We start from the raw sequence: 57,671 nt of genomic DNA, 5'->3' as shown, positions 1-57,671 counted from the left end.
AATCGGCCGTTTTTATTTTGGCCTATCTTTATACTCTTACTTATTTTATTTTTAACTGCTATCGCCGGTTATATTTGGTATAAAAATTTACCCAAGCCACATTTAATTACCGCAGCAATTACGACACCTAAAATTACGCCTATTGCAGATACTTTGGAGCCAGATAATTTAGTCGTTGATTTTGGCTTGCAATTGGAAAAAGAATTTATTTCTAAACCTGTTGCCCCACTAGAGTTAGTAGGCCAAGAAGTATCTAAACATGTTCAATTAAGTCCACAAGTAAAAGGTATATGGACTTGGGAAAATGATCATCAATTAATATTTAAGCCTGAACAAGATTGGCCCGCAGGGCAAAATTTTACTATTCAATTTGATCAGGCTTTTTTTGCTAAAGGTATAAAGTTAGAGCGGCTAAATTATAAATTCACCACTCAACCTTTCGTAGCTAAAATTAATGAATTTAAATTTTATCAAGATCCTATTGATCCTAAAGTAAGGCAGGCAGTAGCGACTGTAGAATTTAATTATCCAGTCAATCCTGTTAGTTTAGAAGAGAAAATAGCACTTTTTCTGCAAGAAATAAAAAATGACAAACTTAACTTAGCGGCGCAAAAATTTAAATGGACAATAGACTATGATGAACATAAGCGGATTGCTTACATTCACTCTGAAAGTTTGCCTATTACCAATGTAGAGCGATATTTAGTATTAAAAATTAATAAAGGGGTTGAATCGAGTACAGGTAGTAATGCAACAAATAATGAATTTACTCAAAATCTATTAATTCCTGATATATCTAATTACTTTAAAGTATTAAATGGCGCTGTCTCTATTATACGTAATGAGCAAGATAGGCCCGAACAAGTATTAACCCTAGAAACTTCAATAGGGGTTACTGATGAGCAAATTAATAAATCTCTACATGTATATCTATTACCTGCTAATTATCCAGCTACCCGCTTGGAAGCTGAAAAGGAAAATTATGCCTGGCAAAATCCTGGTGAAGTAACGCCAACAGTCTTAGCATTAGCTAAACCTGTACTGCTTCAACCTATACCCACTGATAGAAATTACTCAACGCTGCATAGCTATAAATTAAGTGTAAAAGAGCCTTACTATTTGTATGTTAAGTTAGATAAAGGTACTTCTGCATTTGGTGATTTTAAATTAACTAATGACTATACTGCTATTATTAAAGTACCGGAATTACCGCAAGAAATTAGCTTTCTTCATAAAGGCGCCTTGCTTGCTTTAAGTGGTGAAAAAAAATTATCGGTTCTTGTTCGTGGGGTGCCGGGAGTTAAATTTGAAATAGCTCGGGTATTACCAGGTAATATTAATCAATTAATTACGCAAACTGAAGGTAATTTTAATAATCCAAATTTTATAAACTATACCTTTAATCAACAAAATATTAGTGAAATCTTTTCAGAAGTACAATTATTTGCCGACAATGATTTAACTAAGCAGCAATATACGGCTTTAGATCTTACAAAATATTTAGCAGCTCCCCTCAACCAAGAAGGTATGAAGGGCTTATTTTTACTAAAAGCAACTGGTTGGGATATTGCTAATAAAACGCCATTAGATATTAAAGCAAGCCGCTTAATTCTAATTACCGATTTAAGTATGTTAGTTAAAGACAATAGGGATGGTACTCATGATGTATTTGTTCAGTCTATTGTTGCAGGAGCCCCCGCTGACGGCGTAGAAGTATCTGTTTTGGGTAAAAATGGCCTCCCCATTGTGACTGGATTTACGGATAATTATGGCCATGTAAATTTCCCAACACTTAAAGATTTTATTGATGATAGAGAGCCTGTTGTTTATCTAGCACGATTGGGCAGCGATGTTTCTTTTATTCCTTATAGTAATGCCAATCGACAGCTTAATTATTCGCATTTTGATGTGGGTGGTATTTATAGTAATAACCAGGAATTACCAAGTTTAAGCGCCTATCTTTTTTCAGATCGAGGCATTTATCGGCCAGGCGACTTAGCTCACATAGGTTTAATTATTAAAAAGGCTTATGCGCAAACGCAACTTCCTGGACCCCCATTAGAAGCTGTCATTATAGATCCACGCGGGACAACCGTTTATGACCAAAAATTTACACTTGATAAAATTGGATTTTTTAACTTTGATTTTAAAACCAATGTTACCTCACCGACAGGACAATATTCAGTCTATTTATATACTATAAAAGACAAACATAAAGAGGCTATTTTAGGTAGTACCTCGTTTAAGGTTGCTGAATTTCAACCAGATAGAATGCGAATAACAACAAAATTATTACCCTTTAATCAATTAGGGTGGATACCACCTGAGCATGTTACTGCACATATTAACTTATGGAATCTTTATGGCGCTCCAGCTGAGAGTAGACGTGTTAGTGGGAAAATATTATTAACGCCACAACGCATAGAATTTGAAAGATATCCAAGCTATATTTTCTTTGATCCTTTATTTGATCCTAAAAAGCCAGCGAAAGTTTATACAGAAACACTTCAAGATAGCCAAACAAATGACAAAGGAGAGGCACAATTTAATTTAAATTTAAATCGCTTTGAACAATCCACCTATCAATTAACATTTTTCGCTGAAGGATTTGAAGCGGAAGGGGGACGAAGTGTTACCGCTCAAATTAAGGCATTAGTAAGTCCACTACCTTATTTTGTTGGTTATAAACCTGATGGGGATCTTACTTATATTAAACAGCACAGTACGCGATATTTAAATTTAATTGCTATTAATCCAGAACTAAATACACAAACAGTTAATAACTTAAAAGTGCAGTTATTATCACTCCGACCTATAACAACACTCGTTAAAAATCCTAATGGAACTTATCAATATCAATCTGTCATTCAAACAAAAGTGATTGCTACTAATCCTTTATCTATTAATGAACAAGGAACAAATTATCCGCTTGTTACTGATCAAATTGGTGATTTTGCCTTAAGTATTTTAAATGAAAATAATATTGAGGTTAGCCGAGTTAAGTTTTCTATCGTTGGCGCGAGCCAACTATCATTAGCTAAAAATGCTGAACTTAATGTCAAACTTAATAAAACAGAATTTAATGCAGGAGAGGATATTGAATTACAAATCACAGCGCCTTATACCGGCACGGGTTTAATTACTATTGAACGAGATAAAGTATATGCCTTGCAATGGTTTAAGACTGATTTAACCAGTTCGGTGCAAAAAATTCATATTCCTGAAAATTTTCAAGGTAATGGCTATGTCAATGTCGCTTTTATTCGGAATTGGGACTCGCCAGAGCTTTTTATTAGTCCGCTTAGCTATAATGTTATTCCATTTACCATTAACCATGATAGTCAAAATGTCCATATTCAGCTTAATACACCTAAGTTAGCTAAACCCGGTGATAGTTTATTAATTAATTACAGCACTGATAAGCCGGGAAAAATTATTGTCTTTGCTGTAGATGAAGGAGTTTTACAAGTAGCTAAATATGTAACACCTGATCCTTTGGCATTTTTCTTTCAAAAACGCGCCCTTGAAGTGCTTACTCAACAAACGGTGGATCAAATTTTACCAAAATATATTCGTGAACGAGAGCTATCAACTGTGGGAGGAGATGGCGGTGAAGCTCTTTTAGCACAGCATTTGAATCCCTTTAAGCGAAAAACTGATCTTCCTGTCGTGTTTTGGTCTGGGATTTTAGCTAGCGATAGTACTCAGCATCAATTAACTTATCAAATACCAAACTATTTTAATGGTAGTCTAAAAGTTATGGCTGTTGCTGTAGCAGTTGATGCAGTTGGTTCAGCTGATAAACAGGTTTTGGTTCGTGGTGATTTTGTTATTACGCCAAATGTACCAACCTTTGTAGCCCCTAATGATGAATTTGAAATAACAGTAAGTATTGCAAATAATGTTCAGGGTTCTGGTCTCAATGCGCCTATTACTATTAAATTACAAACTACAGCTGGCCTTGAGATTCTTGGTCCAGACGCAACCATTATTCATATTAATGAAGGTCATGAGCAAACAGTTCGTTTTAAATTAAAAGCTAAATCCGAATTAGGTAATGCCAAAATGACATTGGCAACTTATCTAGGCGATAAAGTTAGTAAGCTAGATAGTACATTAAGTATAAGACCAGCAAGTAATTTCATAACCAACATTGACAGTGGTGTAACTAAAGAAACGAAAAAATCTTTTACTCTTAATCAAAATTCTTATCAAGAGCATCATCAAGCAGAGATTGCTCTATCTGCTAACCCGCTTATTTTAGTAACTGGGTTAGAGCGTTATTTAAATAATTTTCCTTATGGTTGTACTGAGCAACTTACTAGTAAAGCTATTCCTCTATTAGCAATGGCCAACCAGCCCTGGTTTATACAAGATAAGAATACGATTAACGATAAAATACAAGATACGGTTCAATTACTACGGCAGCGACAGCTGTCTAATGGTAGTTTTAATTACTGGCCAGAAGTAAATAATGACTTAAACGATACTTTTGCAACAATTTATGCCATACATTTTTTAACTGAAGCAAAAAATCAAGGTTACGCTGTACCAACAGAAATGTTGTCAACAGGCATTAGCTATCTTAAGGAGTTTGTCTCTCGAAAAGCTAATAACGATGAAACAGCAAGATTGCAGGCCTACGCAATTTATATTTTGACTCGTAATGAAATTGTTACGACTAACTATTTAATTAATTTACAACTATACCTAGATAACGATAAAAACCTTAATTGGCAAAAAACAATTACTGGCGCTTATATTGCTGCGACTTATAAATTACTTAAAAATGATCGTGTTGCTTTGCAATTAATTAATCGTTATCAGATACAAAATACTAATATAGAAAATAATGACTTCTTTAATACTAACGTCGCTGATGCTCAATATCTATATATACTGGCGCAACATTTTCCTGATCAATTAGCAGAAAAGGGTGATAAATTAGTTCTACCACTTGTAAAAGCACTTAATAGTAGTGAAATCAATACCCTATTTTCTGGATATATGAGTTTAGCATTGGCTTCCTATGATCAAGGTAATCGAGCTAATAGAGCCGAACCGTTAATTGTAAGTGGAGTAGGGGTTAATAATCAGCAAGAAACACTAGATGCCACTAATAACTCCTATAAAAAAATTATTTTAACTAATACCTTAAAGCAGGTCTTGATTAATAATCTAAATAACCAGCGTTATTTTTATCAATTAACTGAAGAAGGGTTTAATAAACAACTGCCAACCACCGAAATCAAGCAAGGTTTAGAAGTTTATCGGGAATATCTTTCTTTAGATGGCAAACCAATCACACAAATTTTCTTAGGTAATGAAATACAAGTTCGCATTAAAATAAGAGCTTTAGACAATCAATTTTTTAATAATATTGTAATTTTAGATTTATTACCCGGTGGATTTGAGGTAAATACTGACTCTATCAATACTGAAGAAGTTGATTACGTTGACTTGCGTGAGGATAGGGTGGTTTTATTTACCAGTGTAGGAAGTGAAACAAAAGAAATTCGTTATCGAATTAAACCAACCAATATAGGGCAGTTTATAGTGCCACCTATTTATGCTGAATCAATGTATTATCCAGCTATTCAAGCACAAGGAAAGCCAAATAATATATCGGTAATCACGCCGTCGACATAGCTAATTACTATTTTTAGTGCCAATTCGCTCTAATTAAAAACATGATTTCATGTGAAACTTAGCAAATTTTGACATATAGAATACTAAATAAAATTTAGCACATTACCGAAATTAATTATTTGAAAAAAAAAGTTCAGCAAAAAAAACTAAAGAACAAGAAATATAAAAATGTTATTAATAATAAAAGTAGGTACATATAACAATTAAAAAAACCGATTAATTATTTCATTTTTAATCTTTTCTTAAGTTTTTTAAAATAAAATTTCTTTTTTATTTTTTTAAGTTACCTATTCATGGTTCATATAGTAATTTTTGGAGCAGGCCCCAGCGGATTATATTTAGCAAATAAATTAAGGAAGAAGGGAATACTGGACATTTTAGTTTTAGACCCCCGTGCAGGCAACTATGGTAGGCCTGGCGCTATAGACGATGCTATATTTGAGCAAGCGGAAAGAGGGCTTAAATCCGTGCTTCCTCCGGCAAAGTCAGATCATATTAGAAATGTAGAAAAAAGTTTATATCAATACTTACTTTCGCAGGGTATTAAAATTGAAACAAAACAATTTGTGCGTTTTTCAGAGAAAAAAAAAGGAATTATTGTTTCATATAAAAATAAATACAATGAGTTAATAGAGGAATTCATTGCTTGTGATTATGTATTTGACTGTACAGGTACCAAACGAGCAGTAGTTTCCGAGGTAAATAAAATAAATGAATCAAAAGGAATTGATAAATCTTTCGAATTGATACCTATTTCTAAAGATGTAGTTATTAAAAACCATTTAATAGCTTATATAAAGTTAGATCAAAATACCACGTCATTAGCAGATAACACAAAACTTTCACAAAATGATTTATTGTTTTATAGGACACCTTTAGAGTATACAAGGGCAATAGAAAGATTGCGCCAATTTGGTTGGACTGAATTTGCATTTCCTTACTGTCACAACACCCCATTTAAAGATGGAAAAACGTGCGTTTATGTTGAGTGCCCAGATAATCTTCCAACAAGTCAACAAGATGCTTGGTTAACAACTGTATTAGAAGTTGTTACTAATCAGTCTAGCGTTCATTTTGAGCATTTAACTTCCAAACCTGGTCATCCTAAACCTAATTTCTGCATTTTTGGGGTTAACCCGCAGCGCCTAAACTCCTTTACTTATCAAGATCTAAGCTTACCTAAGGTAGTCGTTTTTGGCGATGGCCAAATTGAACCTAATTATATTTTAGGTCATGGTATTAAAGGAGCATTTAAACGTATTGATATATTTGCTGAAGAAGCGATGATTTATAAGGAGAAAATAGTTTATCTAAATTTGGCTAATTATGATTATGCTGTTAATAATGCTATTAAAAAACATGAGCAAGAAATAATTAGACATTATCAACATAGAAAGAATTATTTTGAGCAAGCTGTTTTTGCAGCCAAAGCATATTATAAATTTGCTATCTCTCAAGCTAGTAATCAACAGGAGATGGATAATTTATCAAAAAGATTTAATGAAATTTTAGCACGAACTTCTTATTATCTTATAAGAAAAGTAATGGGTTCTAAAACAAGAACAGATACCTATGGTGAACTTATTACTAGACGTAATTTGATAATTTTAAATATAGGTAAATTAACTCAATTTGAACAGCAGGAAGCGAGAAGTCAATTACAGCTATTAGTAGATGCTTTTACAAAATTAGGAAAAGAACTCTATCAAAAAGGCAACTTCTCTTTTGCAGTTAAAGTTTATGAGGAAGCTTTAGCAATTTATTCGATGCACAGAAAAATGAAGCAAGAAAGGAAATTTAATTTGTATGAAGAGATTGTCCTTAATTATAGTAAATTAAATCAATTAAGAGACCTTTTTGTAAAAGTGCAAGAAGCACTGAGTCAACCCGAAAAACCATCTGAGTCAGTTAAAAAAAGTATATTATTTCATTTCGTTAAAGCAACTTATGAGAACCTTAGATTTTATTATTCGCCAGAACAACAACTTAAAATTTTAACTGATTTTGTTAAAATCTTTAAACCTCAGCAGGATTTTATAGATAATTATCTTGCACTTAACTTGAAAATTGAGCTAGAAATGATAAAGCAAACCCTACTTTTTTATAATTTTAGCAATCTGGTATTAACAAACCCAGCAGGCCAAGAAAATTACGTGCATATAGGGCCAAAATAGATGATATTAATCATAGAAATATACTAGGGCCTAAAACGAGGATTATTATTTTCCAATTTATCGTTTGAGCTTTTTTGTCTCGCTGTTTTAAAATCATGAAGTGCATATTTTAAGTTGAGTTGTTTTGCCACGTATCGTTTCAAGGTTCTGCACTGATGTTTGTAAAGTATAAACAAAATTTTTTTTGATTTTCGCGTCTTTTAAAAGTCTGAACGCCTCATGTCTTGCTTTAGGTGTTTTATGATGATTATATTTTTTAACAGCATCTATCGCTGTGCTTTTAGCCTTATCGGCTTCAAATTTTGTTTGATCTAATCTTTTTCCAAGGGATGTGTAGCGATCGGTTTTTTTTTTAATTCCTCCAGATGTTTTAGTTGGTTCTTTATTAGTGGAGGAATTAAGAGAATTTCCGGATATAGTTTGTGCCCTTTGTCTGGCTATTTGCATTGTTTGGATTGCAGTTCTGGACTCAGTCCTAAGGCTTGCAGAGGTCGTTTGGTTTAAGGTTTTTCTAGATGTTTGTAGCGCTTTATAGTTTACTAAGCATAGATTAGCTTGGCGTATTGCTTCAAATAAAGTTAGTTTATCATTCCCCTTAGTTTCCAACATAAAGAATCGTTCTCCTTGCCTTCATTATATCTTATGAAGATTAAGAAAAACTGATATTTATAACTTTAAATCAGAAAGCCAATATTGAAAAAATAAAATTAATAAAATAAATAACGTCAAAAATTGACTACTTAAATCAAAAAAAGATCATAATTTGATTGACCTAAAAAATAGATGATGCTAGTTTATAATTTGTTTTTATTATTTAGAGGATGAGCTATGAGTATCATGTATATATTAAGGCGACTTATCTATTCGCTTTCTCATTTACAATTTTTCCCTCTTCATAGCATTGTATCTTCTATTACTACCACCATCACTACCACCTCAACGACTAGTGCTTAAATAAGCACCTTTTCAAATCTATAAAAGAAATTTAAACGCTTAGTATTTAAGGCACTTGGTGTGTGTGCTGTTTTATCAAAATTTTAGGTAATCAAAATGATAAATAATTCTTATTCCATACATAAATTTGGGGGTAGTAGTCTTGCCAATGCAGAACGATTTATGGCTGTTAAATCCTTACTCAAAGGGGATGAAATAATTATAGTTTCTGCAGTTCAAAATGTTACTTTAACTTTACAGAATATATTAGATAAGGCTACAAGGTCTGTAAATTATAGACATGCTTTAGAAGAGCTTGAAGAAAAGCACTTGATGATAATAAAAAAATTATCCTTAGAAGGAAAATCTATTACCAGACTTATCCAAGCTGATATTTTTAAATTACAAGATATTTTATATGCAGTTTATTTAACAGGCGCCTACTCACGAGAAACACAAAATCTTATATTGAGTTATGGTGAGCAATGGTCTGCAATGATTCTAAAAGAATATCTAGCTCAAGAAAACAAAGTTGCTTTCTTAGATGCGTCAACGGTTCTTTTTATTTATGAAAAAGATGGCTCAATTGGCATTGATTGGAAAAAAAGTAAAAAAGCATTAGATAAATACTTACAACTTAACAGTGATTTTAAATCTTTAGTTATAACAGGCTTTATTGCATCGACTCTTGAGGGTCAAAAAACTATTTTAGGCAGAAATGGCAGTGATTTTTCTGCAGCAATTTTTGCAAATTTATTTCAGGCAAATTCATTAACAATTTGGACGGATGTTGATGGTATCTATACAGCTGATCCCAATATTGTAAAAGATGCTTTTTTAATTGAAACGTTATCTTATTCAGAAGCACTCGAATTGGCCTATTTTGGTGCAAAAGTATTGCATCCCATGACTATTGCTCCCATTGTTGAACAACAAATTCCTATTTATATAAAAAATAGTTTTAACCCAGAAAATAAAGGCACTTGTATTTTAGGAAAACCAAAGCCTTCATCCGAGCTTATTAAAGGAATAAGCTGTATTGATAAAGTTGCTTTAATTAATATTGAAGGTAGTGGACTTATCAGTGTATCTAGTATTGCTTCTCGTGTTTTTGAAATCCTTAAATATACAGAAATAAATGTTTTATTCATATCACAAGCAAGCTCTGAACATTCTATTTGCTTAGCAATACCTGCCAATTTCGCCAAAAAAGCGAATGACGTTTTATTAGAAAACTTACAATTTGATATTGAGCGTAAGTATATTAGGGGTATTTACTGTGATTTAGATTGCTCTATTTTATCTATCGTTGGTGATAATATGATTGGTGCCATTGGCATTATGAGTAAACTTAGCGTGGCTTTGGCCAAAGCTAATATCAATATTCGTGCTATTTCACAAGGCTCATCGGAGCGCAACATTTCTTTAATTATAAAAGATAAAGATGTTAACAAAGCAATTCAAGCCATTCATTCAGGATTTTATTTATCGAAAAAAATTCTATCCATAGGATTAATAGGCCCGGGACTTGTTGGACAAAGCTTACTTAAACAGTTGGGAGAGACAATTAATCAATTAAGCCGTACTAATCAAATCCATTTTTTTATTCGTGGGATTATAAACAGTCAAAAAATGTTACTGCTAGATGAGCCAATTGATTTAAGGCATTGGCAAGATTATTTTAACAAGTACGCTATTGAAGCAAATATGGAAAAATTTTTACAGCATATCGCTTCAGCTAACTGTCCAAATACGGCTGTAATTGATTGCACAGCTAACCCACAGATTGCCATGCTTTATCAAAGCTTTATGGAAAGAGGGATACATGTTATTACGCCTAATAAGCATGCTAATGCTGGTGATTTAACTTATTACCAAAAATTGCAACAACTTGCTATACAAAACAGGCATTATTTTTATGAAGCAACTGTATGTGCGGGTTTGCCTGTAATTAGTACTTTACAAGATTTGATAAAGACAGGCGATACTATTGAATCTATTGAAGGTATCTTTTCTGGCACATTAAGTTTTATTTTTAATGAAATGGATAAAGGAAAAAGCTTTTCTGCAGCCGTTATGCAGGCAAAAAGCTTAGGCTTTACCGAGCCTGATCCTCGGGAAGACTTATCAGGAATGGATGTGGCGCGTAAATTAGTATGCTTGGCCCGAGAAATTGGTCATAACGTAAATGTAAATGATGTCGTTGTTCAGAACTTAATTCCATCTAATTTGCAAACATGCAATCTTGAAGAGTTTTTGGCAAAATTACCACTTTTTGATCAAGAAATTAATACTTGGGTAGCAGAAGCACAATCTAAAAATCAACGTCTATATTATTCAGGCAAAATTAGTAAAGATGGCGAGCTTAAAGTAACTATCCAATCGTTGCCTATTGAACATCCATTTTCTAGCTTGCAAGGCACGGACAATATAATCCTTTTTCGCACTAAAAGATATCGCACCCACCCCCTCATTATACAAGGCCCAGGTGCTGGCGCGGAAGTTACTGCAGCAGGTATCTTTTCCGATTTGTTGCGCTTAGCATCTATCTTATAAAGAGGGGGGAGTAATGAATAAAATAAAAGATTCTATTAAATCGATTAAGGCATTTGCACCAGCAACTTGTGCAAATGTTGCTGTTGGATTTGATATTTTAGGATTTTCCGTTGAATCCCTTGGTGATTATGTCACATTAACTAAACGGAAAGACAAGAGAATTATTGTTGAATCGATCGGTTCTCAAGAATCACTTCCCTTTACGAGCCATGAAAATACAGCCTCGGTTGTAGTTCAGGAATTTTGCCAAGCATTAGATTTGGAAATTGGTTTTTCAATTCATATTGAAAAAGGAATACCCTTGTGTTCTGGATTGGGCGGGTCTGCTGCATCTGCAGTGGCGGCACTGGTTGCTTGTAACTCATTTTTAACCTCTCCTTTATCTATTCAGGAATTAGCACATTTTGCTGCATTGGGTGAGAAAGTTGCCTGTGGGTCAGCTCATACTGACAATATTATTCCATGTTTGTTTGGCGGCCTTACTTTAACTTACTCACAAAATCCTTTAAAGATTATTAAATTACCTATTCCAAATTTATATTGTATTTTGCTACATCCTCACCTACACGTGTCTACCCGGGCAGCAAGAGAGGCCCTTAATATAGAACTTGCTTTAACTTTGCATGTTCAACAATCTACTAATCTAGCTGGCTTTATAGTAGCTCTTTATGAAAATAATATGACTCTTTTAAAGCAAAATTTAAATGATGTAATTATCGAACCTCAGCGTGCTAAGTTTGTTTCCCAATTTTATGAAATTAAAGGTGCGGCCCTTGAAGCTGGGGCAATAGGCATGTCATTTTCTGGTTCTGGTCCTACCATGTTCGCTTTTGCTGAGACACAAGAAAAGGCAAAAGAGGTGGTTTGTGCGATGCAGTTACCCTTGGCAAAAATGAACATACAATCTGACTACTGGATAGAAAATTTGAATAAAAATGGCGCCCATGTAGTGGAGGAAATTTTATGCAATATATAAGCACTCGTAATATGTCGCTATCATTGTCCTTATCAGAAGCTATACAAACTGGGCTTGCAACTGATGGCGGATTATTTCTTCCGCAAGTTATGCCAATAATTGATAATCCTATAGGTTTAAGTGATTTGTCTTATGGAGAGATTGCCTTTAATTTACTTAAACCTTTTTTCAAAACAGACTTGCTTTATTCAAAACTAGCAAATATTTGTGAGAGAACGTTTAATTTCCCAGTGCCATTACAGCAACTTGATGAAAATATAGTTGTGCTTGAACTTTTTCATGGCCCTACGTGCTCATTTAAAGATTTTGGAGCTCATTTTTTGGCTGAATGTTTAAATGAAATAGATGATGGTGAGCAAACTATTTTAGTTGCAACCTCAGGTGATACTGGATCAGCTGTTGCTAGCGCATTTTATAAGAAAAAAAATTACAAAATAATTATTTTATACCCAGAAGGTAAAATTTCAGCAGTACAAGAGCAACAAATAACTTGTTGGAATGATAATATTTTTGCTATCGCGGTGAAAGGAAATTTTGATCAGTGTCAGCAACTAGTTAAATTAGCTTTTCAAGATCCGGTTTGTCAATCATTAACTAAGCTTAGTAGTGCCAATAGTATTAATATAGGTCGGTTGTTACCGCAAATGGTTTATTATGCCTATAGCAGTTTACAATTTTATAAGGCGAATAATGTTAAAGCGGGATTTATTATTCCTTCGGGCAATCTAGGAAATGCAACAGCCGCTTATTGGGTGAAAGCGATGGGTTTTCCAATCAGAGAAATTAGTTTAGCTACTAATGCGAACCGAACAATTTCTGACTATTTAAACACAGGTACTTATCTGCCGCGGCCGAGTATAAAAACCCTAGCCAATGCGATGGATGTAGGAAATCCTAGTAATTTTGAAAGACTAAGTCAATTATTTAGTTCTTATACACAATTTAAAGACAAAGTGGCGGCTATATCCGTGGATGATGCCACAATTCATAAGACAATATATGATATATACAAACAGTATAATTACATCTGTTGTCCTCATACAGCGACTGCTTTTTATGCTTATAGTCAACTAAATAAACAACCTTGGATTATTGTTGCAACAGCCAATCCTTGTAAATTTGATGGATTAATTGAGCTCATCATTAATTCTAAGATCCCTATTGCCCCACAATTACAAGAATTGTTAGATAAATCGCAGCAAATTTTAAGAATAGAAGCAAATTTAAAAGCACTAAGGAGGTTATTAAGAAGAATCACTTAAGTAGACCCTACTTTATATGAAATAGAATACAATTTTTGTATTAGTTAACTGGGAACCCAATATAATGGTCCCCATTTTTATTTAAATTTAAAATTAAATATTTTTTTAGTATTTGCAAATACAGCCACGTGTGCCTCGGTGACAACGCACCCCATTTACATCACGGCACCATTTGCCTATTTGATTCTTTTGGCAAACACAGTTTTGCGTACCAGAGTTGCATACCTTTCCATCTATTCCTACACATGGGCTTCCTGGCATTCCAACTGGCATGCCACTTGAAAATGCTAAATTTGCCATTGCAAAACATGAAATACCTAATATTGTTGGTAATAGTCTTTTCATTATGATGTCCTTATCTTTAATAAATATATAATTAAAGTATCAAATTAAATTGTAGTTAACTGTAAGTACAAATCAATGTATTGTACTTTTTAGCTAGTGCTCATAAGGGAAGTTAGAGCTGTACCATAAGTTTGATTAGCTTCTCGTGGACTACTATATTTATTGGATATACGTGCAACAAAGTTCTCATAGTTAAGCATATAAACTCTTTCCGGTAAGCCTGGAATCGAGGGATCATTAGGATCCCTAAAGAAAACGAAAGGGGTGCCATCAATAATCTTTGCTTGATCAACAACCACACAATGTGTCCATGAACCCAAGAAAGCCTTAGGAGACATACTATTTTTTCTAAAAAAACATACTTCTCGACTATTAGTGCTTTCTTTTTTATGAATAAATAATGAATTTTCTAGGTGAAAAGAGGCGCCATATTTTCCTTGAAAGATAATTTGCCCATTTTTTCTTAAGGCATCTTGAAGGCCTGCAAAACCATCTTGAATCTTCCAACCAACGTTTTTAAAACCTAATAAAGAGTCAATGATATCCAGCGCTGTAAAGTAATAGACTTTGCCTTTCTGTTCTAATGACAAACTATTGTAAAAATGCTGGGCATTTAAAGATATTTTATTCATTTTATTATGTATATTTTTTAATTCAATAAAATAGGGGTTTTTAAAAACTTCCGTTAATGGATCATAGGCTAATTGTTCTATTACTTCGTTTGATTCTTTTACTAATAATGCGTAATTAATTGGTGTTTTATATAAAGCTTTTTTAAATTTTTTTATGAGCAACTCAATTTTTCTGTTATTTTGGATTGATAAATTTGTAGAACTATCACATTCTTTACCAAAAAAGGTGCGTAATCTTTCACGGGAGGCAAGTGTACAGGAGGGCCCGGTTTTGAGCCTTTAGGGGCTTAACACTGCCATCTGATTTCAATTTACCTTGATGGGATGCAACTAGAACATTTTCTGGAGTATTAATAGCTAATTTAAATTTCATTACAAGTAATTTATTCCTAAAGGTTGTGCAAGTATACAAATTGAACCTTAAATAAATCTTAAGTATTTAAATATTATTCATCCAAGCGTTTTTGGCCAAACTAGTAATCAAAAATTCATTTTTATAAACTAAAGAGAATCAGCGTTAATTACCTTAATTATGTTAAGGGGTTTGTAAAAAACTGTATGGATTTTTTTAGCTCCTCAAACTGTGCATTTATAAGACTATCTTTATGTTTAATTAAATAAATTTTTTGATTATTGTTAATTTCTTTAGGGATAGGCTTTTCAATTAATCTTTTCTTACTAGGTAATGTTTTATTGATCTTTTCTGCAACAAATTTTGGAATATAAACAGCACATAACCCTTGTAAGGCTAATTCAATAGCTGTGGAAAGCAGGTTAACCAGGTATTTTCGATTACGGGGTATGATGCTTTCAATCCAGCCATCACGTTCTTTTATCCCTAAAGGGTTAACTGGAATAACAACTGCTGGAACGGCAAAGGGTAAGTCATTAATACTCATATTTGCGAAAAAACTTTGTAAGTGATAACAGCCCAACTGATATTGACCTATTGTGATAATATCAATTTGCTCCATGGGGAATGGCGTATAGGTTATGCCATAATCTAATTCATGATTTGCAACCATTTGCTCAATCTGCCCTGGATTGAGATCAAGAAGTGTAATACTTTGATTTTTTGGTTGAAAAGAAGCTAAGTGTTCACAAATTAAAGGAATAAATATTTCCACAGTGCCAATTCTTGTAGTTTGCTTTGTTGCTTGGGAAGTGCTATGAAAAAGAAGATTTTCCATTTCAAGAAATGATTTGGCACGTTGGTAGATACGCATGCCATCTTCTGTAAGCGTGACACCTCTACCTGCCGGCCTTAACAAGCTAATTCTAAGCTCATCTTGTAGTATTTTCATGGACTTTGAAAGTCCTGAATGAGTGATATGTAGTAATTCAGCTGCCTTAGAAAGACTTCCTGTTTCAGCAATAACACAAAATTGTTTTAATCTGATTGTTTCCATAATGGAACGTATTATAGAAATAGTTTCACTTTTATTCAAAATAAAATAGCAGTATGTTCTCTCTAAAAAGGAAAGAATTACCATGAGTGAACTACATAAGATGTTGCAGGCAATACCGCATGAACGAGTGCAAAGTCAGTATGTGAAGGTGAATGAACAATTTGAGCTATTAAAATTAGGTATTTTTAATGTAGAGAAATCAATTCTTACTGCAATTTCAGAAACAACAAGTGACACTAATGAAATTGTTGAGCTAGTCAGATTAAAAGCAAGATCAAAATATCAGCCACATTATCATAAGCAAAGCTGTGCTGTTATTTATATGATCTTAGGTGAAGGATTATTTTTGTTAGGAAAAAATGAAGTATCTTATCAACCAGGAATGCGCTTTGATTTGCCTGAGAAAACGCCACATGGCTTTTTGACTGATACGGAAACTTTATTTTTAAGTATACAAACACCACCTATTCGTAATTATCAAACAGGTGAGGTAGATTTATATTATGCTGAATAATGGAAATAGCATACCAACTAATATGGGTATGGATCATATAGGGCTAGTTGTACCGGATGCCCAACTTGCTGCAAATTTTCTCATTGACGTGTTTGATGCTGAATTTGATTGGGAAGTTAAGAGAGAGCCAAAACCAACTGCAGGTGAGCGTGGCTGGTCAGCACTTTTCGGTGTACATTCTGAATCTTATTTATCTCACGTTATTATGCTTAAGTGTGGTGAACAACCATTAGCGCAATATGTGGAACTATTTGAATGGAAAGCGCCAGATCAATTGCAATTACAAGGTGAAAGAGGTTGGCATAAGTTTAGTGACATTGGCAATAGTTATATTTCTTTTACCGTTAAAGACATGGATGCAGTATTTAAGCATATCTATACTAACGTTATACCTAAATATAAGGGCGTACGTTTCATTCAAGATCCTCCCATGCGTTTTCCATTGCGGGGCGAAATATGCACATCAACGTTTCTCGTTTCACCGTGGGGCATGTGGATTGAATTGACAGAGTGGAGTGTATCTAAACATAAAGGCTCTATCATTCGTACTCAGAGCAAGCCCGAAATCAATCCGTATATTGGTAAATCTATCCAAGCGTTACCAACGCCTGCCTTTATGATTGATCTTGATATTGTTGATCATAATTGTAAGTTATTACGTTCGCGCATTGCCGATAAAGGCTACGCCTGGCGAATTCCCTGCAAGGCTCATAAATGTCCAGAACTGGCAAAATATATTTTGCAGCGTGGAGCAACGGGTGTTGTGTTATTAACTTTAGCTGAAGCAGAACAATTTGCTGCAAAGGGAATTGATGATATTTATTTAGCTAACCAGCTAGGTAGTTTAGATGAATTAAACCGCTTATCACTGCTTGCGAAAAAATTAAAACGCTTACGTGTTGCTGTTGATGACCATGAATATTTACAACAACTTGCTGCAAGCATAAACCAATGGGAAATCATTACACCTGTAGAAGTGGTAGTTGAATTAAATATTAATCATAATCGCTGTGGGACAACAATCGAGGAGAGTGTCAATTTAGCAGTATTAGCTAAAAAGATTGAACAAGACACTCAGGCAATAAGATTTATGGGCCTTACTGGATATGAGGGACATACTCCGATCATGCCCTCTGCTGAAAAAGCAAAAGCAACAACTATTTCACATGAAATCTTAGCTACAGCAAAAAAATTAATAGAAAAAAGAGGTATTCCTGTTGAAATAGTTAGCGCTGGGGGGAGTTGTAATTATATAGACGCTGTAAATAATAAAATCGTAACGGAAATCCAAGCTGGAGGGGCGGCGATTGGTGATCAACTTTATTATCATAAGGCATATTTAAAAGATTACGATCATTTAATGGGAGCATACTTATTAGCCCAAATCATTAGTGTTCCATCTGATAAAAGTAGAGCAATTGCCAATGCTGGATTTAAATCAGTAGGTCTTCACCCTATGGCTGGATTTCCTGGCTTTCGCGATCGAGATGATTTGCAAGTTGCAGGCTTAAGTGCTGAACATACGAGAATTATTCCTGCAAATACGGCTAAAGGTGTTTCGTTATGTCGAGGCGACAAGTTAGTTTTGATTCCAGGATATACTGATGCCATGGGATTTTTACATAATAAAATTTATGCAATACGCCATGATCAAGTTGAGTATGTTTGGGAAATAATATAATTTTAAAGTGATAAAAGAAAGGTATTTAGCAAATCCTTTTGCCTTAAAAATTATCAATTACTGAAAAGTAGATGTAGGTGTTGATGTTTGACTAGCATCTTTGTTATGTGCTTCCTGTAATGCAAACACGCCAAGCTGACTTGCTGTTTTGGCACTACCAGGTAATACAAAATTACCCATTGTTTTATCCTTAGCAATCGATTTTTTATCATCAAGAAGCGTATTACCATTACCATCCGTTATCGTTAAATGCATGATTTCATCATTTTTAAATTGGCTTGCTTTTAATGCTACAAATTGGCCCGACATATCATACGAGCGAAGATATTCTTCTGATCTAGTATTTTGTTGAGAGTTAGTAGTCACCTCTAGACGACAGGTAAATAATTCACGTGCAGCCGCCCATTCTTGTAATTTTCCTTTTTTAGATAATGCTTCTGTAAAATCAATCGTATCTGTATAAAGAATAGGAGAAGAAAAAGTTTCAGCAACTTTCCTCAAAATTTCAGGCTGAGTTACTCCATAGCTTAAAATGAAAAATTTATTACGTACGGGAATTAAAGCAGATCTTTGTTTTATAGATGTCACAGTTTTATTCAGTGACTGTGTCTCATCATCGTCATTTCCTACGGTATTTACGCCATCAGTAAATAATAAAACATTATTATGCTGGTTTGATTGCAACAGTTGAGCTAATTTATCAGAGACTGTTCCATAAAGCCGCGTAGTTCCTCCAGCGTTTAAATTATTAACATCTTTAACAAGCTGTGACAAATCTGTTTTTCGATAACTTCCCCTACCTACTTGTTTGGTATTTATATTAAATTCTGTAAGATTAATCACCGCATCAGGTTGAAACTCAAATAAAGCATCGGCAAATTCGTTGACACTTTTTTTCAATTTAGCCAGTGGCTCTCCTTCCATACTAATACTTGTATCTAAAACAAAATGATAAGTAGGTGGCGTGAGAGTATCGGGGACAAAAAAGTAAGGCGTTACTTCGGTTGTATCCTTGCTTAATTTTTTCTCTGCATAAAAAACCTTTTTATTTTCAAAAGAATCTGAATGAGCGAAAAGAAGTGGGGAATTGCCTGTCACTAAAATAATCTCTTGTTTATGATCATTTAGAAACGCTTTAATATTAAATTTTATCTCCTCATTTTGTATACTCATATATTTATAATTTAGAGAATTAAATAAGGGAGCATAAGCAGCAGATGGAAGTTCAATGTTCAAATATTCCTGCTCTTTATCAAGCGTGTAATTAAGTCCTGTCATTTGTAAAACATTTAAAACAGCCAAACAAGATTTTTTGTGTGTTTCAATCATGAGGGCGTTTGTAGAGGTAGCTTGCGCAATTTCATCAGCGATAAGATCCGCAATACTCACTTGCCTAATCTGAGGTTTGACAACATCTTTTTGCAAAAGCCCCTGTAAATCAAACGCTAGCTTCTCACTTTGTTCTATATTTTTTGTAGTAAAAATAACACGCTCATCTTTACAGCTAACAGTGTTGTTATCGAGAGAAATACCCATTGCTCGCAATAACTCTACCATATTAGTTGTACGTAATAGATTATTAACAAGATGCTTCATAAATTACCCCTCTTATTAAAAAAAATGCATAATAGCTGGATAATACACGAAAGATAACAATAGGCAATTCGCTTAAAAATAAACTTGAAGAAAGGAGGTGGAATTTAATGTATATATTGCTGAAAAATCTTATTTGAAAAGGCTTGCAATATAAAACGAGCGTCGTCTTTATTAGCCTTAGCTAATTCAATATCATTTTGCATATATTCTATTAATTGAGTTCTTATATCAGTATTATCATCAATAATTGTTAAGCCCATATTCCATCGCCAGAATGTTCGATTGGTTATAGGTTCTTTAACAAGTAAAACAATATCTTTATGCCTTTTATCATTTAGAATACTATTATAAATACTCTCAATTGAATCAAGCTTACCTTCCAAAATTTGAAAAAACTCTTGGCCTGAATAAATTAAAAGTCCACTAACTTGCTGTGTGAAGTTTTTAAAACGAGCAATTTTAGCTAATTGAGTCAGTTGACTTGTATTAAAAGGCATTTTTGCTTGGCTTTTATAAATAAGATGGTACAACTCAGACATAAGTGATTGGGAAATACTTAAATAATTTAGTCTAATATTATCTTATTAAAAAATTTTTTAAGCAATAGATAGATTTAAATTAATAACACATATTATAGGCTGAGAAAGACATGTTTATAGAATGAGCCTTATTCAGCCATATTATTTGTTATTTTGTTATAATCACATTAAGCATAATTTAATTCATCGAGTTGCTCTTGCACTTTAATTAAATTAGACCACCATGCCTCCATCGCCTCAATGGCTTCAAAAGCGCCGTCTAGTACTTCTTTTTCTTGCAAATAAATATTAGGATCAACATTTTCTTTAGTATGATCAATAAAGATACCTAATTCATCTTTATGGGCTTGTTCAACGCCATCTAAGTGCAAATCATGAAATTGTTTTAAGCGTGAATTAGTAAAGCGTAAGCCATGACGTTGATATATCTCATCACTAATTTTTTTAAATAAAGTATGTTCAAAGATTGCAGCAGTTTCGGTCGCATACATAACACCTAGGGTTCTCGATGCATTGCACTGAATCATAGTTTCCAGTTTGGTAAAAAATTGTTTGGTTGCGGCAAAAGGGATACGCCTGCTAACATCTAACCCAATTTTTTTTAGGGCATGTTGATACATTCTAGCGTGATTTTTTTCTTCATTGTAATTATCTAACAATGCTTTCGAAACGCCCTGATCGATAAGCGATTTAGTTTGCATGTGTGAAGTCATTAAAAAGCGCGTGTTGTTTAATGAAAACTGATAGTGCTCCATGCTTAACCATTCAAGGTATGGTGTTGAATAAGGTTTAAGATCATTAAAATAATTTAATATTTTTGCGGTAAATTGATTATTGCGCTTGTCCAACGTTATTCTTTGCATAAAATCTCCCTTTTAAAAAAACTAACAAAACGTACTTTAATCAATAAAATGCACGAGGAATAATATTATTATTCAATGAGTCTGATAGTTTTTTTCTATGATTAAAATTGGTCCTCTATAAAAGGTATGGACAAGTAATAAAAATGAATAAGTAGGAAATGTGTTTTATAAACCGTATTATTAATCATATAACTGGTTTCATATACTTGGATTAATTTGACTTCCTTGTTTAATTCTTTGTTCAATGTACATGCTATACCCAGCAGAAAAATAAATAACTCTGCCATCCCATTTTTTATTAAATTCATTAAATTCAATGAAGATATTTGAGCCAGCCCAAGGATCATCGATTATAACTTGATTATCTATAACTCCTTTGAGTAGCAAGAAATGCCCACCAATTTCATTAGTTCTAGCAATTACAGGCCCATATCTATATAAGTAATAGGTAAGATGGCCAGGCAACACATCTTTAATGAAATCTTTTACATTAACGCTGTTTAAAAAATCGCTATAGCTTTTTAAATCTGAAGAATTTTTTCCTGAAAATAGTTTAATTTTTCTATTTTCATAGTTGCGTTTTAGCTCTTGACGCTGCTCTAAAAAATCAGTGTAATTTTGCTCATTACACTTCCATAGATGATATCCCTTTAACATTTCCATTGCAGTATCTGCACAATCAGTTATACGTCGTTGGTGAGAATAAATAACACCATCGTAATATATGTCACCCAAACAAAAATCTCTTTCGGTCTCTAAACATGGTTTTAATGCCTGTTTATCAATATGCTCAGCCAAATGATTTTTTGAACTTTTACCATAAAATGTGGCGGCTGCCTTATTTAGAGCCAGGGGAGTTTTGGTATAGATTTCTTCTTTTATACTTGGACTTTTTACAGGTATAATGAATTCCTCAGTACAGTAAATCCACTCAAACTCATTATCACCTAAAAGGTTATTAGCATCTGTATACTTGATAATATGTAGCGGCGATTTTTTATTTTCAGTAACGCAAGCAATAAATGTAGAGGATTCTATAGGAATTAATTCAAGGGCTATTTTTCTAAGTTTTTCCAATGAATTTACCATGGCAATGCAGGTGCATTGATTTATTGATTGTGAAGTAATTTCTTCAAATTTGATAATATCACTGTTTAATTTAATTTTTATGATTGCGTAAAACATGTTTTCAATACCTAAAATTAATGTTTCTTTATTTCCTTATAAATTATAGCAGCCATAAATTACCTAAAATGAAGTAATATATTAAAGTCGCATCTTTACCTTTTTATCGCTAATATGAATTCTAGATAAATTAATTAACATTGAATGATGACTACTCTATCTATACGAGCGCTAAAAGAAACAGATATTCCTAGTATTGTTAATTATTGGTTTGAAAATACCGATGCTAATTTTAACCGTATGGGGGCAGATAAAACCAAATTTAATTCAAAAACCAACTTTGTAGACTCTTTGGAAACTATATGTAACGCTTCTCTGGATCAAGTAACAAGCTATTATTTAATCTGGCTTATTGGTGAAAAAGAGGTCGGGTATAGTGCTTTAAAGGACATTGTAAAACAACAAATTGCTCATATTCACTTGCATATGTGGGATGAAAAAAATAGAGGAAAAGGGCATGGCGCAAAATTATTTTGCATGGCTGCACTTGAATTTTATAAGATCTTTAATTTAAAAATGATGTTATGTGAACCTCGTTCGTCTAATAATATGCCAAATCAAATGCTTACAAAGATTGGTTTTCAAAAATGGAAAACCTACTTTAGTACTTCTTCAGAGCTATCATTAACCTGTGAACTTAATAGTTATATTATTGATTTTAATGTAGCTAATCAATTTTTACTTAAGAAGTAAGGGCATGAGCCAGTAGCAACTGTTTACCCAACCTACGTCCTGCGGCTTGTCCGAAGGATCCATTGATATGGCTGATTTCTAAATTCCGCAAACAAGTCGTGGAACGCAGGGCATGAAGGGATTTATTAAATAGTTAGATTAGCTCCCAATTATTAAAGGTAGGAAGATGTTCTAATTCTGGTTTTGCAAAATAAAAACCCTGCATAAGAGAAATACCGTTTTCTTTCAACCAGCGAGCTTCTGCAGCTGTCTCTATACCTTCAGCAATAATTTTTATATTAAGTAAACTTCCAGTTAAGATAATGCCCTTAACCATCGCTTGTTTAACTAAGTTGACATTAATATCGCGTACTAGTTTAATATCAATTTTAATAAAGTCTGGCTGAAAATTGGCAAGCAAACTCAGTCCTGCATAGCCTGCACCAAAGTCATCAATAGCCGTACCAAAACCTCGCTCACGATAATATTTAAAAATAGAAAGTAGTTTCTTAGGATCGTTAACTTGCTCATTTTCAGCTACTTCAAAAATAATTTTTTGCAGGGGGAAATTTGTTGCTTCAGCAGCAGCGATGGTTGTTCGTATACAAAGGTCAGGGGAATAAATAGCGTTAGGCAAGAAATTAATCGAAATACATTCTTTTATATTCAACTGCTGCGCTTTGAAAATACTTCTTATCCGGCACTCCTGATCAAAGCGATAGCGATTTTTATCATTTACCTTTGCCAGATTGTCTGCTGCTCCTTCGCCATTTAATCCGCGTACTAAGGCCTCATAAGCAAAAATTTCTTTTTTGTTAATATCGATAATAAGTTGAAAAGCAAAGGTAAAATCAAAGCCAAGCTCAATATCGCAAACCTTGCAGCCAGGTCTTTTTTGCAAAGATTTTTTTGCCAAGCTAAAATTCCTTTTTAATTAGCTTAAAATGTATTTATTAAAGATAGGTATATATGGTAACTACGTCAAGGGTTACCTAGTCGTAAATTGTAGCAGCCTAGATGAGCCCTATTAGAAGTTTCTACTTCCAATAGTTAAATATTAAGCCATCATTGCCAAAAACTGGATCAGCTTTTGGTAAACCAACTTTTTTAATATTCATATCAACCCTAGGATGCTCGTCTGCTCTGCCATAGTTCACATCATAATCAACATCATTCGGATAAGAGCCTATGCATTTAAAATCGGGAGAAGCGCTAATATTTTTATGTGAAACACCAGCCGGAAAAATAATGACATCCCCTTTGGCAATATTATAAATATTGCCCGAATCACCGCCAATTTGGACTTTACAGTCACCTGCGATAATGACTAACGCTTCGTGAGTATTACTATGATAATGGTGATAACTATAAATACTATCCACCCATGAATTAATCCAATGATTTTGTTTTAAATAATGTTGAATTTCCTCTGGACTTTGATTAGCAAATTTAAAGACTTGCTTATAAATTAACAAAGGATATTGAGCATTATTCGGAAAATCATTTTGCGCAAGTATTAAATCATGGATTATTTCTTCTGGCTGTTTTGGTAATAAATTATTCATTTTGTAATTTCTTTACTTATTTTAAATTATAACTAAATAGTTATAATTGGGTCTTCGCCACGAGTGACAATGACCTCCATATTGTCTAAATTAAGAGTATATTTTAGAAAGCAATGCTCTCTGACATTTGATAAAACATTACTTTTGAAAGCCACAACATTGATGCCTTCATAATATCTAGCTGATCTCACTCTTAACAAGGGATGACCTTCATTAGCAACGCGCCTGCCTATTTCCTGACATCTGTTGTAGTTTACTGGATCTAAAAGCCAAGGAAACTCCTCTGTTTTAGATGACAAATCAATAGCTATACCAATACAAGATATTTTAGCTACCCGTCTATCTACTTGAATTTGCTTTTCTCCACTAAAGGCTTCGAGCGAATCAGTAATGTGTTTGGTAAAATGATAGACAGTTTCATATATCGTTGTTTCAAATGTTTCAGAGGCATACCAGCAAGGATTTTGTCCATCACTAAAACGAGATGCGGTTAAATTCTCAAAAGGATAATCAATGAAAGAATTTTCACTGTATTCAAATCCCCTTTGTATTAATTGACTATTTTCAAGTGGCAAGTGGGTAATAGCTTCTAAATTATTAGCTGCTTCCCAATTATCTGCATTGTCACTTAGATCATCAAATAGATTTTGCGTGGGTTTTATAGAGGGAATATTTCGAAAAACATCTTCAGAGTAATCAACTATTACTGCAAACAATGACATTAATTCCCTCTCATGTAGTCTGTTAATTTTCTCACTTGAGCAATGCCAATATAACCTTGCGATAGCATAACTTCTAAAGGGGTTAAATTATGCAGCTTTTTATTCCTAGCTTTTATCCATCGGTAGACAACAGCTCTGTTATAAGGATATAAAATTCTTAAACTCTTATGTATGCCAAGGAGATTACCAACACGCTCAATCGTATCCCGGCCTGAAATATGGGCTTTACCATTCTGGAAATTATTTAATTGTTGAGGGCTTATTCCACCCAGCAAATTACATTGCTCATCAACTTTTAAATCCCAGTGCTTAAATAACTGTATTATATTTGCCGTGTTTCTCTTTAAGTTATCAACATTATTATGATCAAGGGATTGGCTGTTTTTTAAAACTGTAGAATTATTCATTACAGTCTCTCATAATAATCTATATATGTATTAAATTAGCCTATAAATGGAGCAAAGTCAATATTTTGTCTATTAATAGATAAATTAAATATAAATATGGATAATATATGAATAATTATATATCTTAGCTCAATAAAAAATAGAATAGAAATGGTTCTATAAGTAAAAGAAGGGGAACGCAACCCTTGTGAATCTTGACAATCTTTAGGAAAGCCAATGTCATTGGAATTTTATTTTAATAAGCTATCATCATGTTTTTTAAACATCAGACTATGTTATTATGAAATCACATTCTTTATTAAAAATAATTTTAGCCAGCGCCTCGCCAAGACGATTACAAATATTAAAAGAACATGGCTTAAATGCTGTGGTCATGCCAGCAAATATTGCTGAAATTCAGCAAAAAGATGAAGAAGCTAAAAAATATGTAACTCGTCTTGCCAGAGAAAAAGCTCAAACTATTTTGTCTCAAATTGAAATAGATAAGGCAGATTTAATTCTAGCAGCAGATACGACCGTTGTTTATCAAAATCATATTTTAGAAAAACCAAAAGACCACGCTGATGCCTATCGAATGTTAAGTATGTTAAGTGGCCAATCTCACGAAGTCTTTACAGGCTATGCTTTAATTTTTTTGCCAGAAAAACACTGGCAGATTGGTTGTGTAACAACGAAAATTACTTTCCACACGCTTACTAAGCAACAAATAGAAGATTATATTCATTCTGACGATCCCTTTGATAAAGCTGGAGCTTATGGTATTCAAAATGTGCATAGTAGCTTTGTTAAAGAAATAACAGGTTCTTATTATAATGTTATGGGTTTACCTATTGAGGAAATTTTGTCATACGTTTCGCTTAGATGTATTGAATGATTTAAATTCAGGTAATGGAAAAGCAGTAGTGGAAGCTAAATAGTTTCCACCACTTGTATATTAACAGTTATTTTTTAACACATTTATTATTTTAAGAAAATATAGTGCTATCAGGTCGGTTATCTAAAGAATTTGCTACGTCTTGAGTTAACTTGTTATTAATCTGAGCGAGGTTTTTATTTTTATTGAAAAAGAGGATTGGCGAAGTGGCTTGGGTTGGTTTGAAGGCTTGATTATTGTTGAGCTTGCTAAAAATTTCTTCGCTAAAAGTAGCTGGAGTTACTTTAATTGCTAACTCATAAGGTAAGAATTTTTTAACTCCGTCAATGTAATTATCCTCACCTTCAGTGAAAATAGTTTCTAATTTATTACATTTAAAAAATGCTTCTCTACCAATCAAAGTAATATTTTTGGAAATAAATAAAGCTTCTAAATTTATACACTCTTCGAAGGCAGATCTGCCAATTTCATTGATTGATTCAGGAAGAATGATAGTTTTAAAATTAAAACACCTGTAAAATGCGCCTTCTGCAATTACTGTGACATGCTTAGGGATGACAAGGCCCTCTAAACTAGTACAGCTGTGAAAGGTACATTGACCAATTTTTGTGAGATTTTCAGGAAGAACAACTGTTTTTAAGTTGGTACAATTCCAAAATGCCCAATCACCAATGGTGGTGATTTGTGCGGGAATGAGCAATTTTTTTAAATCAGTACATTCTTCAAATGCAGCATAGCCAATGCTTGTAACGCTATCAGGAAATGTAAAACCACCATTTGAATCAATATCTTCATTATCAACCCGTAGCAGTACTTTTTCATCTTTAGATAATTTCATAATTCTATCTTCTCAATGTTGGTTATAGTGGCCACTAGCATGATAGCTCCGTTGCTATTTAGCTTAGGCAAAAATAAAAAAAATTAGGCTCTATTTTTAAATTAAATACAAAATGGCGAATTTTAAACTTTTTAAGGTTGCTGTCAAGATTATTTACAAAAAGTTTGGCTAGTTTTCAATTAAGATGGTTTTTGTTTAATAAAGCGTACAATATGAGAGAGCAAAAATTAGAGGAGGCGATGAAATGACCAACTAATTTAAGCACTTTGCTATCCTAGAATTAAATGCCCCAAACTAACTTTTCTAGCTCCTTTAATGAAGTTGCTTTCTGTTTCCAATCGGGAATTCTTACTTGAATGTCTAAGTTGCTATATTTATGAAGAAGCATTAATGCAGCTAATTGGTGACTTAAATCTTCGTTTAGTTCATGAGGTAAAAAACCGTAAGCGATTAAAAATGTTCTTAGTAATTCTTTATCACCTTGAATTAAAAAGGCGCCTGGCCCCAATAAGTCATATTTATAGTGGCCTAACATGGCATCGCCAAAGTCAATTAAACCTGAAATATGCCAAGCGCCATCAAGATGATTGACTAAAAAATTCATGGGTGTGTATTCACCGGTTAAAATAACTGCTCTTTCAATCTGAACTAACGATTCCATCACTTTTTCAATATAGGAAGGAATTTCTTGCAATAACTGTTTAGGTAAATTTTTAATTCTATGATTTTCGATGCATTGTGTTAGTTGATTTTTAATAAAGGTTTGCCAATGACAATCAATTGATTCTAAGCCCTCTGTTGATAGGGAATGAACCTCTCTTATTAATAAACCAAGTTCTGTGATGATAATTAATTTATTAGCATGGTCCAATGTATGCCAAAGTGTTTCTAAAAGGGTGCCTTTAAGTTGAGTCATAACTAAATAGGGCCATCCAGCTATTTCACCTTCATAATGAAGTAGAGGCGTTTCAACCGTTAATTTTCCTGCCAGCGCTTTAAGAACTAATCGTTCACTTTCAAACTGGTCTCGGTGAAAAGGGGGAAATAATTTAATCACTAAACGATTGTCATAAGAAAAGACAATATTAGTACCTTCAGAAAAAGGGGTTAATGATTTTAAAGGTAAATGATAGCGAACAAGAATTTCTTTTACCGTTTCTTCAAAAACATGGCTAGATTGTTTTAAATCTTCAAATTCGCTAAAGGAACTAATCAATGCTAATTTACGAGTTATATTATTCATAATTATGTTGTACTAGGCGTAAAAACGTTTAATCTATGAGAAAGTTGCAACAAATTTTTCTAATCACTTGCAAAAGTTATTAATTTCTAAAAAAATAGTAATTAACTCGTATTCAACATACTAAGTTTCTTTATAGATAAAAGAGTCAGCATATTATGTGCATCGACTCTTATTTTCAACCAATACAAAGCTCCAAATAGAGATTCTTTAATAATAAAATTGAAAGCTTTTCAACACAATGCCTGACACTGCATGAGATTAGTTCAAACTTAGGGATTATTAAAAGTTAAAGGAAATAATAATGTTAATAAGCATGAATGTACTTGTAAGGTTTTATAATAGTGATGTTAAGCCTAGTGGTACTTTTGATATTCCAAACAATATTGATACCATAGGCGATGGTATGTATATCGGTTGTACTAAATTACGAACCCTTATTGTCCCTAACAATGTAACTAAAATTGGTCTTTGGGGCTTTAGCGGGTGCCGTAACTTACGAACACTTACTTTGCCAACAAGTATTACTCATATCAGTGATAATGCCTTTACTAATTGTCTAAGTTTAGGGTTTATTATTATTGATAGTAGAGAGCTTAGTGAAATAACACGAGTTAAAGCTTTATTACCTAGATCAATACAAAACAAAGCGCTAGGTATTGAGTTAGCCCAAGAAGTTTTTCGCCTGCGCAAAGAACATTTAGCTGAGGTCATTAAGATCCCCATAAGCAATCCAGGCTTGCGTTTTTTTAATCGTAATTTTCGCCATATTGCTAAGGTTAATATAGAAAATGATGCCAACCCAAGCTTGGAAAAGAGAGACTATCCGAAATTTAAGGATAAAGTATGTAAAGACATAAACCGTTTTTTACTTAATAAAAATCGCAATTATCAAAAAGCAAAAGATTTCATCCGCCTGGAACCCTTACCTCAAAGTCAAAGCGAACTAGAAACCTATGCAATAAACTTAAAAAAAATAACTGATGATTATAACCGCCAAGGTAAAAAGCGAATCAAAGATTCATCATGCCTTGAAAATGAAAACAAAGAGCAGCCTATATTTCGTTAACGATACAAAGGTGATTAAGCTTAGCATAAATAATTGGTGGGCTTAGAAGGGCAAAAAAGTTGGGCTTTAAAGCCCAACTTAATAATTATTTAGCCTCACAACTAATTACAGTTACGGTTGGATCTTTAGCAACTGCGCCTGATATTTGGAATCCTATACCTTGTTGCTGTCCAGCAGGAATTCCATTATAAGGATCATACGTATTAGCGCTAAAAGTAAATACCCCCGCATTTACTGAATAAGTTTGATTACCACCAATCCAATAACTTACAATTGTTGGATTACTTATTTCACTATTATTGAAACTTATTTTAAAGGTAAAGCTTTTAATTGCTGCAGTAGTACTGGTATTGGTAATGCTACCTTGAAAAACAGCGCCGGTGTCCCAGCGATTTTGCAAGGTAAACTTAACATCACAATTTTGTTGGCTCACTGCACCAGCTTGATAAGCAGCATTTAATTGTAATTGATTAGCAGTCCCCGTAACAACGAAGCTTTTAACACTTTTCTCTGCTATTAAGCTGTAAGTTTTACCATTAAACGTAATGGAAGTAGGTAGTCCAACTTGATAAGGTTCATTGCTAAATACACCAGTCTTACTATTTATATTCTGATTATGAACAGTTGCACTACATACTCCATTTTGCGTTGTGCAAGTTAAAATATTTTGACTATTTAAGTCGGAAGTGAATGTAAGTTGTGTTGTTAAAGCCTGAGTACTTACAGGAACTCCTTTTTCATCTAATAGATTAACTTTATAACTTACTTGGGTTGCAGGTTGACTCCCTATTTGTTGGCCTTGCAAGTTTACATTGACATCAGTTGCCTGGCCATTAGTAATCTTAAAAGCAATAGGGGAGTTACTAGCGTTCACTTGATAAACAAGATGCGCTGTATTATCTATTTGATAGCTATCAGCAATTAATAAAGTATAAGTACCACTATCTAGATCAAGAGAACAGCCATTAGTTATATCGCAACTGTACGTTTGCCCTGTCTCTTTAACAGTTAAAACAGCAGCACCTTTTACAGGAAATCCAGGCGTGGTAAATGCAACATTCAGTTTGCCTGTGGCGATTGTTTGATTAAACAAATCATGTAATACTTTTTCAGCTTGAAGGTTAATTGCGCCACCATTCGGGTCAATTAAGCTAATTGTATCACCTAGATAACCAACCGCCCAAAAGAATAAATCATTTTGTAGGCCATTTGCGATCATATAAGGGACTACAGCTTTTTGGAAAAAGGCAAGACCTTCGGCACTTTTCCAAGAGGCTTCTCCTAACACAACAGGATAGCCTGCTTTTTTTAAAAATCCCCAGGTCCAATTAAAACGAAGCTCACTAGGTTTGCCTGGTGCTGATTCCCAAGTGGCTACTTCACGTGGATAAACGTGTGGTGAAAACACAAGGTGTGCTTTGTTAGCACTGGCATCACCCATTAACCAAGTAACAGTTGCATCATCTAAACCAGCTGTTTTAAGTTGCTGAATAAAGCCTGCTCGATTAAAACTAGGTACACCAATTTTAGCATTATTTTTGTCTAATAATGGCTTAAAGTCTTCACCCCAATTACCTTTAAATTCCACTCGCTTTGTTCCAGTTGCACAATTGCTAGGATCATCTGAAATAGAATAAGCTTCAGGATTGGGTACTAAATCAGCTTCTTTAACACAAGCGATAGGTTGGTCAGGATCGCCCGAACCAGGACCTGAACCCTCAACAAATAATAATATATCTGGATTATATTGTTTGAAGACTTTAGCAGCTGTAGCAATTACTTTTATCCAAGCAGGTTGATCAGCATTATCTCGAAACCAAAAAAGTCGATGAGGTTCATTAAATACATCAATCCCTATAACATTCGTTAAATTGCGTGCTTTAATTTCATTAGCAAGTAATTTCAAGTCTGCTTCGTATTGTGTTAAACTGTAGACCGTACCATCACGATAGCCATCACCATATCCATATCTATGATGAAAATCGATTAACACTTTAACATTATTTTTTTTAAACTCTTCAAGAGTAATCCAGAATGCTTCTTGAGGTGTTACAGTTTGCGCACAAGCTGAACCATTAGTTTCCCAAACTTTACAAAATATACCATTGGCACGCGTTGGCTCAGCTTTATTAGCTAGCGAACGATTCATATCCACTTGACCTGTATTGTCATACAAGACACCAGGTTGAATGGGTAAACGTATCGTTTTAAAAGCTACACCATTTGCTTTCGTGACCCCAGAATCTGTAAAATCCCAAGGACGAACTAATGCGTCCAACATCCCATAAGTTTTACTGTAGTTGGTAGAAAAATTACCAACGGCATAAAATGGGTTTGATGCTAGGCCTTGCACGATTTTTGAATCTTGAAAGCCTGACCAAGATATCCCATCAATTTTTACAATATTACCAGCGCTGTCATAAATACTGCCGCCTTGAGTATAGAAGGCATAACTCGATGTTGAAACGAGAAGACCAATCAGGCCCTTGCTAATAGTTCTTTTTATAAACATAAGCGGTTCCCTCTTGTTGTTAAAATAACTTTGCTGTCATTATTCAAAATGATAGACCCTGTGACTCATTTTGCAACAATTTAAATTAAATAAAAGTATTAAGCAAATTTTAAACCCTAATTGGCTAATTTATGTGAATTAAATTTTCTTAGTCTAACTCCTAAGGCTAGAAAATTATTAGTATAATATTGTAATTCGACTAAGAAAAAGGGTGGCTAAGTTATGAGTGCAATTGATATAGTTGATTGCTTTAATGCTTTGCTGAAAAGCTTAGAAGAATTTCAGATACACGTTTATACTCAGTTAGAAAACAGGCCCGTGTGGATTAATGATCCATCTAATAAAGAACGATTGATTTCTGATTACAATCATTTTATTGCAGCGTTAACCGATTTTTATCCTGGCGATCTTGAAACACCACAACATACTAAATCGTTTCAAGGGGCATTAGGTGGTAATTTAACAACCTTACAATTAGTAATTTTAATTAATAAAAGTAAAGATCAATTAAAGTCGGTAATTAATGAATACTTAAGTGAATTGCAAACTAAAGACACGCAGGTTATTCATACTCTATTAAAAAATGCAGGGTTTCCACGGCTTAAGTTAAAACAAGTCTATCGTCATATACCTTGTATTGATTATCATCCGAGACGTATTGCATTTACTCAAGTAAAACATAACTCTCATATTGTCATCAGTAAAAAGGAACTGGCAGCAAGATTAAATAAAATAGGTAAAGGCCGCCATATTGATGTGCAACAGCAAAAATTACAATTCTTAGATGATGATAAATTAGCTATACATCGTGATACGTCATCGTTATGGGCTGCAAATATTGCTACCTTTAAAAATGAAGAAGGCTTATCTGTTACTCGAAAATTAATGACCTCAATGCCTATTATTTATCTGCAACAAGACGACTTACCACTTCCCGAGGTAAATTTTAGTCGACGCCAAAAACGTGCCTTGTCAACAGTAAGACATGATAAAAAAATTGAAGATGAAGTTTTTTTACCTTCAGCAGCTGCTTATCGCTATAAAAAACCAAAGTAAATTAATTTTTTATTAATATTGGTTAATTTTTATGTTTCTTATTAACCCAGCTATTAAGAGTTATCCCCAGAATCTGTGGATAACTGTGTGAGGAATTTGTTTAACTTGGAAGATTATAAGAAATTTAGTGGTTATAATTTTTTAATTGAATCGACTAATTCTTTAGCCTCGGAGAGAGTAAACGGTTTGTAAAGAAAGCCTGCCATACCCACCGCTGCAGCTTGAGCATTAAATTGAGCTTCACTGTGAATAGTTAAAGCAATAATCGGTGTGTCTCTATTTAAACGACTTTGCGTTTTAATTAAGTTGGTTGTTTCAAAGCCATTGGGACCATTGCTTAAACCTAAATCCATTAAAATAGCATCATAGTGTGTACTATTAGCTTTCCCTAAAGCTGCCATGCCATTATCGGCTGTGTCAACAATACAATTTAATTCAGTTAAGTGTAATTTAGCCACCACTTGCGCCGCTTTTGCATCTTCAACTATTAATATGCGCATCGGTTTATTCATCTTTATTTCCAATAATACATTAGATATTTAAATTAAAGCATACCAAACTTATGGTTGCGTACTTAAATTAAATCTATTCTGAGTTAATTAAAAGGGAGTGTAAAATACTAAATTTATGGTTTTATTAAAAGGGAAAATTTAATTGTAAATTTAATATTTTATAACAATCTTAAAAGAGAATCGCAATAAATTTGTACTATTTTTTCGTATCTAAAATTTCTTATGCTAAGCTGTTATAGGATGTAAAGAGTTCTAAATTAAAAAAAAGGAATTAGCTATGAAAAAGAACTGGATTTTACCTTCACTCTTGCTTTCTCAGGTTATTTATGCCGCACCTTGTCCATTTGATCAAGCGAAATCATGTGAATTGAAAACCGATATATTGAAAGATAAATCACCGGAAGGTTTAAATTATTATTCACCAACTAATTATGATCATCGGATGTCTGGCGAGATAAATGTTTATGATGTTTCAAAAGTGATTAAAAAAACAGATGGCACATTAACTTTGCTAGCTGATCTTATAAACCCTGGATTTTGGCGGGCAGGGGAAATTATGACGCGTCATAACTTAACTTCACCGCCTTATAACTCTCCTACACCATCTACGCCTTGGACAACTAAAGTAACGACACATGGTTATCTAGAAGTTAATGTTCGCTTACCTTTCTGTACAGCAAGCGCGGATGGTCGCTGTCAGAATGGTACAAACCCAGCTGATTATAATCGAGGACTTTGGCCAGCTATATGGATGATGCCTACTTATGATAATGAATGGCCGCTAAATGGTGAATTCGATATTATGGAGGCCTATCCTAAGGATACAGCATTTAATGTTACAACAGCCGCGCTTCATTTTAATGGTAATGATCCAAGTTGCGGAGGTTTTGACTGTCGCGGCTGGGGTTATGGTCTAGATAGCCACACTTTTCCTGAGCTAGCTTATAAGCAACCACATACCTGGGGTTTTGAATGGGAAAAGGATCCACAAAGTACTGGTGGAGGCTACATTATGACAGGTTTTATTGATAACGCTCGCGTTTGGGGTCCTTTAAGAACTGATACTTTGCCTGCTGATGGCGCTAACGCCTTTAGACGTGGTTTTAATGATCCTAATGGTGGATTTTATTTGATAGTCAATTTAGCTATCGGTGGACCTTATGCTGGTGCGCCTAATCCGCAAATGCAAAAGGCAAGTATGGATGTAAATAGCATTAAGGTTTATGAAGTAGGTAGCAGTACTCCTACGGATCAATGTAAACCACCAATAAATATTACATCTTCTTATACTGACGATTTAAGAAGTGTAACCCTTAATTGGAATAAGCCCCAAGATGGCGCAGCAGTTCAATTGTATCGTGTAAAAGATTGGCGCAAAAATTTAATGTGGGAAGGTACGCAGCTTACCTTTACCGATAAGACTTTACCTGGACAACCTGGTAAATATACTTATTTTTTAACGTCAGTTTGTGGTGGCCAAGAGTCAACTGATATTCAGTATGATGTTTATATTTCTGATAGCGTTTGTAATCCGCCAAATAATATTACAGCAACTTATACAGCTGATAAAAGATCAATTACTTTAAAGTGGGGTAAACCAACTAGTGGTGCAGCAGCTGCCTCTTATGAAGTGAAAGATTGGATAAAGCGTTTATTATGGCGCGGTACTTCTTTAACTTGGACTGATAAAAGCTTACCCGGTACCTCTGGAAAATTTACCTATTTTATGAATACAATTTGTCAGAATGGTAAACGTTCAACGCTGGTTCAAAAAGATGTTTTTATCCCTTAATTTAATCTAGGGTTCTGCTTTTTGCAGAACCTTATATTTTTAGTATTAAAAAATTCATAACTAGCGAGCTTCCTGTTTATATGGTATTCGTTATGCAATAAAATCAATTTTCAGCATTTTTCTAAGGAAGCAATAACGTTATGATGCGTTTTTACCATTTAACAAAAAATGCACTTTTTTCTATTCTTGCCAAAAGAACAATAGGCGTACGAGCTTTACTTATTCAAGATGATGAAATTTTATTAGTTAAGCACACCTATCAATTAGGTTGGTATACCATTGGTGGTGGTGTTGAGCCTGGTGAAACCCCTTATCAAGCATTACAAAGAGAGCTTAAAGAAGAAGTAGGTGTTAGCCTTTTAGCGCCTGCACAATTATTTGCTGTTTATTATAGTAATAATGAAAAGCGCGATGATTATATTGTTTTTTATATTTGTCAGGCTTTGCAACAAGAGATAAGTTACTCTGCTGAAATTGCTGAACAGCAATGGTTTAAATTAGATCATTTACCCTTAGATATTTCACCCGCTACAAAAAAACGTATTGAAGAATATCTTGGCAAGCGTGCAGTTAGTGAATATTGGTAACGATTTTCTGCCAATAAATTTACTTAAATATTTTTATTTTATGTTTATAATAAATTACTTTTATGATTGGTAAATCAGATAATGTATTCACAAGCGCTTGTTCGTAGTCCCGCTACCAGCTTAGTTCATGGCTTGACTTCAAATCAAAATCCTATGCCGGTAAATTTTGAACTGGCTTTAGTGCAGCATCAAAATTATGTTACCGCACTTAGAAATTGCGGCGTAGAGGTAACGACATTGCCGCCTTTGGATGACTACCCAGATGCGTGTTTTGTTGAAGATGCGGCATTATTAACAGATAGAATTGCCATTTTAACTCGACCTGGGGCTTTAAGCAGGCAAGGGGAAGTTGCCTTTATTGAGCCATTTATTGCGTCTTTTTATAAAGACCGTATTGTCCGAATCAAATCGCCAGGCACAGTTGATGCTGGTGATATCTTAAGAGTAGAAAATCATTTTTATATTGGATTATCTAAGCGTACCAATCAACAAGGTGCAGAACAGTTAATGACTATTTTAGCTTCTTTTGGTTTTACCAGTTCTACTATTGAGTTAAAAGAGTTTCTGCATTTAAAAAGTGGTGTGTCTTATCTTGGTAATAATTATTTATTGGTGGCAGGAGAATTAATTAACCATCCGGAATGGCAATCCTTTAAACAAATCAATGTAGTTAAGGAAGAAACTTATGCAGCAAATTCAATAAGCATTAATAATACTATTATTTTACCAGCAGGATTTAAAAAAACTGCGCAAAGTTTAGAGGAACATGGTTTTAAAATACTTGCTTTAGATGTTTCCGAGTTTGAAAAGGTTGATGGTGGTTTAAGCTGCTTATCGCTGAGATTTTAATGCTAAAAAAATTAAGCACACTACAATTAACTTTAATTATCGTTTGCTCAGTAGATAGTATTCGTAATTTACCTGCAGCAGCTACTATGGGTCGCGATCTATTTTTCTATTTTTTACTAGCGTTTCTTTTTTTTCTCTTGCCAAGTGCAGTAATCGCCAGCTGGTTTACTCAACGATCGGATGAAGGTATTTATGGCTGGGTAAAATTAAGTCTTGGTAAAGGATGGGGTTTTATTGCCATTTGGCTTCAGTTTATGCAAAACCTTTTTATCTTTCCAACGTTTTTTGCCTTTATTGCTGGCCTTTTTTTATATTGCTTTGATAGCACTTTAGCACAAAATAACCGGTTGATTTTTTTAATTACCAATGGCTTAATTTGGGGGCTAACTTGGATTAATCGGCGCGGCTTTACTTTATCGTCATTTCTGACAATATGTTGTTCTTTTATTGGCCTTATTATTCCCTTTATAATAATTCTAGCTATTGGTTTAAAATGGCTTATAAGCAATCCGCAAACACTTACCACACTGACATCAAATACAGAAAATTCATGGTCAGCTTTAACAGCTATCATTCTTTCTTTTTGCGGTATTGAAATCGCAGCAATACATGCTAAAGACAGTAAAAAAAATGCGCTACCGATAGCGATAGGCTTTTCTACCCTTATCATTTTTTCTACTATGCTTTTCGGCGCATTAACATTAGCGCTTATTATTCCAAGCCAGCAACTTGGTTTTATCACCGGCATTCCTGATTTATTCCAAATTTTTTTCAGGCAAATAAAATTAGATAAGATAGCCCTTATCATTGATATGATGGTCTTTATTGGTTGTATTGGATGTGCCAATAATTGGTTAATTTCGCCAATTAAAGGGCTCGCTTTTGCGTTTAATAAACAGCATCATGCGATTCATTCAGATAGCCTTAACAATCAACTTTTAGTTATTCAAGCTAGTATCATTTCTATAATTAGCGTTCTTTTTTTATTTTTCCCATCGGTTAATATGTCTTATTGGCTCATGATTGTACTCGCCACCCAGATGTATTTAGCGATGTATGTTTTAATGTTTTTAAGTGCTATTAGACTAGCTATACAAAAGCAAGAAGTGCATAAATGGTGGGTAATTATATTGGCCCTATTAGGAATACTGGGTAGTCTAATTGCCTTTAGTGTCAGTTTTTATCCGCCACCCAATTTAGCAATTAGCCAATTAAATCATTGTTTGCTTCTTCTTTTAAGCCTAGTAATTATAACAATGATATCTTTAGTAGGTTATGCTTTACTTAATCAAAATTTTTCAAAATTGCCTAGTCCAGTTTAGCGTGAAAGGATTTTATCTCGCTAGCAAAAAGTTTTGGGTATTCAATATAAGGTAAGTGACCACAATGAGTAAAACAAAAATATTCCGCATTTAACATGTTTTTTGCTAAATTATGAACTGCTTCTTTATTAAAGATTAAATCTTCGTCACCAGCTAAAACAAGAGTTGGCGCTTTAATTTGACTCACCCAAGCGCTGGAATCAAAGTTTGCTAATGCTGCATATTGTCCTTCATACCCTGCCAGCGTAAAAGGATATGGATTACTTAATCCCTGTTTAATTAATTGCTCAACAGCCCCCGGTTTGGCAAGAAATTGAAAAGAAAAGAGCCAGCTTGCTGAAGCCTTAATTAAGGTGTGCATAGGCACTTGCGCTTTCAGTAAGTCAAGCTGGGCATCCATATAAAGGTGGTAGGGGGTATGTATAGTCATGACGGAATTACTAATAGTTGCTGATGTCACTAAATCTGGCTGTTTAAAGGCTAGTGTTTGTACAATAAGCCCACCCATGGAATTACCTACAAAATGTGCTTGTTTGATTTTCAATTGCCTACATAATTGGACAATATCATCTGCCATTTCAGCAATAGTATAAGGGCCTTGCGGAACATCAGTTTGGCCAGCACCACGATTATCGATTAAAATGACTTTGTACTTATCTTTGAAATAAGGCAAAATTTCTTGCCAAACAGTATGATCAACACTAAAACCAGAAATAAAAATAATAGGCTCACCAAAGCCATGTACTTCATAATATATGGAAATATTTTTAATTTTCATTTTAGGCATGCAGGCCTATCCTTCACTGATTAAGATGTATTATTTATTGTATTGAGCGATTAAAGAAATAGATTCTTTATCAACTATTATAGTATAGCCTTTGATGCAATTAAGCTGGCACAGAGCATTTAGAGTCTGGCCTGAACCTTACGTCGATATTGCGCAGGCGTCTCGCCAGCCCATTGCTTAAAACGGGCAATAAAGCTACTGTCATTACTGTAGCCTAAGCTTTGGCTGACTTGTGTGACAGAATAGCCGCGTTCAAGGAGCACAAAGGCATGCATTAAGCGCAATTCCATACGCCATTTTTCAAAACTCATGCCTATCTCTTTTTGAGTAATTCGATTTAGTGTTCGTGCAGTAATATTTACCATCTCAGCATAATCATTTACAGATTTTGCTTCACCAGGCGCTAGCAGTATTGTCTGAAAAATTTTATTTAAACGCTTATCGATAGGGTTTGGTAAAGACAGCGGTAGAGTTATTGCTTGCTTGATAAAATCAACAATAACTGTGCCTAGTCGAAACTCAGGGCTATCTTTTAAATAGCCTGGTTTAACAAAACAAAATTTTTCAACCATTAATTTTAATAATGGTTCTACCTGTAATATTTGCATTACATTTGGCAGTGGTAAAAAATGCTCTACCTCAATATATAAAGAGCGGTAACTCACTTTACTTGCTGAGTAAACATCATGTACTACATTAGGAGGAATCCACGCTGCTTTACTCGGTGGTAATAAGAAATAGCGACCTTGACAGTAAAAATGCGTCACGCCTTGACTACAATACAAAAGTTGTCCTTTGCGGTGACAGTGTTCGCCTGGTGTGGTTGGATAATTATCAAAAGCAAGCCCTATAATAGGAGAATTAATTTCATCCGGATCAATTTTATCCGTTTTTGTATAGTAAGGCATGTCTTAATTTTATTATTTTTTGTCAAAATAAGGATATTAATACATCTTAAAGAAAACTACTATAGGATTAATTTAAAGAAGATGAGGATGTAACAATGTATATTGATTTAACACTTAACCTCAATGAATTAGCCATGGATAAGGAAGTTATCAATGACAAAGCTGATGTTATTTTAAAATCGGGTCATTATGGTACGCATATTGATATTCATTTGAAGACAAAAATACCCCTAGAATACATAGAAAATAGAGCCTTATTATTTGACGTAAGTCATATTAAAGATCGAGACATTGAAAGTACAGATATTGATATAGATGCAATAAAAGAAAAAGACTGCTTGATATTTAAAACCGATAGAATCAGAGAACATGCTTATGGCACACAAGCTTATTTTCATCAACACCCACAACTATCGAGCGAGTTAATTGATCTTTTGATTGTAAAGAAAATTCATGTTATCGCTATTGATGCAGCCGGTATTCGTCGGGGCCAAGAACATGCGTTAGCTGATAAACGTTGTGAAGCACAAGGTATTTATATTGTTGAAAATATAACTAATTTAGATTTATTGAACAAGCAAGTAAAAGGTGATTTTTGTATTTATTTGATGTGGTTAAATTTACCAGAAAAAACAGGACTTCCTTGTAAAATAGTAGCGAAATTATCGTAAATAAATAGTTTTTTTAGAGCTTACTTGAACAACAAAAAAGGGCTAAATAAATCTTAATATTTACTTAATTTTTCTATGATAGGATTAAAGTGAAAGTAAAGCCAGGGTGCTGTAAATCATGAAATTTTTTACGAATACTATTGAAAGTAAGTATTATACTGAAAATATTCCAAAAGAGTATAGCTTTATTATTTTGCAAGAAGATGGGACTGTAATCGGTGCAGGTAGATGTAAGGCAAATGATGAAGAAGATAAGTCCTTTTTAGCTCCAAAGGATAATATTATTCCTAATATGAAAGATAATACGACTCATGCGTTCATTATTCTTGAAGGCAAGTATAAAAACGATATTCCTGTCCAAATTTTATTAATACGAGGATTTATTGGCAAAGACAGTGGTCATACGGGTATATTTGATTTATCAAAAACAATCCCTTTTAAGAAAATTTATCAAGCTTATAATATCACCATTGAAAATCACCCAAGTGCTTATAAGTTAAGCGGTGAATGTGGCTCAGATATATTAATAGACATGATGAAAAATATGCTGAGCCATAGTTTAAAAGGTATTAGATTTAATACTAAAGGAAGTCAAACTACTAATAAATATAGGTACCCTGATAGCGCACCTGTAAGTATACATATACCTGAAACACTAATTATCTATGATCCAGTCCATGATAAACACATAAAACTTCATGGACCTGAGTGGCGAAGTGAGCAACGTAAATGGCAAGCGAGCGCCTGTTTTCATTTTCTAAAATCGATAATAACCCAGGGCGATCCTTTTGATAAACATTCTTTTTCTTTCCCTGGCTGATTGAATACTTTATTAACAAGCTGGTTTTTGCCATTTTTTGCCTTATGGTTTTGGTTCATTTAAGTAACTTTGCAAGCAAAAATTCACAGACAATATATACTTATTATTAATATCAGGTGCATAGTTTGTCTGTTAGTAGAGGTTAGCAATGATTAATCCATTTGAGTATCAGCCCAAAGGTGATAAAGAAAATTCTGCTTATTTTAATGAGTATAAAACTAAAATTTATGAAAGAAGGCAAACTTCTGGGCTTGAGGATTTATATGGCGATATGTGTGGGATTGTTGTGCAAGTCCAAACGGGTGATGCAATTGAATATCTGAAAGAAATGTATTACATGACACCTTATCGTTATGTTAGAAGTTATATTAGCGATACCCACAAGTTTTATTGCCTTGTTAATACCGAAAATGCACCTGTTTATATTGTCCTTGAACCCTTAGATCCTAACTTCAGGGACGATATTACCCGCCTTAACAAAATGTATCCATTAGCGCGACCAAAATTTAATGCCCGCTATGTCGGAGAAATATATCGCTGCAAAGATAAAGATGAAGTGCGTAAAATTCTTATTTCTCATGATTTTAATTTCAGTATTCCTGATATAACTGAAAATAAATTTTATTGCAGTAGCCACATTCATTTTACTAAGTTATCTGATTTTACCTATAACAGTGTTGGTTATATAGATAGCGATATTTTCGATTTTGATAGCCTTGAATTAGGTCAGCGATTTTTTCTTACTAAAGAACAAGAGTCACAACTGAATGAGGCTGATCAATGGGGAGCAAACTATGGTACAAAGGGCTTAGTAAAGGGTATTGATCATATGGCTACCCGCATTTTAGCCGGTGAGCGAGAAGATGCTATTTTAGAATTTCTATGTCTCTCTAACTATTATTTTTGGGGCGCCTACAATATTTATGACATGAATTCATCAACCAATGTTAATCGCTCACCGCATGGTAAAGATATTCAGTCACCAGCAAAAGTATTTACTGCTAACAATACGCCTTATATGGTCAACTCATTTGAAAACCTTCCTATGCCAACGGAAACATTTGTACGTAATTATGGCCGACGTATGCATCATATCGCTTATGAAATAAGTGATGGTGATCATAGTCCCGGCAAAAAAAACATTGATTTTGTCGTTGATATTTTAAAAACCAATTTACCCATTAAATTTTTAGCGCAAGTCTTTGGTGCCTGTACGGATGTACCTGACCTAAAACAAATATTTTCTAAGCATTCACAATATTCCTTATTAATTACTGAATATGTTGAACGATGTCATGGCTTTGATGGGTTCTTTACCAAAGAAAATGTTGCAGCCTTAACGGATGCTGCAAGCTTAGATGAAAGTTTAGAGCATTATCAGCATACGCTTGGCGACTAATTCAAAGCATAAAATATTCAGCTAAAGGTACTAGCCTTTAGCTGATTAGATTTTGCATATTTTTAAACACATATTCTGCGCCATAGTGATTTAAATGATCACCATTATAGTAATAAGGCAGTTCAGCATCACGTGCAAAGCATTTATTATCCGTACAAAATAAAGGACGGGGATCAAATAATTTTACTTGGGGAAATTCACTTAATAAATTATCAATAACTCTATCATAGGGCGCCATTCGCTTTTGATAGTTGGCAAAATCCATCCAACAGTTGGTACGAAGGGGCCGAAAAGATAAACGAAGAGGTCTTAATTTAAAGCAAGTATTAATATTAAAATCTAAGTCAGGTATATCTTTTAAAAAGATAATTTCTCTCTGAGAGGCAAGAATGGTTTTAATTAAGCGTCTACCATTTTCTTGAAAACTAAGCGCTTTTTTGAGTGTAAGGGGTTTTGCTTGACGCCAATGATCCTTTTGGATAGCAAAGCCACCGGTCATTAAATAAGACCAATAACCCGATAAATAAATTTTTTTAACACTTTTGTTTGTTTTTAAAAAGGCTAAAAGAGCATCAAATTTTCTTCGACATTCACCTTTTAAGAAACGATGGCTGGAAAAAGGAAAACACATTGGTTCGACAATCATTAATACGGAATGATTAGAAAATTGTTGCCAAACTGCATTCCGATAATGCATTGCATGGGAATCACCAATAAACATAACATCAGGCAATGTATTTTTAGAAAGCTTGCAGCCCGCAATAAATTTAAATTGTCTAAATTCAGGAATTAATTCGCTGCACTCAACATCATTTACTGCTGGAAGCGGATTGTTAACTAAATTAACAATTTCACTCACTTGTGACGATTTAAAGACTAAACCAGATTGCTTATAAATAAAGCCACCCAAACTTGCTAGCAAAGTCATTAAAATGATTAGTGTAATCGTTTTTTTTTGTCTATAAGCACCGAAGCGTATTGGTTTTTCAATAAGTTGATAGGTTAACCAAGCTAAAAGGATAGCTACGCCAACGCCAAACAAACATAATAGTTTACTTGGGGTAGGCTCAGTAATTTTTATAAAAGATAAAATAGGCCAGTGCCATAAGTAAAGAGGAAAGCTAATTAGACCCACCCATACCAAGAAGCGATTTGCTAACAAGTTGCGATTTAACCAAGCTTTTGAACCAGCAGCAATTAATAATACTGTCCCTGCACAAGGCAAAACTGCCCAGCCGCCGGGAAACGGGAATGTTTTTTTAACCTTAAAATGAGCATAGATAATGAAAGCCAAACCTGCTGATGCTAAGAGATGGTTTATAAGATTAGGATTAGAAAGGAAAGAATTAGTTTTAAAAATAGTTGCAAGAGGCCTTTGTAAGCTAAACTTAATTTGTTCGCACTCTGTTTGTTTATATAAATTAATCCAAGCTAATAAACTGCCACATATTAATTCCCAAAAGCGTGTTTGTGGTAGATAAAAAGTGGCAACTGTATCCTGATGAATCATCTTAAGATTAAGACTGAATGAACAAAGAATGACAAAAACTAAAATAGCGCCAGCATTTAAGCGCACTTTAAACATAAACCATAATAAGAGTGGCCAAATTAGATAGAATTGCTCTTCTATGCCTAAACTCCATAAGTGTAGCAGGGGTTTATAATGGGCCGCTTTATCGAAATAACCAGCCTCTTGCCATAATATATAATTAGAAACAAAACCTGCTCCTGCAGCAATATGTTTACCTAATTGTTGAAATTCTGCCGCAAACAAAACGACCCAGCCAAATATCAAGCAACTAACTAAAACGGTTAATAAAGCAGGAAATATTCTTCTAATTCGTTTAGCATAAAAGTCTCGCAGACTAAAATGGTTATTTTCTAAATTATTAAACAAAATAGTTGAGATTAAAAAACCAGAAATAACAAAAAAAATGTCAACGCCAATAAATCCCCCGGGTAAACTATGAGGAAGGGCATGAAATCCTACGACTGAGATCACTGCTAATGCTCTTAAACCATCAATGTCTGCACGATAGGTAAGAGAATGGTTTCGCAAACAATTGTTTTCCATAATTATTCTTTTTATTGGCTATTTAAATTTAATAAGCTTAAAACTTGATAATCATATCCTTTTTATAATAAGCACGCTCATTGTAAAACATTTTAAGGCAATCAAATAGGATTTTGCTTTTTTTCAAGCAATCTATTTTGTTTCTGCTAAGCTCCATATTAAGACCCTTTAAAATTGAAACCTATCATGAATTTAATTATGAAGGCTTTAACCCCTTTTATTAACGACTTAAAAGCACTACATGTTCAAGAGCATCATGATGCTTCGAACATGAAAAAGATTTCCTCAATCTTGCAATCCTGGGTTAAACAGTCTGATTGGTTAGAAGATCAGTTTAAAATAGTTGATACACCGGAAGGTTTCAAATCGTGGTTACTGTATGAAGAACCTAATCATTGTTTGGCGGTAAATTTAGTTGCTTGGGAGCCAGGACGGGAAATTTTGCCGCATGATCATCGCACCTGGGCAGTTGTGGGTTGTGTTAGGGGTATTGAAGAAAATTACTTTTGGACACGACTTGATGATGGTTCAAGCCCTGGCTACGCTGATCTTAAACGGCAAGAACCTCCAATTACCTGTCATCCGGGCGAGGTTATTGCTATCGAAGCCAATCAAATCCATAGTGTGGTTAATGTTGCAAATGAGGTAGCCATTTCATTGCATGTATATGGTAAAAATTTAAATTATACGAACCGTTGTAAATACGACCCTATTAAAAAAACTGCTGAACCATTCGTTATTGATTTTAATTAATAACCAGTTTGTAGGTAGTTACTGATAATAAAACTTATTGTTTCTTTTAATAATTTGTTAATTTTGGTGGGCTATAATTCATCTATAAGTTCATAATTTTGCCGAAATTATATTTCCTCAAGAATTAAATTTTCTATCCTCGAGGGTGGTGCCCATTATAACAGTACAAACTATCATTTCTTCTCTCAGAAGTTTTTTGGCCAAGAGTCAACGGATAATATGGTAATAGATAATAACTCTTCAGCTAGCAACAATAATTCTTTTTAGTGAGGTGCTTAACTGATTATTTAGTAAAAATAATTTACTCTATTTTTCTAAAAAAAATTATTTAATCAAATAATTTGTCAAAAAATTAGTAACTTAAGCTAAAGTTGGACTAAATAAGCTGGATATTATATTGACTTATCGCAAAATTCCGATATAATAATCAATATGAATATTGTACCTATTTTAAAAGCACTTTCTAATGAAAGACGACTACAGATTATTGAATGGTTAAGAGAACCTGCTAAGCATTTCACTTCCTCACATTGTGACGTGAGTATTGATGGGGTTTGTGTAGGACTTATTGAAAAAAAAGCAGGCTTATCGCAGTCAACTATCTCTGCTTATTTATCGCAATTGCATCAAGCCGGTCTTATTACGATGGAGCGTCGCGGTCAATGGACTTATTGTAAATTAAATCAACCTTTTATTGAGCAGTTTTTTCAGGAGTTTAAGGCAAAGATTTAAAATTTTTTGCCTGCTTATATCGAGAATTTGCGATATTTAGAAATAAATTAGGAGAAAAAGATGGTCAACACAAGTATTCTTTTAGAACCTTTTAAGCTTAATAAAGCAATTGAGCTTAAAAATCGCATTGTTATGGCACCTATGACACGTAATAAAGCAACTGATAGTTTTAGTCCTACTTTGGAAATGGCTACCTATTATGCCAAAAGAGCGGATGCTGGATTAATTATTACTGAAGGCACGATTATTCGTCCTGATGGCCGAGGTTATAGTAATACGCCAGGTATTTATAAAGAAGAGCACATAAAAGGATGGCAACAGGTTACTCAAGCTGTGCATCAAAATGGAGGTAAGATCTTTTTACAAATTTGGCATGTTGGCCGTGTCTCCCATCCCATTTTTTTAAATGGGTCATTACCTATCTCTGCTTCGGAAACTGAAATGAATGGCCGGGTACGTAGAGCAGACGGCGAGTTATACTATGGCAAATCAAGAGCACTTTCCTATTTAGAAATCCAGGATTTGGTTAGTAGTTATGCAACAGCCGCTAAAAATGCTCTGAAGGCCGGTTTTGATGGCATTGAAATACACGGTGCCAATGGTTATTTAATTGATCAATTTTTGCATTACTCTACCAATAAGCGTCAAGATGCCTACGGTGTTAAACCAGAAAACCTTGCTAGATTTGCCTTAGAGGTTATGGATGCTTGTATAGCAGAAATTGGCGCTGAGCGAGTAGGAATTAGGTTATCACCTGGTGCTTATTTAAATGAGATTGTAGGCGATAGCCGGGATGCTGACGTTTTTCAATATTTATTAGCAAAGTTAAGTGAAAAAAACATTGCCTATCTTCATACCGGTAATTTTGATGATGCAACCCGCTTTCCTGAGCTTAATTACAAAACTATGACTGAATTTATGCGCTTGCATTTTAATGGGCATTTAATTGCTAGCGGCAGTTATACCGTGCATAAGGCAGCTCAGCAAATCATTGCGCATCAATTTGATTTAATTGCCTTTGGCAGACCTTTTATTGCTAATCCTGATCTCGTTACTCGCATAAAAAACGCGGCTAACATGGATTCTTATGATGTCGCAATGTTAGAAACATTAGTTTAACTCTTTAAATAAGGCACGTTATGAACACAATAAATTTCAATCATAGTTCAATTCCTGCGCTTGGATTTGGTACCTTTCAACTGAGCGGTAAAGATCTTATCGATAATATTATTTATGCGATTGAGCAGGGTTATAGACACATTGATACCGCGCAAATATATGGTAATGAAGAAGAAGTAGGGCAGGCCATTGCAGATACGCAAATAAATCGCAAAGATTTATTTATTACCACAAAGGTTTGGATTGATAATTTTTCTGAAAAAGCTTTTTTACCTTCTGTTTTAACAAGTCTTAATAAGCTTAAAACAGACTATGTTGATTTATTACTTCTGCATTGGCCAACGCAATTAGTGCCTTTAGCAGAAACAATAGCAGCCTTAAATGAGGTGCAAAAACAAGGTTATACAAAGTATATTGGGGTGAGTAACTTTACCATTGCTCAAATGGCACAATCTCTTGAGCTAACGAGTGTTCCTCTTTTATTTAATCAAATTGAATTTCATCCCTTATTACAACAACCTAAGGTAATTGAATTTGCTAATGCACATCAAATTAGCATTATTGCTCATTCATCATTAGCGCAAGGACAATTAATAAAAGAAACTACCTTAGTAAAGTTAGCAAATAAATATAAAAAGGATGTGCCACAACTTATTTTTCGCTGGCTTTATCAGTTAGGTATTCCATCTTTAATAAGATCAACTCATAAAGAACGCATTATTTCTAATGCTGCTATCTTTGATTTTGAAATCATAGAAGAAGACATGAAGGCAATAGCAGCAATTGGGAATAAGCCGCAGCGCTTTATTAATCCTGCCGAGTTAGCACCCAAATGGGATGAATAAAAAAACATTACACCTAAATATGCAGAATTAATAAAGCAGTTAGCTAACCATGTTAGAATTAGTTAATGACTTTTAGCATGTGATTAGACTCTTCATTCATTAGAACTTCAGTTAATTGATTTAATGATTTAAGAGTCTGCGTCATATTTAAATCATTTTTTAATTGATCTAAATAATCCTCTTCTAGATACTCCAACGCATCTTTAATTGTTAATACTAATCTAATATTACTCATCAGTGCCTCTTTATCTTTTGCTGTAAAATTAGATTGATCCTTATTTCTTAATGCTTCAACTAAGTGTTTTGCAGCCCTTGCTTCATCTGATACCAACGTTTGAAAAAAAGGAAGGCGATGCTTTATTTGAGGGCTTTCGATTGTTTGATTAAAACAATACTTTATTAACTCAATAAAATTCTCAATGATGGGTTGTTGTCTATGTCGTCCTAAAATAGTTTCCAAGCCCTGTTTTAGTTCATTTTCTGTAAAGTGAAATTCTATTTCCTCAAACGATTTATTTGGTGATTTAATATCAAACTGCTGATTATTGCTTTGTATTGTTTGCTCCTGTTTGAATGTTATATAAGCTCGTAAGCTTTGCGGAAGATCAGCTTCATAGGGTTTTACTAGTCGAATAGCTTCATCCTCATCAACTTGTACATTATAGTTTAGCTCTTTAAGAAAAGACCGTTCCCATTGTTCTAATGCTTTTATTGATACTTCGCGCAAAAATGATTTCTCATGAGTTAAAGGAATAATTTCATTTAAATAATCCATAAAATCATTATTCCAAACCCTACTATCATTTGTAACTTTGGTATAAACAATCAGCAGTGGCAATAGATAAGTAGCAAATTCCTTCAAAGAAACCGAATCATTTTTATAATTGGCAAACTTTTTATGCAGCTTTTCAATAGGTCCTAAATAAAATTCTAATTCTGGGTTATTATCAAGGGTATAAAAAATATCTAAACATACCTTCAAAAATTGCTCTGCTTCTTCTCTTTGCTCAAAAACAATTTTATTTAAAACAGGTTCTAGTGCCTCAATATACCATTTCATAATAACTCACTTATTAGGGAAACTTAAGTTATCGGTTTAGATAACTTAGGTTTAATTATGTAGACAAAAAAGAAACATTTAATTAGAAAAAGCCTTTTGATAATAAAACTATGGCTTTATCTAAGTGCAAAGATTTAACGATTAAATTAAATGCAGGGATATTAGCAAAATCACAATGTGTTTAACAAGGAGGCATGTTAATTAATTAGAACTTAACTAAGAAAGATTTATATTATTAATAATTTTCTTCTAGCTACTTTTTACAGTTAGCTACTTTTTTACAATAAAAAAATTATTTTCTTGCATACGTACTTTTAACTCAGCAATAACTAATTCACCTTGTAAGGCATTGCTAACAATTTCATTAGAAATCAGATAACTTACTTTAATTGTCAATCCTGTACTAACTCCTTTATTAACTAATTTTTGACCTGCATTTTGGAGTCGATTAATAATTATCATACAGCCATCTTCTCTGTTTTCAACATCTATCTCTAAAGCCATTACACTAAAGTTAAACAAACCATAACGTTCGGCTAATTTTATATGCCAACTTAGAATAGACAGAAAGACAGGGTAATCAGTCATTTTAAAATATTGACCAAAACTAGCATAGAAACTATTTTCTATTCCTAAAACAACATACTCTCCTTGACGCGTTAAATGATAATTATATAAAGGCTTGCGTATAAATTCACTTGGCGTTGAAGTTCGCTGGCAGCTTAAGCACACTAATTCGATGATAGGTTCGGCAAAAAAATGGCCACATGTATTGCATAATTTATTTTCGATAGGTTTTTCGTAATCTATACCTGGTAAATCTAACTTCGTGTGACAGCTACTACAAATTAATCTTTCTTGACGTAAAAACTCAGGTACTGGTGCAATTTTTCCACAAGAAAAACAATGTACAAGTTGTTGTGGCTTAAAGTTAATTGAACGGCAGCTTGGACAAGATCTTTTTAAATTTATTAATCCTGAATAGCAAGATGGGCAGGTTTCAATTTCATCAATGATATCGCTATGAGCAAGTAAATTTCTGGTTACTAAGCCCTCTAAAAATTTCCAGTTATCAATTTCTAAATTATCTTTAAAAAGAATATTTAATAAAGGATATTCATATACAAAGGGTGATTTGTCGCTTTTATATCCCTTAACGGGACAATGGGGACGCGAGTATAAATAAGCTAATAATATTGATTCCTTGTTGGGAGATTGAAAGGTAAAGGGAGAAATATGGTTTATACGCTCATAAATTTTGTTAGCACTGTTTATGAGATTATCATCAGCAGGTCCGGCAAAAAGATGCCTTAAATTAGATGGTACATCATCATAATAAAAAACGGGCGTAAAACGATACCCCGGTTTGCTTCTTATTTCTTTGAGTAAATCAATCCAATTTTGCTGGGAATTTTTTGCCAATACTAAGGCAAAAGGAGGCTTAGCCGGTAGTTCTGTAAGCAAGATAGCATCGTCAATGCCTAGAGGAAAAAAAAGTTTAACGTCGGTATTTTGAATAATCCAAACATTTTGCTTGCTCATCCATGCTCCATCCATTCTTTAATTCCCTAAATAAAATGAGAATCGTTCACCATTAAATATAGAATGCATCTATGGTTATAATTTTAGCATCTTTTTTAAACTAAGCTTTTAGATATAGTTTTATCAGGATGATGAAAGAGAAAAATACTAATAATGGCAGACAAGGTTAAGAGTCCCATCAATAAAAAAGCAGCATGAAAATTTCCGGTTAATTGTACAGCAGCACCAGTAATAGTTGGAGCGAGGAAACCCGCAATAGCAAAAGTGGAATTCATAATACCTAATGATGTACCGGCGCGTTTTGCTGAAATATCCATATTTATTGAATAAAAAGGCGTATTATTACTAAGATTAAAAGCCACTGCAAAAGAGATCGCCATTAAAATAATAGTTAAATCTTTAAAATTCAAAACCACAACGAGAGATAAAAGCGTGAATAGCTGACCTACTAAAATTAAATAACTCCTTGAATATCTTAAAGATTTGGTCTTGTTATATAAAAAATCTGAAAGGTACCCGCCTAGCCATAGAAATACAGTCGCTAAAACCCAAGGTAAAATGGAAAATAGCCCTATTTGTTTAATACTTAAATGGTAAGTACTGGCTAAGAAATCAGGTAACCAAGTTAAAAAGAAAAACATGGAATAACCATAAACAAAAAATCCCCAAGCATTGCTTAGAAGTGTTTTATTTTTAAAAAAGTAGTATTTATCTTCAGTTAAGGTTGTTAAAGTAGCTTTATCAACTTTATCTTCATTGGATTTATCTAAAAAAAAGAAATAACAAAAAGGCCACCATAATAATACCAAAATTGCGAGCACTAAAAACATAAGACGCCAGCCAAGGTAAGTTATTAAAAAAGTAACCAGTGGTGCACCTATGGCTAAAGAAAGGGGAACAGCAACGAGTGAGTTTGCTAAAGCTTGGCAACGTGAGCGTAAGGGTATCCAATCACTCACTGTTCTTGCAACAGCAGGGAAACTTGGCCCTTCACCAGCTCCAAGGCCAAAACGGGCTAAATAAAGCGAGTAAAATCCAGTTGCTAATCCTGTTAGTCCCATTGAACATGTCCATATTAACGTAGATAGCAATAGCACTCTTTTTGAACCATATTTATCGACAAATAAGCCGCCTAAGAACGTTGTTATAAAATATCCTATACCGAAACTACCAAGTATTAGGCCGATAAGATAGCTATTTATCCTTAATGAACTGGTAATGACTGGAATGGCATAAGCCATGGCTGAGCGGTCAATATAACTAAGAAAATTTAGGGCAAATAGCAATATAATCATTGTTCGAGCCTGATTCGACTTATCCATATCTGTGGTTTTCGCTAATCAATGATAGTTATTTGACAGTACTTCAAAAAAGCGATTAAAGCAATTTAGTCTTTTAAACATTTGATTAGGCAATGATATGTCAAAGAAGTCATATAGCTATTTAAGGCTAAGACTCATTAGAATCACTTGGTTCATTATCGATAGGTAATGAAAGATCGGGCGCAATCGAATGACCGGCAATCCTGCGAGTCTCGTTAGCCCACTCACCTAAATCAATAAGCTTACAACGCTCCGAGCAAAAAGGTCTAAAGACATTGGCGCTACTCCAAACTTGGCATTTCCCACAAGTAGGGCATGCAATTTTTTTAACACTTTTCATCTTCATTTTTACAAAATTATCCTATAACTAATTATGTGGCACAGAATAACCCTTTTCAATAGTTAAAGGGCTTGGTCTGCTAGATTATAGTTACTTGCTAATATTTCTTTCACTTATTTAGCATAACTTAAGGGAGTAAAATACCATGGAGCGTCGAGTGGTCATTATAGTAACAAACACACCTGAATATGAAAAAGTAGGTTATAGAACAGGTTTGTGGCTGAGTGAGTTAGTTCATTTTTGGGATGTGCTAGACAAAGCTGGTATAAAAATGGACATTGCCAGCCCCCTAGGCGGATTTGTACCATTAGATCCTGAAAGTTTAATGTTAACGCAAGCTGGATTTACTATGGGCTTTAAGGGTGTAGTCCATCGTTATTATAGAAATCGTGATTTTATGAATTTATTAAGTAATTCTTTAAAAATTGCTGATCTTAATCCGGACAATTATAGTGCTCTCTATCTGACTGGTGGTCATGGCGTATGCTTTGATTTTCCAAACAGTAAGAGTCTTAATGAATTAATCAGTCAATTTTATACAGCTAACAAAATAATAGCCGCGGTTTGTCATGGTCCGGCTGGATTACTAGACGCTAAATTAAGCAATGGCCAATATCTAGTTACAGGAAAAAGGGTAACCTGCTTTTCTTGGCGAGAAGAAAAATGGGCAAAACGTGAGCAAGCCGTGCCATTTAATTTAGAAGAGGAATTAATTAAACGTGATGCACAATACAGTAAAGCTCCGATTCCTTTTCAAAAGCATTTAGTAGAAGATGGCTTTCTTATTACTGGACAAAATCCAGCGAGTGCGAAAGCGGTAGGGGAGGCTGTATTAAAAAAATTAACTTAAAAACGTTAGTTAAGAAAATAACAAAGTAATTAATTAAAAATAAGGTAAACTTCCCTAATTGATTAATATTGATAAGTTTTGATAAGGTTTTTTAAATGAGCATTTGGGTTGATGGCGATGCTTGCCCTAAAGTAATTAAACAAATTATATTTCGTGCAGCTATAAAACGTAGTGTTCTGGTTACGATTGTCGCTAATCATTATGCCGTCATTCCACCATCGCCATTTATTAAACGAGTGATTGTTTCAGCCGGCTTTGACAAAGCAGACAACTACATTATTACGCATTTACAGAGCAAAGAGCTCGTCATTACCGCTGATATTATTTTGGCAGATCACGTGATTGCAAAGCAAGCCTATGCACTTAATCCGCGTGGTACATTGTACTCAGCTAATAATATAAAACAAATTTTAAGCATGCGAAATTTAAATGAATCATTGCGAGATAATGGTTTAATAAGCGGGGGAGCCGACAAATTAAGCAGTAAAGAAATTCAAAATTTTTCTAATCACCTCGATCGATTTATCAGCAGCTTATCTAAAAACTTATAATCTTTGGCTTATTAAATAGATTAGTTTATATTAATTTTCTGTTGTTTGTGAAATTTGTCTATGTTAACTATAGTAAGTAAACTCTAATTATTTAACTCTCCACACTGATTTTAAAAGGATTTAGAATGTTAGTTAAGAAAATTGATGGCATGTTTGTGTCATTTCGCCGCTGCTACTAAGTTTTTCAACGATTACTTATGCTGTTACGCCTATAGTCTGGAATCCTTCGGCAAGCACCCCTGATTGGTTTACTTCTTCCAATTGGACTCCTCTAGGCCCTCCCTTACCCGATAATGCTGTTATTATCGCAAATTCTAACTTGTTATTTCCTACTGTAACAGGTTCAACAGGGCAAATAGCCCAGGCAAATTCAGTCACTATCAATGGTGGTAATTTAGAAATTTCAAATGCTGGGTTTTTAATAGCTGATTCAGTCACTATTGCCGCTGCCATTACTGGCCCTGTTTTTGTTCAGGGCTCTATTTTAGTTACAGATATGGGCTCTAGGTTATCTGCTAATCAAATGTATATAGATTCTGGCACACTTAACATTACGAATGGCGCCCTGGTAAATAGCGTAAATGGCATCATTGGTATTAACTCTACTAGCGAAGCTTTTGTCAATGTGAGCAACGCTGGTAGTTGGAACGTGAGTATTAACTTGTTGGTAGGTAACTCAGGTATTGGCGATTTAACCATCTCTTCCGGTGGTGCTGTGACTGCTCTTGCAACCTACATTGCCGTTAATCCTGGAACAACAGGAAATTTAAGCTTAAATGGTGAGCTGTTTACAAGTGGCACACTGACGACAGGACAGCTTGTAGGGGGGCCAGGAGCTATGGTTTTTTCGAATGGTGGCACGCTGGTGGCTACTGCAAGTACACCTAGCTTCATATCAAACTTTAATGTATTTAGCTTACAAGATGCTAGCCTTCCTGGTAGTGGCCTTACTATAAATTCCAATGGCTTTGATGTCGGAACGACTAACACTACTTTCATAAGCACGGGCGGGCTTACAAAAGTAGGCGCAGGTACATTAACATTAACAGGAACCCACTTTTATACGGGACAGCCCCTCGTACAAGCAGGCGGTTTAATAGTTGAGGGCAACCTACAAAGTTCTGTATCTGTAGGGGCTAATATCCCTTTTTCTGGCACCCCTTATTTAGGTGGCACAGGTACCGTTGGAACAACCATGGTAGAAGGTATCATTGCACCGGGTAATGCTTTTAACCCAGTTGGTACATTAACAATTAATGGCGATTATACGCAGTATGAAGACTCTATATACTTAGTCAATGTCAATACTAATCAAGCCGATAGAGTTTCTATCGCTGGCGCTGCAACATTACGCCCTAGCTCATTTGTACAAGTTTTACCTGAAAATCCAACCATAGGCAATTATAGTATTTTACATGCCAATCAAGGGGTAACAGGTACTTATAGTAATCTCATCTTGCCAAGCTTTCTTCCCTTCTTAAATTTTTCTTTAAGTTATACACCACAAGACGTCATTTTAAACATCACGCGAAGTTCAACTTTGTTTGGTTCTTTTGCAAGAACTCGCAATCAAGCCAGTGTTGCCCAGGCACTAGAAAGCTTAGCACCGGTTAACAATTTAGTGCCCGCCCATAGCCTACATCTTAACAGTTTAGCACCCGCTCATAGCCTCCATACTGCTTTTTTGCAGCTATCTCATCCGACAGAAATACAAAATGCTTTAGATGATTTAAGCGGCGAGCTTTACGCCTCAACTTTAGCAGCCCGTGTTGAAGAAAGCCGCTATATCCGTGATGCAATTTTAAATCGCTTAGATGACAGTGAAACGCTGGCACAAGTGAAAACTGCCACCGGCACTGTCTTTTGGGCGCATGGTTTTGGCGCTTGGGGTCAATTAGAAGGCGATGGGAATGCTGCCAAATTTGAACGTGCAACGCAAGGCTTTTTCATTGGTGCAGACCAAGCAGTGGGTATCAATAGCCGATTAGGTCTTGTGGGTGGATTTAGTGAATCCCAACATGAAGTGAATAATGTTAACTCGCATAGTCATGAAAGTAGTAATGGCCACCTAGGTCTTTATGGCACGAGTTTCTTTAACCAATTTGTTTTAAGTGGCGGCGCAGCTTACAGTTGGAGTGAAATTAAAAATGATACCCATCGACTTGTTGATTTCTCAACGCTAGTGAATAGACTAACTAACCACTATAATGGCCATACAGCGCAGGTCTTTGGGGAACTAGGATACAACTGGCAAGTTAATCGATTTTTAGTCAAACCTCTAATTAATCTAGCTTATGTTGATACTCATACAGATAGTTTTACTGAATCAGGTGGGGAAGCCAGTTTAAGAGCCCGTAGTGCCAGTCAGGATGTCTTTTTCTCAACTTTAGGCGCCCGAGANCTAGAAAGCTTAGCACCGGTTAACAATTTAGTGCCCGCCCATAGCCTACATCTTAACAGTTTAGCACCCGCTCATAGCCTCCATACTGCTTTTTTGCAGCTATCTCATCCGACAGAAATACAAAATGCTTTAGATGATTTAAGCGGCGAGCTTTACGCCTCAACTTTAGCAGCCCGTGTTGAAGAGAGCCGCTATATCCGTGATGCAATTTTAAATCGCTTAGATGACAGTGAAACGCTGGCACAAGTGAAAACTGCCACCGGCACTGTCTTTTGGGCGCATGGTTTCGGTGCTTGGGGTCAATTAGAAGGCGATAGGAATGCTGCCAAATTTGAACGCGCAACGCAAGGCTTTTTCATTGGTGCAGACCAAGCAGTGGGTATCAATAGCCGATTAGGTCTTGTGGGCGGTTTTAGCGAATCTCAACATGATGTTAACAACGTTAACTCGCATAGTCATGAAAGTAGTAATGGCCACCTAGGTCTTTATGGCACGAGTTTCTTTAACCAATTTGTTTTAAGTGGCGGCGCAGCTTACAGTTGGAGTGAAATTAAAAATGATACCCATCGACTTGTTGATTTCTCAACGCTAGTGAATAGACTAACTAACCACTATAATGGCCATACAGCGCAGGTCTTTGGGGAACTAGGATACAACTGGCAAGTTAATCGATTTTTAGTCAAACCTCTAATTAATCTAGCTTATGTTGATACTCATACAGATAGTTTTACTGAATCAGGTGGGGAAGCCAGTTTAAGAGCCCGTAGTGCCAGTCAGGATGTCTTTTTCTCAACTTTAGGCGCCCGAGAGAGAGGCCTTATTTCTACTACCGAAACTTACTCCTTTAATCAACATCTCTTTTTAGGCTGGCGTCATGCATATAATCATTTAACCCCTTATGCTACTTTTAATTTTCTCCCCAGTAGCTCACCCTTCTTAATCGCTGGTACGCCGATTGCTGAAGATGCGCTGTTAATAGACGCAGGGTTAGAAGCCGTACGTTTAACGAATAATGTGCATTTAGCGGTTTCTTATTTTGGCCAATATTCATCTCAAGTCAAAGATAACGGTGTTGTAGCACGTCTATTATGGAGTTTTTCTTAAAAATCATCTCTAATAAGCAGAAGGATAAACTGTCCTTCTCTTATTCCTTCTGCTAAGTGTGC

49 protein-coding genes (1 of these 49 running past the window's edge) are annotated in these 57,671 nt (G+C 34.3%); 26 read left to right on the top strand and 23 right to left on the bottom strand.

Annotated elements, in window-relative coordinates:
- Window positions 1-5,649 carry the 3' portion of an alpha-2-macroglobulin gene (locus E1P04_RS13285; RefSeq protein ID WP_131783393.1) on the top strand. It extends 120 nt beyond the left edge of the window, so 5,649 of the gene's 5,769 nt are visible here — the last part of the coding sequence; its start codon lies beyond the left edge, outside the window; it ends in the stop codon at window positions 5,647-5,649.
- Window positions 5,650-5,942: 293 nt separating this feature from the next.
- Window positions 5,943-7,823: a hypothetical protein gene (locus E1P04_RS13280; protein ID WP_131783392.1), complete on the top strand. Its 1,881-nt coding sequence runs from the start codon at window positions 5,943-5,945 to the stop codon at window positions 7,821-7,823.
- A 93-nt stretch (window positions 7,824-7,916) separates the two neighbouring features.
- On the opposite strand, the gene E1P04_RS13275 is transcribed toward E1P04_RS13280, so the two are convergent.
- Complete coding sequence (locus E1P04_RS13275; protein ID WP_131783391.1) at window positions 7,917-8,432, bottom strand: hypothetical protein; 516 nt, start codon at window positions 8,430-8,432, stop codon at window positions 7,917-7,919.
- Window positions 8,433-8,651: 219 nt separating this feature from the next.
- On the opposite strand from E1P04_RS13275, the gene E1P04_RS18260 reads away from it, so the two are divergent.
- The 4 genes from E1P04_RS18260 (at window position 8,652) to thrC (ending at window position 13,550) form a co-directional block, all read left to right on the top strand.
- The gene (locus tag E1P04_RS18260) at window positions 8,652-8,777 is read left to right on the top strand and encodes a hypothetical protein (RefSeq protein WP_282433124.1); all 126 of its coding nucleotides are present in this window, start codon (window positions 8,652-8,654) and stop codon (window positions 8,775-8,777) included.
- A 96-nt stretch (window positions 8,778-8,873) separates the two neighbouring features.
- Window positions 8,874-11,312 (top strand): bifunctional aspartate kinase/homoserine dehydrogenase I, encoded by a 2,439-nt coding sequence (thrA, locus tag E1P04_RS13270; protein WP_131783390.1) that lies wholly within the window; start codon window positions 8,874-8,876, stop codon window positions 11,310-11,312.
- Between the two features lie 13 nt (window positions 11,313-11,325).
- Window positions 11,326-12,288: a homoserine kinase gene (locus tag E1P04_RS13265; RefSeq protein ID WP_131783389.1), complete on the top strand. Its 963-nt coding sequence runs from the start codon at window positions 11,326-11,328 to the stop codon at window positions 12,286-12,288.
- On the top strand, window positions 12,276-13,550 hold the full coding sequence (gene thrC, locus E1P04_RS13260) for a threonine synthase (RefSeq protein ID WP_131783388.1): 1,275 nt from the start codon (window positions 12,276-12,278) through the stop codon (window positions 13,548-13,550). Before E1P04_RS13265 ends, thrC begins: the two co-directional genes overlap by 13 nt.
- A gap of 105 nt (window positions 13,551-13,655) precedes the next feature.
- Here thrC and E1P04_RS13255 read toward each other — a convergent pair whose 3' ends face one another.
- The 3 genes from E1P04_RS13255 to E1P04_RS13245 form a co-directional block, all read right to left on the bottom strand.
- Window positions 13,656-13,895, bottom strand: coding sequence for a hypothetical protein (locus E1P04_RS13255; RefSeq protein ID WP_131783387.1), 240 nt, complete (start codon window positions 13,893-13,895; stop codon window positions 13,656-13,658).
- A gap of 89 nt (window positions 13,896-13,984) precedes the next feature.
- Window positions 13,985-14,689 carry a hypothetical protein gene (locus E1P04_RS13250; protein WP_131783386.1) on the bottom strand — a complete coding sequence of 235 codons (705 nt, stop codon included), beginning with the start codon at window positions 14,687-14,689 and terminating at the stop codon, window positions 13,985-13,987.
- Window positions 14,690-15,057: 368 nt separating this feature from the next.
- Window positions 15,058-15,936 (bottom strand): LysR family transcriptional regulator, encoded by an 879-nt coding sequence (locus tag E1P04_RS13245; protein ID WP_165482784.1) that lies wholly within the window; start codon window positions 15,934-15,936, stop codon window positions 15,058-15,060.
- Between the two features lie 82 nt (window positions 15,937-16,018).
- Here E1P04_RS13245 and E1P04_RS13240 point away from each other — a divergent pair, with 82 nt between their 5' ends.
- Both E1P04_RS13240 and E1P04_RS13235 read left to right on the top strand, forming a co-directional pair.
- Window positions 16,019-16,450, top strand: a complete 432-nt coding sequence (locus tag E1P04_RS13240; protein WP_131783384.1) for a cupin domain-containing protein — start codon at window positions 16,019-16,021, stop codon at window positions 16,448-16,450.
- The gene (locus E1P04_RS13235) at window positions 16,440-18,131 is read left to right on the top strand and encodes an alanine racemase (RefSeq protein WP_131783383.1); all 1,692 of its coding nucleotides are present in this window, start codon (window positions 16,440-16,442) and stop codon (window positions 18,129-18,131) included. Before E1P04_RS13240 ends, E1P04_RS13235 begins: the two co-directional genes overlap by 11 nt.
- Before the next feature lie 57 nt (window positions 18,132-18,188).
- Here the strand turns inward: E1P04_RS13235 and E1P04_RS13230 are convergent, their stop codons facing one another.
- From E1P04_RS13230 to E1P04_RS13215, 4 genes are all read right to left on the bottom strand, one after another.
- Window positions 18,189-19,727 carry a VWA domain-containing protein gene (locus E1P04_RS13230; RefSeq protein WP_131783382.1) on the bottom strand — a complete coding sequence of 513 codons (1,539 nt, stop codon included), beginning with the start codon at window positions 19,725-19,727 and terminating at the stop codon, window positions 18,189-18,191.
- Between the two features lie 104 nt (window positions 19,728-19,831).
- A complete protein-coding gene (locus E1P04_RS13225; RefSeq protein WP_131783381.1) occupies window positions 19,832-20,266 on the bottom strand; it encodes a BLUF domain-containing protein in 435 nt (144 codons plus the stop codon).
- A gap of 167 nt (window positions 20,267-20,433) precedes the next feature.
- Complete coding sequence (locus tag E1P04_RS13220) at window positions 20,434-21,129, bottom strand: DUF3865 domain-containing protein (protein WP_131783380.1); 696 nt, start codon at window positions 21,127-21,129, stop codon at window positions 20,434-20,436.
- A gap of 198 nt (window positions 21,130-21,327) precedes the next feature.
- Entirely contained in the window at window positions 21,328-22,314 is a 987-nt protein-coding gene (locus tag E1P04_RS13215; protein WP_131783379.1) for a cysteine peptidase family C39 domain-containing protein, read from the bottom strand.
- 144 nt (window positions 22,315-22,458) lie between these two features.
- Between E1P04_RS13215 and E1P04_RS13210 the strand changes: the two genes are divergently transcribed.
- Complete coding sequence (locus E1P04_RS13210; protein ID WP_131783378.1) at window positions 22,459-23,007, top strand: hypothetical protein; 549 nt, start codon at window positions 22,459-22,461, stop codon at window positions 23,005-23,007.
- A gap of 133 nt (window positions 23,008-23,140) precedes the next feature.
- Here E1P04_RS13210 and E1P04_RS13205 read toward each other — a convergent pair whose 3' ends face one another.
- The 4 genes from E1P04_RS13205 to E1P04_RS13190 form a co-directional block, all read right to left on the bottom strand.
- Window positions 23,141-23,902: an EAL domain-containing protein gene (locus E1P04_RS13205; RefSeq protein WP_131783377.1), complete on the bottom strand. Its 762-nt coding sequence runs from the start codon at window positions 23,900-23,902 to the stop codon at window positions 23,141-23,143.
- A 121-nt stretch (window positions 23,903-24,023) separates the two neighbouring features.
- Window positions 24,024-24,551, bottom strand: coding sequence for a cupin domain-containing protein (locus E1P04_RS13200; protein ID WP_131783376.1), 528 nt, complete (start codon window positions 24,549-24,551; stop codon window positions 24,024-24,026).
- A gap of 32 nt (window positions 24,552-24,583) precedes the next feature.
- Complete coding sequence (locus E1P04_RS13195; protein WP_131783375.1) at window positions 24,584-25,273, bottom strand: RES family NAD+ phosphorylase; 690 nt, start codon at window positions 25,271-25,273, stop codon at window positions 24,584-24,586.
- Window positions 25,273-25,680: an antitoxin Xre/MbcA/ParS toxin-binding domain-containing protein gene (locus tag E1P04_RS13190; protein ID WP_131783374.1), complete on the bottom strand. Its 408-nt coding sequence runs from the start codon at window positions 25,678-25,680 to the stop codon at window positions 25,273-25,275. The genes E1P04_RS13195 and E1P04_RS13190 overlap by 1 nt, the downstream gene beginning before the upstream one ends.
- Window positions 25,681-25,960: 280 nt before the next feature.
- On the opposite strand from E1P04_RS13190, the gene E1P04_RS13185 reads away from it, so the two are divergent.
- Window positions 25,961-26,554, top strand: a complete 594-nt coding sequence (locus E1P04_RS13185; RefSeq protein ID WP_131783373.1) for a nucleoside triphosphate pyrophosphatase — start codon at window positions 25,961-25,963, stop codon at window positions 26,552-26,554.
- Window positions 26,555-26,645: 91 nt separating this feature from the next.
- Here the strand turns inward: E1P04_RS13185 and E1P04_RS13180 are convergent, their stop codons facing one another.
- The gene (locus E1P04_RS13180; protein WP_131783372.1) at window positions 26,646-27,392 is read right to left on the bottom strand and encodes a leucine-rich repeat domain-containing protein; all 747 of its coding nucleotides are present in this window, start codon (window positions 27,390-27,392) and stop codon (window positions 26,646-26,648) included.
- Window positions 27,393-27,672: 280 nt separating this feature from the next.
- Window positions 27,673-28,635, bottom strand: coding sequence for an aminoglycoside phosphotransferase family protein (locus tag E1P04_RS13175; RefSeq protein WP_131783371.1), 963 nt, complete (start codon window positions 28,633-28,635; stop codon window positions 27,673-27,675).
- 301 nt (window positions 28,636-28,936) lie between these two features.
- Here E1P04_RS13175 and E1P04_RS13170 point away from each other — a divergent pair, with 301 nt between their 5' ends.
- Window positions 28,937-29,701, top strand: a complete 765-nt coding sequence (locus tag E1P04_RS13170) for a leucine-rich repeat domain-containing protein (protein WP_131783370.1) — start codon at window positions 28,937-28,939, stop codon at window positions 29,699-29,701.
- 85 nt (window positions 29,702-29,786) lie between these two features.
- Here E1P04_RS13170 and E1P04_RS17700 read toward each other — a convergent pair whose 3' ends face one another.
- Window positions 29,787-32,213 (bottom strand): cellulose binding domain-containing protein, encoded by a 2,427-nt coding sequence (locus E1P04_RS17700; protein WP_165482783.1) that lies wholly within the window; start codon window positions 32,211-32,213, stop codon window positions 29,787-29,789.
- A gap of 222 nt (window positions 32,214-32,435) precedes the next feature.
- On the opposite strand from E1P04_RS17700, the gene E1P04_RS13160 reads away from it, so the two are divergent.
- Entirely contained in the window at window positions 32,436-33,269 is an 834-nt protein-coding gene (locus tag E1P04_RS13160) for a hypothetical protein (protein WP_131783369.1), read from the top strand.
- A gap of 131 nt (window positions 33,270-33,400) precedes the next feature.
- Here the strand turns inward: E1P04_RS13160 and E1P04_RS13155 are convergent, their stop codons facing one another.
- Entirely contained in the window at window positions 33,401-33,781 is a 381-nt protein-coding gene (locus E1P04_RS13155) for a response regulator (RefSeq protein WP_131783368.1), read from the bottom strand.
- A 277-nt stretch (window positions 33,782-34,058) separates the two neighbouring features.
- Here E1P04_RS13155 and E1P04_RS13150 point away from each other — a divergent pair, with 277 nt between their 5' ends.
- The 4 genes from E1P04_RS13150 (at window position 34,059) to E1P04_RS13135 (ending at window position 38,331) form a co-directional block, all read left to right on the top strand.
- On the top strand, window positions 34,059-35,573 hold the full coding sequence (locus E1P04_RS13150; protein ID WP_131783367.1) for a LamG domain-containing protein: 1,515 nt from the start codon (window positions 34,059-34,061) through the stop codon (window positions 35,571-35,573).
- A gap of 140 nt (window positions 35,574-35,713) precedes the next feature.
- The gene (locus E1P04_RS13145; protein WP_131783366.1) at window positions 35,714-36,160 is read left to right on the top strand and encodes an NUDIX domain-containing protein; all 447 of its coding nucleotides are present in this window, start codon (window positions 35,714-35,716) and stop codon (window positions 36,158-36,160) included.
- An 81-nt stretch (window positions 36,161-36,241) separates the two neighbouring features.
- Window positions 36,242-37,009 carry a dimethylarginine dimethylaminohydrolase family protein gene (locus E1P04_RS13140; protein WP_131783365.1) on the top strand — a complete coding sequence of 256 codons (768 nt, stop codon included), beginning with the start codon at window positions 36,242-36,244 and terminating at the stop codon, window positions 37,007-37,009.
- On the top strand, window positions 37,009-38,331 hold the full coding sequence (locus tag E1P04_RS13135; protein WP_131783364.1) for an amino acid permease: 1,323 nt from the start codon (window positions 37,009-37,011) through the stop codon (window positions 38,329-38,331). The genes E1P04_RS13140 and E1P04_RS13135 overlap by 1 nt, the downstream gene beginning before the upstream one ends.
- On the opposite strand, the gene E1P04_RS13130 is transcribed toward E1P04_RS13135, so the two are convergent.
- Both E1P04_RS13130 and E1P04_RS13125 read right to left on the bottom strand, forming a co-directional pair.
- On the bottom strand, window positions 38,318-39,118 hold the full coding sequence (locus E1P04_RS13130; protein ID WP_131783363.1) for an alpha/beta fold hydrolase: 801 nt from the start codon (window positions 39,116-39,118) through the stop codon (window positions 38,318-38,320). The two genes, E1P04_RS13135 and E1P04_RS13130, sit on opposite strands and share 14 nt — an antisense overlap.
- A gap of 119 nt (window positions 39,119-39,237) precedes the next feature.
- Window positions 39,238-40,026, bottom strand: a complete 789-nt coding sequence (locus E1P04_RS13125) for an AraC family transcriptional regulator (RefSeq protein ID WP_131783362.1) — start codon at window positions 40,024-40,026, stop codon at window positions 39,238-39,240.
- Window positions 40,027-40,121: 95 nt separating this feature from the next.
- On the opposite strand from E1P04_RS13125, the gene E1P04_RS13120 reads away from it, so the two are divergent.
- From E1P04_RS13120 to E1P04_RS13110, 3 genes are all read left to right on the top strand, one after another.
- Window positions 40,122-40,697, top strand: coding sequence for a cyclase family protein (locus E1P04_RS13120; RefSeq protein ID WP_131783361.1), 576 nt, complete (start codon window positions 40,122-40,124; stop codon window positions 40,695-40,697).
- A 118-nt stretch (window positions 40,698-40,815) separates the two neighbouring features.
- A complete protein-coding gene (locus E1P04_RS13115) occupies window positions 40,816-41,517 on the top strand; it encodes a hypothetical protein (protein ID WP_131783360.1) in 702 nt (233 codons plus the stop codon).
- 148 nt (window positions 41,518-41,665) lie between these two features.
- Window positions 41,666-42,916 carry a hypothetical protein gene (locus E1P04_RS13110; protein WP_131783359.1) on the top strand — a complete coding sequence of 417 codons (1,251 nt, stop codon included), beginning with the start codon at window positions 41,666-41,668 and terminating at the stop codon, window positions 42,914-42,916.
- Between the two features lie 37 nt (window positions 42,917-42,953).
- On the opposite strand, the gene E1P04_RS13105 is transcribed toward E1P04_RS13110, so the two are convergent.
- A complete protein-coding gene (locus E1P04_RS13105) occupies window positions 42,954-44,990 on the bottom strand; it encodes an acyltransferase family protein (protein WP_131783358.1) in 2,037 nt (678 codons plus the stop codon).
- Window positions 44,991-45,176: 186 nt separating this feature from the next.
- Here E1P04_RS13105 and E1P04_RS13100 point away from each other — a divergent pair, with 186 nt between their 5' ends.
- From E1P04_RS13100 to E1P04_RS13085, 4 genes are all read left to right on the top strand, one after another.
- Entirely contained in the window at window positions 45,177-45,743 is a 567-nt protein-coding gene (locus tag E1P04_RS13100; protein WP_131783357.1) for a cysteine dioxygenase family protein, read from the top strand.
- Window positions 45,744-46,175: 432 nt separating this feature from the next.
- Window positions 46,176-46,475, top strand: a complete 300-nt coding sequence (locus tag E1P04_RS13095; RefSeq protein ID WP_131783356.1) for an ArsR/SmtB family transcription factor — start codon at window positions 46,176-46,178, stop codon at window positions 46,473-46,475.
- A gap of 60 nt (window positions 46,476-46,535) precedes the next feature.
- Entirely contained in the window at window positions 46,536-47,594 is a 1,059-nt protein-coding gene (locus E1P04_RS13090) for an alkene reductase (protein WP_131783355.1), read from the top strand.
- A 20-nt stretch (window positions 47,595-47,614) separates the two neighbouring features.
- The gene (locus E1P04_RS13085) at window positions 47,615-48,439 is read left to right on the top strand and encodes an aldo/keto reductase (protein ID WP_131783354.1); all 825 of its coding nucleotides are present in this window, start codon (window positions 47,615-47,617) and stop codon (window positions 48,437-48,439) included.
- Window positions 48,440-48,497: 58 nt separating this feature from the next.
- Here E1P04_RS13085 and E1P04_RS13080 read toward each other — a convergent pair whose 3' ends face one another.
- The 4 genes from E1P04_RS13080 to E1P04_RS13065 all read right to left on the bottom strand — a co-directional run bounded on the left by E1P04_RS13080 (window position 48,498) and on the right by E1P04_RS13065 (window position 52,703).
- A complete protein-coding gene (locus tag E1P04_RS13080; RefSeq protein ID WP_131783353.1) occupies window positions 48,498-49,499 on the bottom strand; it encodes a hypothetical protein in 1,002 nt (333 codons plus the stop codon).
- 270 nt (window positions 49,500-49,769) lie between these two features.
- On the bottom strand, window positions 49,770-51,041 hold the full coding sequence (locus E1P04_RS13075) for a TackOD1 domain-containing metal-binding protein (protein WP_131783352.1): 1,272 nt from the start codon (window positions 51,039-51,041) through the stop codon (window positions 49,770-49,772).
- A 95-nt stretch (window positions 51,042-51,136) separates the two neighbouring features.
- Window positions 51,137-52,336 (bottom strand): MFS transporter, encoded by a 1,200-nt coding sequence (locus E1P04_RS13070; RefSeq protein WP_207386029.1) that lies wholly within the window; start codon window positions 52,334-52,336, stop codon window positions 51,137-51,139.
- 154 nt (window positions 52,337-52,490) lie between these two features.
- Window positions 52,491-52,703: a DNA gyrase inhibitor YacG gene (locus tag E1P04_RS13065; protein ID WP_131783350.1), complete on the bottom strand. Its 213-nt coding sequence runs from the start codon at window positions 52,701-52,703 to the stop codon at window positions 52,491-52,493.
- Between the two features lie 145 nt (window positions 52,704-52,848).
- On the opposite strand from E1P04_RS13065, the gene E1P04_RS13060 reads away from it, so the two are divergent.
- From E1P04_RS13060 to E1P04_RS13050, 3 genes are all read left to right on the top strand, one after another.
- Complete coding sequence (locus E1P04_RS13060; RefSeq protein WP_131783349.1) at window positions 52,849-53,553, top strand: type 1 glutamine amidotransferase domain-containing protein; 705 nt, start codon at window positions 52,849-52,851, stop codon at window positions 53,551-53,553.
- 95 nt (window positions 53,554-53,648) lie between these two features.
- Window positions 53,649-54,104: a YaiI/YqxD family protein gene (locus tag E1P04_RS13055; RefSeq protein ID WP_131783348.1), complete on the top strand. Its 456-nt coding sequence runs from the start codon at window positions 53,649-53,651 to the stop codon at window positions 54,102-54,104.
- Window positions 54,105-54,600: 496 nt separating this feature from the next.
- Window positions 54,601-57,609, top strand: a complete 3,009-nt coding sequence (locus E1P04_RS13050) for an autotransporter domain-containing protein (RefSeq protein ID WP_427853392.1) — start codon at window positions 54,601-54,603, stop codon at window positions 57,607-57,609.
- Window positions 57,610-57,671 lie beyond the last annotated feature (62 nt).

This window comes from Legionella gresilensis (genome assembly GCF_900639865.1).
Lineage (GTDB): Bacteria > Pseudomonadota > Gammaproteobacteria > Legionellales > Legionellaceae > Legionella_C > Legionella_C gresilensis.
This window is presented reverse-complemented; position numbering and strand designations above follow the sequence as displayed.

What these genes read in the sequence shown, in the direction of transcription:
- E1P04_RS13280 (WP_131783392.1), top strand. Translation starts at nt 5,943, where the DNA reads ATGGTTCATATAGTAATTTTTGGAGCAGGCCCCAGCGGATTATATTTA.
- E1P04_RS13275 (WP_131783391.1), bottom strand. Translation starts at nt 8,432, where the DNA reads ATGTTGGAAACTAAGGGGAATGATAAACTAACTTTATTTGAAGCAATA.
- E1P04_RS18260 (WP_282433124.1), top strand. Translation starts at nt 8,652, where the DNA reads ATGAGTATCATGTATATATTAAGGCGACTTATCTATTCGCTTTCTCAT.
- thrA (WP_131783390.1), top strand. Translation starts at nt 8,874, where the DNA reads ATGATAAATAATTCTTATTCCATACATAAATTTGGGGGTAGTAGTCTT.
- E1P04_RS13265 (WP_131783389.1), top strand. Translation starts at nt 11,326, where the DNA reads ATGAATAAAATAAAAGATTCTATTAAATCGATTAAGGCATTTGCACCA.
- thrC (WP_131783388.1), top strand. Translation starts at nt 12,276, where the DNA reads ATGCAATATATAAGCACTCGTAATATGTCGCTATCATTGTCCTTATCA.
- E1P04_RS13255 (WP_131783387.1), bottom strand. Translation starts at nt 13,895, where the DNA reads ATGAAAAGACTATTACCAACAATATTAGGTATTTCATGTTTTGCAATG.
- E1P04_RS13245 (WP_165482784.1), bottom strand. Translation starts at nt 15,936, where the DNA reads ATGGAAACAATCAGATTAAAACAATTTTGTGTTATTGCTGAAACAGGA.
- E1P04_RS13240 (WP_131783384.1), top strand. Translation starts at nt 16,019, where the DNA reads ATGAGTGAACTACATAAGATGTTGCAGGCAATACCGCATGAACGAGTG.
- E1P04_RS13235 (WP_131783383.1), top strand. Translation starts at nt 16,440, where the DNA reads ATGCTGAATAATGGAAATAGCATACCAACTAATATGGGTATGGATCAT.
- E1P04_RS13230 (WP_131783382.1), bottom strand. Translation starts at nt 19,727, where the DNA reads ATGAAGCATCTTGTTAATAATCTATTACGTACAACTAATATGGTAGAG.
- E1P04_RS13225 (WP_131783381.1), bottom strand. Translation starts at nt 20,266, where the DNA reads ATGTCTGAGTTGTACCATCTTATTTATAAAAGCCAAGCAAAAATGCCT.
- E1P04_RS13220 (WP_131783380.1), bottom strand. Translation starts at nt 21,129, where the DNA reads ATGCAAAGAATAACGTTGGACAAGCGCAATAATCAATTTACCGCAAAA.
- E1P04_RS13215 (WP_131783379.1), bottom strand. Translation starts at nt 22,314, where the DNA reads ATGTTTTACGCAATCATAAAAATTAAATTAAACAGTGATATTATCAAA.
- E1P04_RS13210 (WP_131783378.1), top strand. Translation starts at nt 22,459, where the DNA reads ATGATGACTACTCTATCTATACGAGCGCTAAAAGAAACAGATATTCCT.
- E1P04_RS13200 (WP_131783376.1), bottom strand. Translation starts at nt 24,551, where the DNA reads ATGAATAATTTATTACCAAAACAGCCAGAAGAAATAATCCATGATTTA.
- E1P04_RS13195 (WP_131783375.1), bottom strand. Translation starts at nt 25,273, where the DNA reads ATGTCATTGTTTGCAGTAATAGTTGATTACTCTGAAGATGTTTTTCGA.
- E1P04_RS13190 (WP_131783374.1), bottom strand. Translation starts at nt 25,680, where the DNA reads ATGAATAATTCTACAGTTTTAAAAAACAGCCAATCCCTTGATCATAAT.
- E1P04_RS13185 (WP_131783373.1), top strand. Translation starts at nt 25,961, where the DNA reads ATGAAATCACATTCTTTATTAAAAATAATTTTAGCCAGCGCCTCGCCA.
- E1P04_RS13180 (WP_131783372.1), bottom strand. Translation starts at nt 27,392, where the DNA reads ATGAAATTATCTAAAGATGAAAAAGTACTGCTACGGGTTGATAATGAA.
- E1P04_RS13175 (WP_131783371.1), bottom strand. Translation starts at nt 28,635, where the DNA reads ATGAATAATATAACTCGTAAATTAGCATTGATTAGTTCCTTTAGCGAA.
- E1P04_RS13170 (WP_131783370.1), top strand. Translation starts at nt 28,937, where the DNA reads ATGTTAATAAGCATGAATGTACTTGTAAGGTTTTATAATAGTGATGTT.
- E1P04_RS17700 (WP_165482783.1), bottom strand. Translation starts at nt 32,213, where the DNA reads ATGTTTATAAAAAGAACTATTAGCAAGGGCCTGATTGGTCTTCTCGTT.
- E1P04_RS13160 (WP_131783369.1), top strand. Translation starts at nt 32,436, where the DNA reads ATGAGTGCAATTGATATAGTTGATTGCTTTAATGCTTTGCTGAAAAGC.
- E1P04_RS13155 (WP_131783368.1), bottom strand. Translation starts at nt 33,781, where the DNA reads ATGAATAAACCGATGCGCATATTAATAGTTGAAGATGCAAAAGCGGCG.
- E1P04_RS13150 (WP_131783367.1), top strand. Translation starts at nt 34,059, where the DNA reads ATGAAAAAGAACTGGATTTTACCTTCACTCTTGCTTTCTCAGGTTATT.
- E1P04_RS13145 (WP_131783366.1), top strand. Translation starts at nt 35,714, where the DNA reads ATGATGCGTTTTTACCATTTAACAAAAAATGCACTTTTTTCTATTCTT.
- E1P04_RS13140 (WP_131783365.1), top strand. Translation starts at nt 36,242, where the DNA reads ATGTATTCACAAGCGCTTGTTCGTAGTCCCGCTACCAGCTTAGTTCAT.
- E1P04_RS13135 (WP_131783364.1), top strand. Translation starts at nt 37,009, where the DNA reads ATGCTAAAAAAATTAAGCACACTACAATTAACTTTAATTATCGTTTGC.
- E1P04_RS13130 (WP_131783363.1), bottom strand. Translation starts at nt 39,118, where the DNA reads ATGCCTAAAATGAAAATTAAAAATATTTCCATATATTATGAAGTACAT.
- E1P04_RS13125 (WP_131783362.1), bottom strand. Translation starts at nt 40,026, where the DNA reads ATGCCTTACTATACAAAAACGGATAAAATTGATCCGGATGAAATTAAT.
- E1P04_RS13120 (WP_131783361.1), top strand. Translation starts at nt 40,122, where the DNA reads ATGTATATTGATTTAACACTTAACCTCAATGAATTAGCCATGGATAAG.
- E1P04_RS13115 (WP_131783360.1), top strand. Translation starts at nt 40,816, where the DNA reads ATGAAATTTTTTACGAATACTATTGAAAGTAAGTATTATACTGAAAAT.
- E1P04_RS13110 (WP_131783359.1), top strand. Translation starts at nt 41,666, where the DNA reads ATGATTAATCCATTTGAGTATCAGCCCAAAGGTGATAAAGAAAATTCT.
- E1P04_RS13105 (WP_131783358.1), bottom strand. Translation starts at nt 44,990, where the DNA reads ATGGAAAACAATTGTTTGCGAAACCATTCTCTTACCTATCGTGCAGAC.
- E1P04_RS13100 (WP_131783357.1), top strand. Translation starts at nt 45,177, where the DNA reads ATGAATTTAATTATGAAGGCTTTAACCCCTTTTATTAACGACTTAAAA.
- E1P04_RS13095 (WP_131783356.1), top strand. Translation starts at nt 46,176, where the DNA reads ATGAATATTGTACCTATTTTAAAAGCACTTTCTAATGAAAGACGACTA.
- E1P04_RS13090 (WP_131783355.1), top strand. Translation starts at nt 46,536, where the DNA reads ATGGTCAACACAAGTATTCTTTTAGAACCTTTTAAGCTTAATAAAGCA.
- E1P04_RS13085 (WP_131783354.1), top strand. Translation starts at nt 47,615, where the DNA reads ATGAACACAATAAATTTCAATCATAGTTCAATTCCTGCGCTTGGATTT.
- E1P04_RS13080 (WP_131783353.1), bottom strand. Translation starts at nt 49,499, where the DNA reads ATGAAATGGTATATTGAGGCACTAGAACCTGTTTTAAATAAAATTGTT.
- E1P04_RS13075 (WP_131783352.1), bottom strand. Translation starts at nt 51,041, where the DNA reads ATGAGCAAGCAAAATGTTTGGATTATTCAAAATACCGACGTTAAACTT.
- E1P04_RS13070 (WP_207386029.1), bottom strand. Translation starts at nt 52,336, where the DNA reads ATGATTATATTGCTATTTGCCCTAAATTTTCTTAGTTATATTGACCGC.
- E1P04_RS13065 (WP_131783350.1), bottom strand. Translation starts at nt 52,703, where the DNA reads ATGAAAAGTGTTAAAAAAATTGCATGCCCTACTTGTGGGAAATGCCAA.
- E1P04_RS13060 (WP_131783349.1), top strand. Translation starts at nt 52,849, where the DNA reads ATGGAGCGTCGAGTGGTCATTATAGTAACAAACACACCTGAATATGAA.
- E1P04_RS13055 (WP_131783348.1), top strand. Translation starts at nt 53,649, where the DNA reads ATGAGCATTTGGGTTGATGGCGATGCTTGCCCTAAAGTAATTAAACAA.